The sequence below is a fragment of the Streptomyces sp. 3214.6 genome (assembly GCF_900129855.1).
Taxonomy (GTDB): domain Bacteria; phylum Actinomycetota; class Actinomycetes; order Streptomycetales; family Streptomycetaceae; genus Streptomyces; species Streptomyces soliscabiei.
In genome coordinates, this window is the sequence record NZ_LT670819.1 from 1202819 (window position 1) to 1260489 (window position 57671).

General features: G+C 72.0%; 49 protein-coding genes (2 of these 49 running past the window's edge). 18 read left to right on the forward strand and 31 right to left on the reverse strand.

The genetic code is table 11. The annotated features are described in order from the left end of the window. The 3 genes in view from B5557_RS05385 to B5557_RS05395 are tightly spaced (at most 19 nt apart) and all read left to right on the forward strand, a layout consistent with a single transcriptional unit that may run on beyond the window. Positions 1-200: the final stretch of an enoyl-CoA hydratase/isomerase family protein gene (locus B5557_RS05385; RefSeq protein WP_231976262.1), read on the forward strand. The gene continues 568 nt to the left of window position 1, outside the view; the window shows 200 of its 768 coding nt (coding positions 569-768); its start codon lies beyond the left edge, outside the window; the stop codon is at positions 198-200. A 19-nt stretch (positions 201-219) separates the two neighbouring features. Next, complete coding sequence (locus tag B5557_RS05390; RefSeq protein WP_079658036.1) at positions 220-1362, forward strand: acyl-CoA dehydrogenase family protein; 1143 nt, start codon at positions 220-222, stop codon at positions 1360-1362. Then, a complete protein-coding gene (locus B5557_RS05395; protein WP_079658037.1) occupies positions 1359-2381 on the forward strand; it encodes an LLM class F420-dependent oxidoreductase in 1023 nt (340 codons plus the stop codon). Before B5557_RS05390 ends, B5557_RS05395 begins: the two co-directional genes overlap by 4 nt. Before the next feature lie 68 nt (positions 2382-2449). Here the strand turns inward: B5557_RS05395 and B5557_RS05400 are convergent, their stop codons facing one another. The 6 genes from B5557_RS05400 to B5557_RS05425 form a co-directional block, all read right to left on the reverse strand. Next, entirely contained in the window at positions 2450-3199 is a 750-nt protein-coding gene (locus B5557_RS05400; protein ID WP_231976263.1) for a FadR/GntR family transcriptional regulator, read from the reverse strand. A 17-nt stretch (positions 3200-3216) separates the two neighbouring features. Further along, a complete protein-coding gene (locus B5557_RS05405; RefSeq protein WP_079658038.1) occupies positions 3217-3618 on the reverse strand; it encodes a Zn-ribbon domain-containing OB-fold protein in 402 nt (133 codons plus the stop codon). Continuing rightward, a complete protein-coding gene (locus tag B5557_RS05410) occupies positions 3615-4769 on the reverse strand; it encodes a thiolase family protein (RefSeq protein WP_231976264.1) in 1155 nt (384 codons plus the stop codon). Before B5557_RS05410 ends, B5557_RS05405 begins: the two co-directional genes overlap by 4 nt. Positions 4770-4773: 4 nt before the next feature. Continuing rightward, the gene (locus tag B5557_RS05415; RefSeq protein WP_079658039.1) at positions 4774-6348 is read right to left on the reverse strand and encodes an AMP-binding protein; all 1575 of its coding nucleotides are present in this window, start codon (positions 6346-6348) and stop codon (positions 4774-4776) included. 25 nt (positions 6349-6373) lie between these two features. Further along, the gene (locus tag B5557_RS05420; RefSeq protein ID WP_079658040.1) at positions 6374-7864 is read right to left on the reverse strand and encodes an aldehyde dehydrogenase family protein; all 1491 of its coding nucleotides are present in this window, start codon (positions 7862-7864) and stop codon (positions 6374-6376) included. A 96-nt stretch (positions 7865-7960) separates the two neighbouring features. Continuing rightward, entirely contained in the window at positions 7961-9103 is a 1143-nt protein-coding gene (locus tag B5557_RS05425; protein WP_079658041.1) for an acyl-CoA dehydrogenase family protein, read from the reverse strand. A 101-nt stretch (positions 9104-9204) separates the two neighbouring features. Here B5557_RS05425 and B5557_RS05430 point away from each other — a divergent pair, with 101 nt between their 5' ends. Genes B5557_RS05430 through B5557_RS05455 form a run of 6 tightly spaced genes read left to right on the forward strand, consistent with a single transcriptional unit; the run spans position 9205 to position 14575 of the window. Next, on the forward strand, positions 9205-9960 hold the full coding sequence (locus tag B5557_RS05430; RefSeq protein WP_079658042.1) for an SDR family NAD(P)-dependent oxidoreductase: 756 nt from the start codon (positions 9205-9207) through the stop codon (positions 9958-9960). Position 9961: 1 nt separating this feature from the next. Beyond that, positions 9962-10741 carry an enoyl-CoA hydratase/isomerase family protein gene (locus tag B5557_RS05435; protein ID WP_079658043.1) on the forward strand — a complete coding sequence of 260 codons (780 nt, stop codon included), beginning with the start codon at positions 9962-9964 and terminating at the stop codon, positions 10739-10741. A gap of 46 nt (positions 10742-10787) precedes the next feature. Further along, complete coding sequence (locus tag B5557_RS05440; RefSeq protein WP_079658044.1) at positions 10788-11942, forward strand: CaiB/BaiF CoA transferase family protein; 1155 nt, start codon at positions 10788-10790, stop codon at positions 11940-11942. A gap of 31 nt (positions 11943-11973) precedes the next feature. Beyond that, a complete protein-coding gene (locus B5557_RS05445) occupies positions 11974-12885 on the forward strand; it encodes an SDR family NAD(P)-dependent oxidoreductase (RefSeq protein ID WP_079658045.1) in 912 nt (303 codons plus the stop codon). Next, a complete protein-coding gene (locus B5557_RS05450) occupies positions 12882-13400 on the forward strand; it encodes a DoxX family protein (RefSeq protein WP_079658046.1) in 519 nt (172 codons plus the stop codon). The genes B5557_RS05445 and B5557_RS05450 overlap by 4 nt, the downstream gene beginning before the upstream one ends. Before the next feature lie 17 nt (positions 13401-13417). Next, the gene (locus B5557_RS05455; RefSeq protein WP_079658047.1) at positions 13418-14575 is read left to right on the forward strand and encodes an acyl-CoA dehydrogenase family protein; all 1158 of its coding nucleotides are present in this window, start codon (positions 13418-13420) and stop codon (positions 14573-14575) included. Positions 14576-15000: 425 nt separating this feature from the next. Here the strand turns inward: B5557_RS05455 and B5557_RS05465 are convergent, their stop codons facing one another. The 7 genes from B5557_RS05465 to B5557_RS05495 are packed head-to-tail and all read right to left on the reverse strand — an operon-like array spanning position 15001 to position 21943. Then, a complete protein-coding gene (locus B5557_RS05465) occupies positions 15001-16116 on the reverse strand; it encodes an acyl-CoA dehydrogenase family protein (RefSeq protein ID WP_079658048.1) in 1116 nt (371 codons plus the stop codon). Next, the gene (locus B5557_RS05470; protein WP_079658049.1) at positions 16113-17348 is read right to left on the reverse strand and encodes an acyl-CoA dehydrogenase family protein; all 1236 of its coding nucleotides are present in this window, start codon (positions 17346-17348) and stop codon (positions 16113-16115) included. The genes B5557_RS05465 and B5557_RS05470 overlap by 4 nt, the downstream gene beginning before the upstream one ends. Before the next feature lie 19 nt (positions 17349-17367). Then, positions 17368-18516, reverse strand: a complete 1149-nt coding sequence (locus B5557_RS05475) for a thiolase family protein (protein WP_079658050.1) — start codon at positions 18514-18516, stop codon at positions 17368-17370. After that, entirely contained in the window at positions 18513-18974 is a 462-nt protein-coding gene (locus B5557_RS05480; RefSeq protein ID WP_079658051.1) for a Zn-ribbon domain-containing OB-fold protein, read from the reverse strand. Before B5557_RS05480 ends, B5557_RS05475 begins: the two co-directional genes overlap by 4 nt. Before the next feature lies 1 nt (position 18975). Further along, on the reverse strand, positions 18976-19887 hold the full coding sequence (locus B5557_RS05485; protein ID WP_079658052.1) for an SDR family oxidoreductase: 912 nt from the start codon (positions 19885-19887) through the stop codon (positions 18976-18978). Positions 19888-19889: 2 nt separating this feature from the next. Then, positions 19890-20621 (reverse strand): hypothetical protein, encoded by a 732-nt coding sequence (locus B5557_RS05490; RefSeq protein ID WP_079658053.1) that lies wholly within the window; start codon positions 20619-20621, stop codon positions 19890-19892. Next, on the reverse strand, positions 20621-21943 hold the full coding sequence (locus B5557_RS05495) for a phenylacetate--CoA ligase family protein (protein ID WP_079658054.1): 1323 nt from the start codon (positions 21941-21943) through the stop codon (positions 20621-20623). Before B5557_RS05495 ends, B5557_RS05490 begins: the two co-directional genes overlap by 1 nt. A 149-nt stretch (positions 21944-22092) precedes the next feature. On the opposite strand from B5557_RS05495, the gene B5557_RS05500 reads away from it, so the two are divergent. The 4 genes from B5557_RS05500 to B5557_RS05515 are packed head-to-tail and all read left to right on the forward strand — an operon-like array spanning position 22093 to position 27118. Next, entirely contained in the window at positions 22093-23172 is a 1080-nt protein-coding gene (locus B5557_RS05500) for an amidohydrolase family protein (protein WP_079658055.1), read from the forward strand. A 22-nt stretch (positions 23173-23194) separates the two neighbouring features. After that, positions 23195-25615: a bifunctional acetate--CoA ligase family protein/GNAT family N-acetyltransferase gene (locus B5557_RS05505; protein WP_079658056.1), complete on the forward strand. Its 2421-nt coding sequence runs from the start codon at positions 23195-23197 to the stop codon at positions 25613-25615. Continuing rightward, positions 25612-26586, forward strand: a complete 975-nt coding sequence (locus B5557_RS05510; protein ID WP_079658057.1) for an LLM class flavin-dependent oxidoreductase — start codon at positions 25612-25614, stop codon at positions 26584-26586. Before B5557_RS05505 ends, B5557_RS05510 begins: the two co-directional genes overlap by 4 nt. Positions 26587-26599: 13 nt before the next feature. Further along, on the forward strand, positions 26600-27118 hold the full coding sequence (locus B5557_RS05515) for a PaaI family thioesterase (protein ID WP_231976265.1): 519 nt from the start codon (positions 26600-26602) through the stop codon (positions 27116-27118). On the opposite strand, the gene B5557_RS05520 is transcribed toward B5557_RS05515, so the two are convergent. Then, positions 27112-28263 (reverse strand): acyl-CoA dehydrogenase family protein, encoded by a 1152-nt coding sequence (locus B5557_RS05520; protein WP_079658058.1) that lies wholly within the window; start codon positions 28261-28263, stop codon positions 27112-27114. The genes B5557_RS05515 and B5557_RS05520 overlap by 7 nt on opposite strands. A 331-nt stretch (positions 28264-28594) precedes the next feature. Between B5557_RS05520 and B5557_RS46125 the strand changes: the two genes are divergently transcribed. After that, positions 28595-28891 (forward strand): hypothetical protein, encoded by a 297-nt coding sequence (locus B5557_RS46125; RefSeq protein WP_443031384.1) that lies wholly within the window; start codon positions 28595-28597, stop codon positions 28889-28891. Positions 28892-28990: 99 nt separating this feature from the next. Beyond that, positions 28991-31762: a BTAD domain-containing putative transcriptional regulator gene (locus tag B5557_RS05530; RefSeq protein WP_143688142.1), complete on the forward strand. Its 2772-nt coding sequence runs from the start codon at positions 28991-28993 to the stop codon at positions 31760-31762. 107 nt (positions 31763-31869) lie between these two features. Here the strand turns inward: B5557_RS05530 and B5557_RS45645 are convergent, their stop codons facing one another. The 13 genes from B5557_RS45645 to B5557_RS05595 form a co-directional block, all read right to left on the reverse strand. Further along, entirely contained in the window at positions 31870-33156 is a 1287-nt protein-coding gene (locus tag B5557_RS45645; protein WP_079658061.1) for an NADase-type glycan-binding domain-containing protein, read from the reverse strand. Next, on the reverse strand, positions 33153-33710 hold the full coding sequence (locus B5557_RS05540; protein ID WP_079658062.1) for a phage tail protein: 558 nt from the start codon (positions 33708-33710) through the stop codon (positions 33153-33155). The genes B5557_RS45645 and B5557_RS05540 overlap by 4 nt, the downstream gene beginning before the upstream one ends. Continuing rightward, a complete protein-coding gene (locus B5557_RS05545; protein WP_079658063.1) occupies positions 33711-35657 on the reverse strand; it encodes a putative baseplate assembly protein in 1947 nt (648 codons plus the stop codon). It lies immediately after the preceding gene. Further along, positions 35654-36067, reverse strand: coding sequence for a GPW/gp25 family protein (locus B5557_RS05550; RefSeq protein ID WP_079658064.1), 414 nt, complete (start codon positions 36065-36067; stop codon positions 35654-35656). The genes B5557_RS05545 and B5557_RS05550 overlap by 4 nt, the downstream gene beginning before the upstream one ends. A 7-nt stretch (positions 36068-36074) precedes the next feature. After that, positions 36075-36356 (reverse strand): PAAR domain-containing protein, encoded by a 282-nt coding sequence (locus B5557_RS05555; protein WP_079658065.1) that lies wholly within the window; start codon positions 36354-36356, stop codon positions 36075-36077. A gap of 67 nt (positions 36357-36423) precedes the next feature. Beyond that, on the reverse strand, positions 36424-38295 hold the full coding sequence (locus B5557_RS05560; protein WP_079658066.1) for a VgrG-related protein: 1872 nt from the start codon (positions 38293-38295) through the stop codon (positions 36424-36426). Then, the gene (locus B5557_RS05565; RefSeq protein ID WP_079658067.1) at positions 38295-39122 is read right to left on the reverse strand and encodes a CIS tube protein; all 828 of its coding nucleotides are present in this window, start codon (positions 39120-39122) and stop codon (positions 38295-38297) included. Before B5557_RS05565 ends, B5557_RS05560 begins: the two co-directional genes overlap by 1 nt. Beyond that, positions 39119-39556, reverse strand: coding sequence for a phage tail protein (locus B5557_RS05570; protein ID WP_079658068.1), 438 nt, complete (start codon positions 39554-39556; stop codon positions 39119-39121). Before B5557_RS05570 ends, B5557_RS05565 begins: the two co-directional genes overlap by 4 nt. 72 nt (positions 39557-39628) lie before the next feature. Then, entirely contained in the window at positions 39629-42613 is a 2985-nt protein-coding gene (locus B5557_RS42560; protein WP_107472556.1) for a hypothetical protein, read from the reverse strand. A gap of 12 nt (positions 42614-42625) precedes the next feature. Next, on the reverse strand, positions 42626-42769 hold the full coding sequence (locus tag B5557_RS44155) for a DUF6760 family protein (protein ID WP_099935404.1): 144 nt from the start codon (positions 42767-42769) through the stop codon (positions 42626-42628). Then, the gene (locus B5557_RS05585) at positions 42766-43251 is read right to left on the reverse strand and encodes a hypothetical protein (protein WP_079658071.1); all 486 of its coding nucleotides are present in this window, start codon (positions 43249-43251) and stop codon (positions 42766-42768) included. The genes B5557_RS44155 and B5557_RS05585 overlap by 4 nt, the downstream gene beginning before the upstream one ends. Then, positions 43251-43694, reverse strand: a complete 444-nt coding sequence (locus B5557_RS05590) for a phage tail protein (RefSeq protein WP_079658072.1) — start codon at positions 43692-43694, stop codon at positions 43251-43253. The genes B5557_RS05585 and B5557_RS05590 overlap by 1 nt, the downstream gene beginning before the upstream one ends. Before the next feature lie 107 nt (positions 43695-43801). After that, a complete protein-coding gene (locus B5557_RS05595; RefSeq protein WP_079658073.1) occupies positions 43802-45376 on the reverse strand; it encodes a phage tail sheath family protein in 1575 nt (524 codons plus the stop codon). 179 nt (positions 45377-45555) lie between these two features. On the opposite strand from B5557_RS05595, the gene B5557_RS05600 reads away from it, so the two are divergent. Both B5557_RS05600 and B5557_RS05605 read left to right on the forward strand, forming a co-directional pair. Further along, the gene (locus B5557_RS05600; protein WP_197697286.1) at positions 45556-49272 is read left to right on the forward strand and encodes a phage tail protein; all 3717 of its coding nucleotides are present in this window, start codon (positions 45556-45558) and stop codon (positions 49270-49272) included. A 13-nt stretch (positions 49273-49285) separates the two neighbouring features. Then, entirely contained in the window at positions 49286-49897 is a 612-nt protein-coding gene (locus B5557_RS05605) for a hypothetical protein (protein ID WP_079658075.1), read from the forward strand. A gap of 43 nt (positions 49898-49940) precedes the next feature. Here B5557_RS05605 and B5557_RS05610 read toward each other — a convergent pair whose 3' ends face one another. The 4 genes from B5557_RS05610 to B5557_RS05625 all read right to left on the reverse strand — a co-directional run bounded on the left by B5557_RS05610 (position 49941) and on the right by B5557_RS05625 (position 56688). Continuing rightward, a complete protein-coding gene (locus B5557_RS05610) occupies positions 49941-51971 on the reverse strand; it encodes an ATP-binding protein (protein WP_443031385.1) in 2031 nt (676 codons plus the stop codon). Between the two features lie 61 nt (positions 51972-52032). Continuing rightward, positions 52033-52713 carry a DUF4255 domain-containing protein gene (locus B5557_RS05615; protein ID WP_079658077.1) on the reverse strand — a complete coding sequence of 227 codons (681 nt, stop codon included), beginning with the start codon at positions 52711-52713 and terminating at the stop codon, positions 52033-52035. A 19-nt stretch (positions 52714-52732) separates the two neighbouring features. Further along, positions 52733-55918 (reverse strand): HYR domain-containing protein, encoded by a 3186-nt coding sequence (locus B5557_RS44815; protein ID WP_079658078.1) that lies wholly within the window; start codon positions 55916-55918, stop codon positions 52733-52735. 146 nt (positions 55919-56064) lie between these two features. After that, on the reverse strand, positions 56065-56688 hold the full coding sequence (locus tag B5557_RS05625; protein ID WP_231976267.1) for a helix-turn-helix transcriptional regulator: 624 nt from the start codon (positions 56686-56688) through the stop codon (positions 56065-56067). A gap of 160 nt (positions 56689-56848) precedes the next feature. Between B5557_RS05625 and B5557_RS43545 the strand changes: the two genes are divergently transcribed. After that, positions 56849-57671, forward strand: partial view of a COG1470 family protein gene (locus tag B5557_RS43545; protein WP_143688143.1) — the 5' portion only. 572 nt of this gene lie beyond the right edge of the window; only the first 823 of its 1395 coding nucleotides appear in the window; the start codon lies at positions 56849-56851; its stop codon lies beyond the right edge, outside the window.

Sequence of the window (57671 nt, forward strand, 5' to 3'; positions counted from 1 at the left end):
AGGCCATGGACCTGGCCCGACGGCTGGCCGCCCTGCCGGTGCAGGCGCTGCGCGAGACCAAGCGCGCGGTCAACCGGCATCTGGAGCAGGCCCTCGACACGGTGATGGAGCCGGCCCTGCTCGCCGAGCGGGACACCATGCACTCGGCGGAGCACATCGCCGCGGTCGAACGGATCACCGCGGCTCGCGGCCGCCGCTGAGCCGGAGAGGAGACACCGGATGGACTTCGCGTTCAGCGAGGAGCAGGAGGAACTGGGGCGCACCGTGCGGGCGTTCCTGGCGGACACCTCGCCCGAGTCCGAGGTGCGGCGGCTGATGGAGACCGCGGAGGGCTTCGACCGGGCGCTGTGGCGCCGGATGGGCACGGAGCTGGGTCTTCAGGGGCTGGCGGTGCCGGAGGAGTACGGCGGTGCCGGGTGCGGGCCGGTCGAAGTGGGCGTCGTCATGGAGGAGATGGGCCGGGCGCTGCTGTGCGCACCGTTCCTGTCCTCCGCGGTGCTCGCGACGACCACGCTGCTGCGCTGCGCCGACGAGGAGGCCCGTAAGCGCCTGCTGCCGGGCCTGGCCCGCGGCGAGCTCGTCGCCACGCTGGCCCTGACCGAGGACTGCGCCCGCTGGGACGCGCCGGGGGTGCAGCTCACCGCCCGTGAAACCGCCGGGAGCTGGGTGCTCGGCGGACACAAGACGTTCATCCTCGACGGCGCCACCGCCGATGTCGTCCTCACCGTGGCCCGTACCGACGACGGGATCGGCGTCTTCTGTGTGGACGGCGACGCGCCCGGACTGACCCGCACCCCCCTGCCCACCATGGACCCGACCCGCCGGCAGGCACGCCTCGACTACGACGACGTGCCGGCGACCCGGCTGCGGACGCACGGCGAGGGCTGGGATCTGGTCGCCGAGGTCCTCGACCGCAGTGCGGTCGCGCTGGCCGCCGAGCAGGTGGGGGTGGCCTCGCGTGCGCTCGACATGGCGGTTGAGTACGCCAAGGTGCGCCACCAGTTCGGGCGGCCCATCGGCTCCTTCCAGGCCGTCAAGCACCTCCTGGCCGACGTCCTGCTGGAGGTCGAGTCGGCGCGTGCCGCCGCGCACTACGCGCTGCTCGCCGCCGAGAACGGGGCCCCGGACCTGCCCGCCGTCGCGAGCCTGGCCAAGGCGTTCTGCTCCGACGCCTGTCTGCAGGCGACCGCGGAGAACATCCAGGTCCACGGCGGCATCGGCTTCACCTGGGAACACCCGGCCCACCTGTATCTGAAGCGGGCCAAGACATCACAGCTGCTGTTCGGCGACCCCGCGTACCATCGCGAACTGCTCGCACAGCGCATCGGGTTGGACATGGTCACGGTCGAGGGAGCGGCATGAAGGTCGACGGCAAACTCAATGTGTGGGGCACCGCCGAAGTGGTCGAGGAGGCGAAGCACCACGAGAAGGCCGGCTACGACGGTCTGTGGGCGTCGGAGTCCAAGCACGACCCCTTCCTGCCGCTGCTGCTCGCGGCCGAACACACCGACCGGCTGGAGGTCGGTACCGCCATCGCGGTGGCCTTCGCCCGCTCCCCCATGCAACTCGCGTACACGGCACACGACTTGCAGACGTATTCCGGCGGACGGTTCTCGCTGGGCCTCGGCAGCCAGATCAAGCCGCACATCGAGCGGCGGTTCTCGATGCCCTGGAGCCGGCCGGCGGCCCGCATGCGGGAGTACGTGAGCGCCCTGCACGCCATCTGGGCCGCCTGGAACGAGGGCGAACGGCTGAACTTCCGCGGCGACTTCTACTCGCACACCCTGATGTCGCCGTTCTTCTCTCCCCCTCCCGCGACCGGCGGGGCGCCCAAGGTGTTCGTGGCCGCCGTCGGGGAGGCGATGACGCGCGTTGCGGGCGAGGTGGCGGACGGGCTGCTCGCGCACGGCTTCACCACCGAGCGGTATCTGCGCGAGGTCACCCTGCCGACCGTCGGGGCCGGACTGGCGTCGTCGGCCCGCACGCGCGCCGACTTCTCCGTCTCCCATCTGCTGCTGACCGCGACCGGCCGGACGGAGGAGGAGATGGCCCGCGCGATCGACGGCACCCGCGGGCAGATCGCCTTCTACGGCAGCACGCCCGCCTACCGGGGGGTGCTGGAGCTGCACGGCTGGGGTGAACTCGGGGACGAGCTGCACGCGTTGTCGACATCTCGGCGCGAGGACAAATGGGAGGCGATGACCCGGCTCGTCGACGACGAGGTCCTGCACACCTTCGCCGTGGTGGCGGAGCCGGAGCGGGTGGCGGCCGAGATCCGGCGCCGGTACGGGTCGCTGGTCGACCGAGTGTCCTTCTACACCGCGTACGAGATCGACGCCGCGGTGTGGGAGCCGATCGTGCGGGAACTGCGCGACAGCTGACCGGTCGGCCGGGTGAACGGTCGGCCGGGTGAACGGTCGGCCGGGTGAACGGTTGGCCCGGTGACGGGTCAGCCGAGCAGGTCCAGGACCGTGGTCATGGACCTGCTCTGCAGCAGGTAGTCCTCGGCCTCCTGGAGGTGGACGCGCCACAGCTCCTCGGCGGCCTCGGTCCGGCGCGCGGCCACCAGCTCGACGAGCGCGCCGTGGGCGCGGAAGCCCCGGCGGTTGGCCCGGACGTTCTCCGGGCTGCCGGCGTCGAGGTCGACGTGGGACCAGTTCGCCTGGTCGATGATGTGGCGGACCATGCCGTTGAGGACGCCCAGCGTCTCGTTGCCGGCCAGTTCGACGACGAGGGCGTGGAACTCCATGTGGGCGCGGATGAACGCCGACGGATCGTCCATGAGCCGCTCCGCCCCGGCGACGGCGGCCCGCAGCCGCCGAAGGTCCTCGTCGGTGCGCCGCTCGGCCAGCAGCCCGGCGCACGGCGCCTCGATCACCGTACGGGCGTCGTACACGTCCTTGAGGGTCGTGCCGCGGTACTCCAGGACCACGCCCGCGTAGCGCGCTGCCACCGTGCCCTCCGGGACCTGCACCCGCGCCCCGCCCCGGGCGCCCCGGCGCACGGTGATCAGCGACTCCGACTCCAGCACGCGGAACGCCTCGCGCAGGGTCGGCCGGGAGACGGCGAACTCCTCCATGAGCGCCGTCTCGGACGGCAGCGCGTCGCCCTCGGTCAGTTCACCGCGCACGATCATCCGGCGCAGTCGTGCCGCCACCAGCTCGGCCATCTTGGGGACGCGTACCGGCGTGCTCGCCACGGCGCCCACCTCCGCCCTCAGTGAGTGTTCTCCGGTACGAAGTACGGCAGCGCGATCTCGTCGGTGAGGGCGCGGAAGTCCACGCGGACGCGCAGACCGATGACGACGTCGTCGGGGTCGCCGGCGTCCACGTGGGACAGCAGGGTGCCTCCGTCGTCGAGGTCGATCACGGCCAGCGCGAAGGGCGTGTCGAAGCCGGGGCCGGGTGCGCGGTGCACGACGGTCACCGAGTAGACGCTCCCCCGGCCCGCACTGGGCGCGTACCGCCAGTCCCGTGCCAGGCAGCCGGGGCAGGCGGGCTCGGGGACGAAGAAGCGCAGTCCGCAGGCCGGGCAGTGCGGGACGACGAGCTCGCCGCGCCGGGCGGCCTCCCAGAAGGGCCGGGACAGCTCGGTGGGGACGGGTACGGGCCGGCTCATCGCAGCCTCCCCAGCACGCTCATCTCGTAGTGCTGCGCTCCCGAGCCGGCGTTGCCGACGACCGCCAGTTCCGCGCCGTCGACCTGGTGCACGGCCGTGCCCCGCACCTGCCGTACGGCCTCCACGACTTTGAGCGTCATCTGCTGCGTCCCGTTCCAGGCGTACGACAGGCAGCCGCCGTCCGGGTTGACGGGATGCTTACCGCCGACGGCGATGGCGCCGCTCGCGGCCAGCGGCCCGCCCTCCCCCTCCCCGCACAGTCCGAGAATCTCCAACTGCCGGATGATCTCGAAGGAGTTGGGGTCATAGAGGGAGAAGACGTCCACGTCGTGCGGGCTCACGCCGGCCATCTCGTAGGCGCGGATGGCGGCGTCCCGGCCGAGCTGCCCGACCTCCCGGTGCAGGGCCGGGTTGGCGTACGCGGCCTGGTGGTACTCCATGCCGCCGCCGAGGACGGCGACGGGCGGATGCGGCAGGTCGCGGGCCCGTTCGGCGGTGGTGACCACGAGTGCGGCGCCGCCCTCGCCGACGATGCAGCAGTCCAGCAGATGGAAGGGTGTGGCCACCATCCGGGAGGCGAGAACGTCGTCGGCGGTGTACGGGCCACGCCCGTACATCATCGCCTCCGGGTTGGTGGTGCCGTTGTTGCGGATGGTGGCGGCGACCTCCGCGAGCTGGCGGGACGTCGTCCCGTACTCGTGCATGTGCCGGGCGGCGACCAGCGCGAACTGGGCGACGACATAGCTGCCCCACACATCGGCGAACTCCAGCGGCACTCCGGCCGCGACGGGGCCCGCGCCGCGCGAGACCAGCTTGCAGCCGCCGACCACGACGGTGTCCGCGAACCCGGCCCGCACGGCTGCCGCCGCCTTCAGCAGGCCCCGTGAGCCGGCGTTGTCGAGCATGGAGTCGCTGGTCCAGCGCAGGTCCCGGCCGAGCATGCGCGCCCAGGAGCTGCCCTCGCCGGGCACGCCGCCCGGGCCGGGCCAGTCGACCTGGGCCCCGTCGACGTCGGCCGGCGTCAGTGCGGCGTCCGCGATCGCGCCGGTCACCGCTTCGAGGGCGAGGTCCATGGCGTCGCGGTGCGGGAGGGACAGGGCCTGTTCCGTGGCGTGCACGCCCACGACGACGGGTTGTCGGCCGTTCATCATGACCTCACCGTCCGGCGCCGAGCGTGTCGCCGCCGGGATAGCCGCCCCCGCCGAAGCGCTCGTCGAGGGCCGGGTAGTCCTTGGCGAAGTCCTGCGTGCGCGGCAGCGCCTCGATGAACTCCACCGTCTTCGGCTTCTTGTACGAGGCGATCCGCGCCCGGCAGTGCTCGATGACGTCCGCCGCCGTGACCGGCCCGGCGCCTTGGTGCAGCACGACGACCGCTTTGACGTCCTGCGCCCAGCGCTCGTTGGGCACGCCGATCACGGCGGCCTCCTTGACCGCGGGGTGCGCTTCGATGCAGTTCTCGACCTCGGCCGGGAAGATGTTCTCGGCCGCCGACTTCAGCATGCGGGTCGTGGTCCCGAGGAAGCTGATCGTGCCGTCGCTCTCGCGCCGTCCGAGGTCGGTGGTGTGCCACCAGCCGAAGCGGAAGCGTTCCTCGTTGATCTCCGGCCGGTTCCAGTAGCCGAGGTGCACGAGGTCGCCGCGGACGCAGATCTCGCCGGCCACCCCGACCGGGCACTCCTCGCCGGCGCCGTCGAGGATGCGTACGGCGGTGGAGGGGCCCGGGCGTCCCGCGTTGCCGGTGCCGCTCCCGCCGTGGGCGCCGGTGACGGCGAAGCCGGTGACCTCGGTCTGCCCGTAGCCGCGGCCCTCGCCGCCGCCGTTGCGGGTGAAGCGGCTGGTGTCCGTGGGCACGGTGCCCTGCCACAGGGGTGCGGCGACGCTCGCCCGCAGGTGGGAGAGGTCGTGTCCGGCCTCGCGGTTCAGCGCGACGAGCTGGGCGATGGTCGGCGGCATCAGATAGGCGTGGGTGCACCGCTCCGCCGCCAGGAGCGGCAGCAGTTCCTCGGCGACCACGCGGCGCACGATCACGTTCTTGCCGCCGTGGACGAAGGCCGGAACGCCCCAGAACTGGTAGTTGCCGATGTGGAACATCGGTCCGGCGCCGAGGAAGGCGGTCTCGGTGCCGATGTCCCCCATCCAGGCGGCGCTCGCGCCCATCGCGAGGAGGTTGCGGTGCGAGAGCATCGAGCCGGACTGCCGGCCGGAGATCGCCGCGGTGTAGATGACCAGGAGCGCGGAGTCGGGATCGACGTCGGCGTCCGGCTCCTCGGCCGAGCCGGACGCCAGAAAGAACTCGTAGGAACCCGGGCCCTCGGTGTCGTGGCGGAGCCACAACGCGCGGTGGTCGTCGCCCAGTTCCGCCCGTGCCTTGCCGACCGTCTCGCCGATCTCCTCGTCCTGCCAGACGACGACGCGCGGGTCGAAGTCCTCGACGGCGAACGCCATTTCGGGGGCGGCCCAGCGCCAGTAGCCGGGACAGACCATGGCGCCGATCTTCGCGGCGGCGCCGAGCAGTTCCCAGATGCGGAAGGAGTTCTGGCCCAGCCACAGGATGCGGTCGCCGGGGCCGACCCCGGCGACCGTGAGGGCGTGCGCGAGTCGGTTGGTGCGCTCGTCCAGCTGCGGCCAGGTCAGCCGCACGTCGCCGTCGACGAGTGCGACGCCGTGGGGATACGACCTGCGGTGTTCACGGATGATGTCGCCGAACGTCAGACGGCGGGCGCGATGCATGGTGTTGGCTCCCAAGGCTTCGAAGTCAGACGCGGCCGACGCCTACGCCCTTGACGTTGATGAACTCGTCCAGTCCGGCCTTGCCGCCCTCCCGGCCGAAGCCGCTGATGCCCACTCCGCCGAACGGTGTGGCGGGCGAGGTGATCGGGTTCGGGCCGGGGTTGACGTAGACCGTCCCGGCCTTCAGGCGCGGCACCAGGCGGTTGACGCGTGTGATGTCACGGGACTGGAGGTAGGCGGACAGTCCGTACTCGGTGTCGTTGGCGAGGGCGACGGCCTCGTCCTCCGTGTCGAACGGGGTGAGGGCGAGGACGGGGCCGAAGATCTCCCGCTGGGCGAGGTCGCTGCGGTTGTCGACGTCGGCGAAGACGGTCGGGGAGACGAAGTAGCCGTCGGAGTCGATGCGTTCGCCGCCGTGCACGAGTCGGCCCGCTCTTTCGTCGACCGCCTTGTCGATCACTTGCCGGACGCGGTCGCGGGCCGCTTCGTTGATCAGGGGCCCGATGTAGGTGGTCGGGTCGAGCGGGTCGCCCAGGGGCAGATGGGCGACGAACGCGACCACGCGCGCGACGACCTCGTCATAGACCGGGCGCTCCACCAGCAGCCGGGTGGGCAGTGCGCAGCCCTGGCCGGTGTTGCTCATGGCGAAGGCCGCGCAGTAAGGCACGACGGTGTCCAGGTCGGTGTCGGCGAAGAGCAGGTTGGCGGACTTGCCGCCCAGTTCGAAGACGACGGGTTTGAGGCTTCGGGCGGCGGTCGCCATGATGCGCCGCGCGGTGGCGGGCCCGCCGGTGAAGGAGATCTTGTCGACGCCGGGGTGTGTCACCAGGGCCTCGCCCGCGTCGCCAAGTCCGGTGACGACGTTGATCACGCCGTCGGGGATGCCCGCCTCACGGGCCAGGTCGGCGAAGAGCAGGGCGGAGAACGGTGTGGACTCGGCAGGCTTGATGACCACGGTGTTACCGGCGGCGAGCGACGGCGGGACCTTCATGGCCAGGGACAGCGCCGGTGAGTTCCAGGTGATGATGTGGCCGATGACGCCGTACGGCTCGGCGAGGGTGTACTCGACGTTCTCGTGCGGGCTGTAGGCAGCGCCGACCATGCCCTCGATCTTGTCGGCCCAGCCGGCGTAGTACTCGGTCCACTCGGCGATGTGCGATCCGACGCTCGAAGCCCAGCCGCCGATGCAGACGCCGTTCTCGAGCGGGCAGATCGCGGCGAAGTCCTCGATGTGCTCGCGGATGAGCTGGGCGAAGCGGGTGAGCAGACGGCGGCGCTCGGCGGGCCGCATGGCGCCCCACACCTCGAAGGCCTGGCGGGCGGCGGCCACGGCCTGGTCCACCTCGGCGGGCCCCGCGAGCGGGATGCGGGCCTGGACGAGTCCGGTCGCGGGGTTGATGTGCTCGTGCAGCCCGCCGCTCGCCTCGTGGAGGTCCTTGCCGCCGATGACGAGCCGGGGGCGCGGCAGGTCACGCTCGGCCCGTTCCTGGTGCAGCTTTACGTCGACCGTGACCACGGCGCCTCCTGGAGACCGCTGCCCATACCGTACAGCTTAAATAGATAACCTATTTAGCCGAACCAATCAATGCCCTGCAGCGATCCGCCGGCGCTCTCACAGCCCCAGCGACCGTCCGACGATCTCCTGCATGATCTCCGAGGTGCCGCCGAAGACCCGCTGCACCCGGCTGTCCCGCCAGATGCGGGCGATCTCGTACTCGTTGACGTAGCCGTAGCCGCCGAAGAGCTGCATGCAACGGTCGATGACCTCCCAGCCGGTCTCCGTGGTCCAGTACTTGGCCGCGGCGGCCTCCTCGGCCGTCAGCTCGCCCTGGAACAGGGCCATGATGCAGCCGTCCAGATAGACCCGGGCGACTCCCAGCTTGGCCTTGATGTCGCCGAGGGCGAACCGGTTGGCCTGGAACTCGCCGATGGGCCGGCCGAAGGCGGTGCGGTCCTTGGCGTACTGCAGCGCGCAGCTGAAGGCCCGCTCGGCGGAGGCGAGCGCGGCGACGGCGATGGCGAGCCGCTCGGTGGGGAGGTTGCCCATCATGTGGTAGAAGCCGCGACCCTCCTGCCCGATGAGGTTCTCGGCTGGGACGCGGACCTCGCGGAAGAAGAGTTCGGCGGTGTCCTGGGCCTTCATGCCGACCTTGTCGAGCTTGCGTCCGCGTTCGAAGCCCTCGGCGCCGCGCTCGACGACGATCAGGCTGATGCCCTTGTGCCCGGCGTCCGGGTCGGTCTTGCAGGCGACGATGACCAGGTCGGCCAGGATGCCGTTGGTGATGAAGGTCTTGGAGCCGTCGATCACCCACTCGTCACCGTCCCTGCGGGCGGTGGTGCGGATGCCCTTGAGGTCGGATCCGGCGGCCGGCTCGGACAGCGCGAGCGCGCAGACCGTCTCACCGGCGATGACACCGGGGAGCCAGCGGGCCTTCTGCTCCGGGGTGGTGAGGTGCATCAGATAGGGCGGGATGACGTCGTTCTGCAGGCCGAGCCCTATGCCGACCGAGCCGGTGGCCGCCATCTCCTCCGCCATGATGGCGTTGTAGCGGAAGTCCCAGATGCCCTGGCCGCCGTACTCCTCGGGGAACTGCCAGCCGATGAGTCCGGCCTTGCCCGCGGCCGCCCACGCGGCGCGGCCGACCTGCCCGTCGCGCTCCCACTCCTCGGTGTGCGGGGCGCATTCGCGCAGGTAGTAGGAGCGGGCGGTCCCCCGGAACAGTTCGTGCTCGTCGGTGAAGATCGTACGGCGCATGCTCGACTCCGCTCCTGGGTCTCACGTACTCTGCATCTCGCTTATTCAGTTGAAGTAGTTATACGATAGCGCTGTTTCCAGTGCCGGGCGAGGGAGGACGCGTGAGCGTACGGGACAGGGTGGCGCTCGTCACCGGAGCGGGGCGCGGCATCGGCGAGGCGATCGCCGACCGGCTCGCCGCCCAGGGAGCCGCGGTCGCCGTCTGCGACCTGGACCCGGCGGCCGCGGAGAAGGTAGCGGCACAGCTCACGGAGCGGTACGCGGTGCGCGCCACCGGAGTCGGCGCGGACATCTCCGACAGCGCGGCCGTCCACGCGGCCGTGGAGCGCGTGACGGCCGCACTCGGCCCGGTGGACGTGCTGGTCAACAACGCCGCGGTGGACGTCGTCGGCCGGTTCGTCGACAGCGACGAGGCGACCTGGGACCGGATCATCGCCGTCAATCTGCGCGGCACGATCACGATGACCCGGGCGGTGCTCGACTCGATGATCGAACGGGGCGGCGGCCGGATCGTCCACATCGCCTCCGACGCCGGCCGGGTCGGCTCCTCCGGCGAGGTCGTGTACTCCGCGACGAAGGGCGGCGTCATCGCCTTCGGCAAGGCCCTGGCCCGCGAGGTCGCCCGGCATGCCGTCACCGTGAACACCGTCTGCCCCGGGCCGACCGACACCGCGCTGCTCGGCCAGGTCGCCGACTACAGCCAGAAGATGTACGACGCGACCGTGCGGGCCATCCCGCTGCGTCGCGTCGCCCGGCCCGCCGAGATCGCCGGCGTGGTTGCCTTCCTCGCGTCCGACGACGCCGCCTACATGACCGGGCAGACGCTCTCGGTCAGCGGCGGCCTGACGATGGTGTGAGGTGAGCACCGTGCTGCGCGTCGAACTCCGCGACGGACTCGCCGTGTTGACCCTGGACCGGCCCGAGCGGCTCAACGCCGTCGGCTCCGACACCGTACGGCGACTGACCCGGGCGCTGAACGACGTCCGCGACGACGACGAGGTCCGCGCCCTGGTGCTGACCGGCGCGGGCCGGGCCTTCTGCGCCGGCGCCGACCTCGGTGAGATCGAGTCGTTCACGACGCCCGGACAGTTCCGTGCGTTCGTGGGAGGCCTGACCGACGCGTACGCGCTCCTGGAGGACTTTCCCAAGCCCTCGGTCGCCGCCGTCCACGGGTTCGCCTTCGGCGGCGGTCTGGAGCTGGCGCTCGCCTGCGACCTGCGGGTGGTGGAGCGCGGCGCGCGGCTCGGGCTGCCCGAGATGAAGCTGGGCGTCCTGCCGGGCGCGGGCGGCACCCAGCGGCTCCCGCGTCTGCTGCCGCCGGCGATCGCCAAGCAGATGATCCTCACCGGCGAACCGATCGACGCGGAGCGCGCCTGGCAGCTCGGTCTCGTCAACGAACTGGCCGAGCCCGGCGGTGTGCTCGCCGCCGCCGAGAAGCTGGCCGGCGCTCTGACGGCCGGGGCGCCGCTCGCGCTCGCGGCGGGCAAGCGGCTGATCGACTACGGGCGCGGCATGGACCTGGAGGCGGCGATCGCGTACGAGCGCGAGACCGTGTCGGTGCTGTTCACCACCGAGGACCGCAAGGAAGGTCTCAAGGCCTTCCGTGAGCGCCGGCCGGGAGAGTTCCGCGGCAGGTAGGCCGCGCACATCAGCATCCGCGTCACTTTTCAACCGGAGGTGGGCCGTGCGGCCGCTGGAAGGCATTTCTGTCGTCGAGTTGGGCATGTGGGTGGCGGCACCGGCCGCGGCCACCATGCTCGCGGACTGGGGTGCGGACGTGGTGAAGGTGGAGGCGCCGACCGGCGACCCGAACCGGTACACGCTCCGGCACGTCGGCCAGGACATCGACAGCGCGCCCCCGTTCGAGACCGACAACCGGGGCAAGCGCGGGATCGTCCTCGACCTGAGGTCGAAGGAGGGCAAGGACGCACTGGAGCGGCTGCTGGAACGCGCCGACGTGTTCGTCACCAACCTGCGCCCCGGCGCGTTGGAGCGGCTCGGGCTGGCCCCGGACGAGCTGCGGGACCGCCATCCCCGCCTGGTCGTCGGCACGCTGACGGGCTACGGCTGGACGGGCGCCGAGCGCGACCGGGCCGGCTACGACGTCTCCGCGTTCTGGGCCCGGCCCGGCATCGCCGCCATGCTCAACCCGGCCGGTGAGCCACCGCCCGGCATCCGGCCGGGACTCGGCGACCGCACGGCCGCCGCCAACCTGGTGGCGGGCGTGCTGGCCGCGCTGCTGCGCCGCGCACTCACCGGCGAGGGCGGCGTGGTGGACGTGTCGCTGCTGCGGTCCGGGACCTACGCCAACGGCAACGACCTCGCCCTGCAGAACTTCTTCGGCAAGCGCGGCCGTACCCGCCACCGCACCGAGCACGAGTCCCCGCTCTACAACTGCTACCGGGCCGCCGACGACCGCTGGTTCTGGCTCGTCGGCCTGGAGGGCAACCGGCACTGGCCCGGCGTCGTCAAGGCGCTCGGCCGCCCGGACCTGGAGACGGACGAGCGGTTCGCGACGGGCAAGGCCCGGCGGGGCCATGTACGGGAACTGATCGCCGAGTTCGACGGGGAGTTCGCGCGGCGGCCGCTGGCGGAGTGGGCGGCGCGGTTCGACGCCGAAGGCGTGTGGTGGGCGCCCGTGCAGACCCTGGCGGAGGTGGCCGCCGACCCTCAGGCGCAGGCCGTCGGGGCGTTCGTCGAGCAGCCCGGCATGGGCGACGCGCCGCCGCTCAGGACGGTGGCGACTCCGGTGAGCTTCTGGGGAGTCGACGAAAAGCCCCGGGCCGGCGCGCCGACGCTGGGCGAGCACACCGACGACGTACTGCGCGAACTCGACTGACCTGCATCATCCGCTGCTTTGGAGGTAACGCGTGGGCATCCTGGACGACAAGGTCGCCATTGTGACCGGTGGCGGCAGAGGGCTGGGCCGGGCGCACTGTCTGGCGCTCGCCGAGGCCGGCGCGACCGTGGTGGTGAACGACCTCGGCGCGGGCGTGCACGGCGAGCAGACCGGGGACTCCCCCGCCGACGACGTGGTCGCGGAGATCACCAAGCTGGGCGGCCGGGCGATCGCCAACCACGCGTCGGTCACCGACTGGGCGGCCACGGAGACGATGGTGGCGGACACGGTCGCGGACTTCGGCCGACTGGACGTCATCGTCAACAACGCGGGCATCGTGCGCGACCGCATGCTGTTCTCGATGACCGAGGCCGAGTTCGACGCGGTGATCGCGGTGCATCTGAAGGGCACCTTCGCCCTCACCCGGCACGCCTGCGCGTACTGGCGTGAGGCGTCGAAGCGGGGTGAGCGCGTCGCCGGCCGTGTCATCAACACGACGTCCGGGACGGGCCTGTTCGGCAACCAGGGCCAGTCCAACTACGGTGCCGCGAAGGCCGGGATCGCCGGGCTCACCGTCCTCACCGCGCTGGAAATGCGCAAGTACGGTGTCACCGCGAACGCCGTCTCGCCGATCGCGGCCACCCGGATGACGGACGGCCTGGACGTCGGCACCTCCCTCCAGGCCGTCGACGACTTCGACCCGCGCGACCCCGCCAACGCCTCCGGTGTCGTCGTCTACCTGGCCTCCGACAGCGCGGCCTGGCTGACCGGCCAGGTCCTGCGCATCGAGGGCAACCGGCTGAACCGGCTCCAGGGCTGGACCGTCACCGGCGTCCACCCCAGCGAGTCCGGCAAGGCCCTCACCTACGACGAACTCGTCGACGCCGTACCGCGGTTGTACGGCGTCGCCCCGGCGGGCCGGGCCACCGGAGCGGGCCAGTGAAGGGCCCGGGACACGACGTCGCGGCCCTCGTACTGCGTGCCACGCTCGGCCCGATGCTGTTCGTGCACGGCTGGAACAAGGTCGCCGGGCCGGGTGGGCTGGGGGGCACGACGGGCTGGTTCGAGGCGCTCGGGCTGAAGCCCGCCGAGGTGCACGCCCGGATGGCGGCGGGCACGGAGATGGCCGCGGGCGTGGGCATCGCGCTGGGCGTCGCCAACCCGCTGCCGGCGGCGGCGACCGTCGGACTCATGGCCGTGGCCGCCCGCACCGACCACCGCGGCAAGGGCTTCTTCGTCTTCAAGGGCGGCTGGGAGTACGCCGGTGTGGTGGGCGGGGCCGCCGTGGCCCTGGCCGCGCTGGGCAACGGCCGGTACTCCCTCGACGGGCTGCTGAACCGCCGGCCTTCCGGCGCCGGGCCCGCGGTGCTGGCCGCCGGGGTGGGTGCGGCGAGCGCGGCGGCGTTGCTCGCGGCCTGCTACCGGCCCGACGAGAAGCCGGACACGACAGATCAGTGAACGACACAGGAGGCGACATGGACGCGGAGGACTTCGCAACGGTGCTGTCCGAGGTTCGGCGCTTCGTCCGGGAACGCGTCGTGCCGCTGGAGGCGGAGATCGACGAGAAGGACGAGATGCCGGCGGACATTCGCGAGGCGGCGAAGAAGATGGGGCTCTTCGGCTTCGCACTGCCCGAGGAGTACGGCGGGCTCGGGCTGTCGATGTACGAAGAGGCCCGGGTCATGTTCGAGCTGGGCTACACGACCCCGTCCCTGCGCTCGATGTTCGGTACGAACAACGGCATCGCCGGACACGTCCTGATGGTCGGCGGCACCGAGGAGCAGAAGGCCCACTGGCTGCCGCGGATCGCGTCCGGTGAGGTGCTGGCGTCCTTCGCGCTGACCGAGCCGGACGCGGGATCGGACCCCTCGACGCTCACCACCCGCGCCCACCTGGAGGGCGAGGAGTGGGTGATCAACGGAGCGAAGCGGTACATCACCAACGCGCCGCTCGCCGACGTCTTCATGGTGTTCGCCCGCACCGACCCCGACGCCCCGCGCACCCGCGGCATCTCGACCTTCCTGGTCCAGGCCGGCACCCCGGGCCTGACCGTGGCGCCCAGGGACCACAAGATGGGCCAGTTCGGCGCCTGGACGGCGGACGTGTACTTCGACGACGTACGCGTGCCGGCCTCCGCCCTCGTCGGCGGCGAGGAGGGCCTGAACCGCGGGTTCGCCACGGCGATGGGCTGTATCGCGCACGGCCGGGTGCATATCTCGTCCCTGTGCGTGGGCATGGCCGAACGCCTCGTCGACGAGTCGGTGGACTACGCCCGCACCCGCCGCCAGTCCGGCCGGCTCATCGGCTCCTTCCAGCTCGTCCAGGGTCTGATCGCCGACTCGATGACCGACTACTACGCCGGCCGCGCCACCGTCCTGGAGGCCGCCCGCGCGTTCGACGCCGGGACGGACACCAAGATCGGCCCGTCCTGCGCGAAGTACTTCGCCAGCGAGATGGTATGGCGGGTCGCGGACCGCGCGGTGCAGATCCACGGCGGCGCGGGCTATATGCGCGGGGTCGCCGTCGAGCGCTTCTACCGTGACGCCCGGCTGTTCCGCATCTACGAGGGCACCAGCCAGATCCAGCAGGTCATCATCGCCAAGGCGCTGCTGGGCGAGGCGGCCCGCGGCTGAAGAAGGGCGGCGACCTCGGTCGCCGCCCTCACCTGATCGGACGAGCCGACGGGTGCTGGACAGCACCGCGTGGCTGGTGTCGAAGAGCACGCCGAGGACCTGAAGAGGCGTTCCGTGCCAGACACCGTGGCCGTCCGGAAGGAGCATGGCCGGCGTGGCCCGAAACCGCCGTCTGATCCTGAGCTCGCCGTCCGAAGTCTGGAGCCTGCCGGCCGACGGTCCTCGCTACGGGGAGTGGGTGACCGGAACGCAGCGGGTCCTCGCCGCCGACCCGCACTGGCCGCAGGTGGGCGCCCGTCTGCGGGTCCGCGTCGGCATGGGCCGCCTCACCCTCGACGACACCTGCGTCGTCCGCATCTGCGAGCCGCGGACGCGCCTGGAACTGGAGGCACCCGGATCGCCGTACGCGAGCACGCCGAGCACGGTCAGATCCCGAGCCGGTCCAGCAGCCGCTCGTGGTAGACCGCCGGGCCTCCGAACAGCAGCTGGGACGACTTGGCCCTGCGGAAGTACAGGTGGGCCGGATGCTCCCAGGTGAAGCCGATGCCGCCGTGGACCTGGATGTTCTCCATCGCCGCGACCATGTACGCCCGTGAGCAGCACGCGTGTGCCACGACCGCGGCGACCGGGAAGTCCGGCGCGTCCTCGGCGGCCAGCCGCGCCGCCTCACGGGAGGACGCCTCGGCCAGCTCCACCTGGACGAGCAGGTCGGCGCACTTGTGCTTGACGGCCTGGAAGGAGCCGATCGGCCGGCCGAACTGGTGTCGGGTGCGGGCGTACTCCGCGCTCATCTCCAGACACCGGCGTGCCCCGCCCGACTGTTCGGCGGCCAGGGCGACCGAGGCCACGTCCAGGACGCGGGCCATGATGCGTCCACCGGCCCCGTCCGTGCCGACGAGGGTCGCGGGCACGGTGTCGAACGTCAGCCGGGCCATGGCCCGCGTGGCGTCCAGGGTCCGAAGCGGTTCGGCCGACAGTCCCGTCGCCGACCGGTCGACGGCGAACAACGACGGACCGGCGACGGTGCGGGCGACGACCAGGACCAGATCCGCGGTCGTGCCGTCGACGACGAAGCACTTGCGGCCGCTCAGCTTCCAGCCGCCGTCCCCGCCCGGCAGGGCGCGCACGGTGATCAGCGCGGGGTCCCAGGTGCCGTCGTCCTCGGCGACGGCGAGAGTGGCCGTGGTGCGCCCGTCCGCGATGCCGGGCAGATGGCGCGCGCAGGCCTCGCCGTCGCCCGAGGCCAGCAGGGCCTGGGCCGCGAGGACGACGGTGGCGAAGAATGGCGCGCACAGCAGGGCACGGCCCATCTCCTCCATGACGACGCCGAGTTCGACGAGGCCGAAGCCGTCACCGCCGTACTCCTCCGGGATCGTCAGGCCCGGCAGGCGCAGTTGGTGGGCTGCCTGGGCCCACACCGCGGCGTCGAAGCGCGGCTCGCTCTCCATGAGCTTGCGTACGGCCTCCTCGGGCGACTTCGCTTCCATGAAGTCCCTTACTGCTGCGCGAAGTTCCCTCAGTTCGGCTTCGTCGGCGCTCATGCGCGTGCCTCCTTCGGCAGGCCCAGGACCCGTTCCGCGAGGATGTTCTTCATGATCTCCTCGGTGCCGCCGAGGATGCGCAACGCCGGTGTGGCCAGGAGGAGTTCGGACCAGGCGTAGGTGCCCCACCGGCCGGTGTCGGCGATGATGCGAGGGCCGAGGCACTCGGAGACGAAGTGAGCGGCGCGGGTGAGGTTCTGGGCGTACATCAGCTTGGCGACGGACCTTTCGGGGCCGGGGGCGATGCCGGCTTGCAGGGTGCGCCGGGCACGGTCGTTGAGATAGCCGGTGGCCATGGCGTCCACCAGGAGTTCGGCGAGGCGTGCGCGCAAGGCGCGGTCGTCCCAGGTCCAGGTGGCGCGCATGAGCGCCGAGAGGTGGTCGGGGGACAGGGCGGCGGCCACCGGGCCCGCGCCCTCGGAGCCGACCGTGTCGCGCTCGTTCATCAGGGTGGTCAGGGCGACCGTCCAGCCGCCGTCGACCTCGCCGAGGCGGTGGTCGTCGGGGATGCGGACGTCGGTGAGGAAGACCTCGTTGAAGTCGGCGCCGCCGGTCATCTGACGCAGTGGCCGCACCTCGACGCCGGGGGCGTCAAGGGGGACCAGGAAGGCCGTGATGCCGCGGTGCTTGGGCGCGTCGGGGTTCGTGCGGGTCAGCGCGAGACCGATCTCGCTGTGCTGGGCGACCGACGTCCACACCTTCTGCCCGTTCAGCACCCAGTCGTCGCCCGCACGGACGGCCCGGGTCGCCACGCTCGCCAGGTCGGATCCGGCGCCGGGCTCGCTGAACAGCTGGCAGGCGACGGCGTCCCCGCGGTACATCGCGGGCAGCCAGCGTTCCCTGATGTGGGGCTGGGCGTGGGCGAGGATCGTCGGCCCGATCATGCCTAGGCCGACGACCGCGAGCACGCCGGTGTCGGGGACGTCGTACTCGGACTCGACGGCGTCGTAGAGCAGATCGTGGACCGGGGTCAGGCCCCGGCCGCCGTACTCGGGCGGGCCGGTGATCCACCCGAAGCCGTTCTCGTGGCGGATTCGCTGCCACGCGCGGGCCCGTCGCACCTGCTCCGCCTCCGCCTCGGGCGGGAGGCTGCTGAAGTACGCCATCGAGTCGTCGCCCTCACCCCAGGTGACGGCGGCACGGTCGGGGGCCTTCGTCGCATGGGCGTCGAGGAAGCGGCGCACCTCGGCGGCGAAGTCCTGCATGTCGTGCGTTTCGTGTGGCAAGGCCATTACGGGGTCCCCTGTGAGGTCAGGTCGACAGGATCGTCACCGCCGACGCGCCCGGCGCGCCGTACAGGTGGGTGTAGCCGACGCGGGGGGTGCCGGGGATCTGCCGGGTCCCGGCCGTGCCGCGCAGTTGGAGGACGATCTCGTGGATCTGGCGCAGTCCGGACGCGCCGATGGGTTCGCCGTTGCCGAGCAGGCCGCCGTCGGTGTTGACCGGGAGCCGACCGCCGATCTCGGTGGCGCCCTCGGCGATCAGACGCTCCTGTTCGCCGTCCTTGCAGAGGCCGTTCTCGGCCATGTGGATGATCTCCGACCCGGCGTCGGTGTCCTGGAGCTGCGCGACGTCGACATCCTCGGGACCGATGCCCGCGAGCTCGTACGCCGCGCGGGAGGCGTCCACGGTCGGACTCTGGACGGGCTCCCCCACCGGGAACGACGGGCTCTGCACCTCGAAGGCGCCGAGCCTGCGGCTGCGCAGCGCGGTGGAACGGACCCGCACCGGCCTTCCGGTGTACTTGTGGGCCTGGTCGGCACGGCACAGGACGATCGCCGCCGCGCCCTCGTCCGGGCCGCAGTACATGAACTGTCGCAGCGGGTGGTTGAGGACCGGGGAGGCGAGGACCTCCTCCGGCGTCAGGGGAGTTCGGCGCCAGGCCTTGTCGTTTCCGGCCGCGTTGCGGAAGTTCTTTGAGGCCACGCGGGCGAGCGTCTCGTGGGAGATGCCGTGGTCGTGCATATAACGGTTGATCTTCATACCGAAGAAGTGGGTGGTGAGGAAAAGCCCGGTCTGCCCGTACCAGGAGGGGATGCCGGCCACGGACGGGTCGGCGGCGAAGGCGCCGCGCGGGTGCTTGTCGAGGCCGATCGCGACGGTCAGGTCGTGCTCGCCGGTCTCGACGGCGCGGGCGGCCAGGGCGACGGCCGTGCCGGCCGTGGCACAGCCGTTGAACACTCCGCGCAGCGGCACTCCGGTCAGGCCGAGCCGTCCCACGATGGCGTCCGGGTTGGCGACCTCGTAGCTGCCGATGTAACCACCTTGGATCTGCGGCCAGTTGACGCCCGCGTCGGCGAGCGCGAGGCGCATCGCGTCCGCGCCCATGTCCAGTGCCGGCTTTCCGGGGAACCGGCCGAAGGGGTGGAGTCCCACGCCGATGATGACGGCCTCGGTCACGGTGTCTCCTCATCGGCCGGGGTGAACGCGAAGGTGACGACCTCGGTGCCGTCGTCCCGCACGGTGTAGGGCACGAGCGTCAGCCGCATGGGCTGCCCGATGCGCAGCTTGTGCGGGTCGGGTTCGGTGAGGCGGGCCTCGACCAGCAGCTCGCCGGGAAGTTCGACATAGCCGACCGCGTAGGGCTCGAAGGCCTCGGGCCCGTCGTAGGGCGGGGACGGCGGGCGGAAGTCCTGGGTGGTGTACGTCCACAGCGTTCCGCGGTCCGCGAGCAGGCGTTCCCTCGACTCCGTGCTCGCGCACCGCACGCAGTCGGGGGCGGCCGGGAAGCTCACCAGGCCGCAGTCGGCGCACTCGGAGCCGATGAGCCGGAGCGGGTTCTCGGCGCCGGGCGGCCAGGTGAACAGGCCCTCGGCGACGGGCCGTCGGTTCGTCGTCGGCTCATGTGTCGTCGTCATCTCATGCCCCGTTCCGGTTGCCGAGGGCGTCGGCGTTCGGTGCTGCCTTGGCCACCAGGTTCGGGACGACGCAGGACAGTTCCTCCGGTGTCCATCGGGACTCGGCGCTCGCGCCCGGGCCGTTGACCCAGCCCTCCAGTACGGTGATCCGGTTGCCGACGACGCCGAACACGCGGCCGGTGACCTCCCGAGACGCCGCCGAACCCAGCCACACCACGAGCGGTGAGATGGCCTCCGGGGTGAGGTCCTGGCTCTGCGCGGCCTGCCGCATCATCTCGATGTCCTCGGTGAGCCGGGTGAGCGCGGTGGGCGCGATGGCGTTGACGGTCACGCCGTAGCGGGCGAGTTCGGCGGCGGCGACGAGGGTGAGGCTTGCGATGCCGGCCTTGGCGGAGCCGTAGTTGGACTGGCCCGGGTTGCCGAAGATGCCGGACGGGGAGGTCGTGTTGATCACCCGGGCGTCGTTGGCGTGACCGGCCTTGGCGCGCTCGCGCCAGTACGCGGCGGCATGGTGCAGGGTCGCGAAGCTGCCCTTGAGGTGGACGGCGAGCACGCTGTCCCAGTCCTGCTCGGTCATCGACACGATCATCCGGTCACGCAGGATGCCGGCGTTGTTGACCAGCACGTCCAGGCCGCCGTAGGCGTCCACGGCCTGCTGGACGAGGCGGCTCGCGCCGTCCCAGGCGGAGATGTCGTCCGTGTTGGCCACGGCGGTGCCGCCCGCCGCGACGATCTCGTCCACCACGGCCTGGGCGGGCCCGGTCGAGGCGCCCCCGCCGTCGCGCCCGCCGCCCAGGTCGTTGACCACGACCTTCGCGCCGTGGGCGGCGAACGCCAGGGCGTGGGCCCGGCCGATGCCGTTGCCGGCTCCGGTGACGACCACGACACGGCCGTCGACCACTCCTTCGGACATCCTCAGCTCCTCGATGACAGTGGCCGGTCGGCCACGGAGAACAGCACCCGCGGGTCCTCGCTGCCGCAGGCGCACCGGCCGACGGCGACGCGGCCGGGGACGCCGAGCGGGGTCTCGGGCAGGAGGGACGTACGCTGCTCCCCCGCCGCCACGAACAACTCCCCGTCGTGCTCACCGACGCGCCATGCGGCGGGGTTGACGTGCGCGCCGCTCCGCTCGGGGCATTCCAGGGCGAGCGCCGGTCCCAGGGGCGAGAACAGGCAGGCGGGCACGCCCGCCGCGCGCAGTGCCGGCACGGCGGCGGGCCGGGCCAGCACGACCGACGTCGGCCGGAACATCTCGCCGATGTCGGCGGACCCGGAGAGCCCCTCCAGGGTCTCGGCGGACAGGCCGATCACGGCGTGCGGGCGAAGTTCGCGGTGGAAGACCGAGGTGCGGCGGTGGTCCCAGCCCATCGCCTCGGCGATGCCGTACGTCACCTTCAGCGCGCGCAGGGCACCGATCGCGGCGTGTCCCCAGAAGCCCTCGAAGCCGGACATGGTCAGCAGCGCCCGCTGTCCCGCGGCGAGGCCGTGCTCCCGCAGCCGGGCGGTGACCCATTCGGTGTCCCCGGCGAGTTCGGTCCAGGTGAGTTCCGTCTCCCGCGGACCGTCGGCGGCGGGGAAGCGCACGAGGTAGGCGAGTTCGGGACGGTCGAGTTCTCCGGCGCGGGCCAGGGTGTCGGCGCGGGTCATCAGTGCTTCACCACGCGGGGGAACTTGGCGACGCTGGTGATGGTCTTCAACAGGTCCTCCTCGGTGCGCATGTCGAGGACCGGTGTGACGCCGGTCCGCATGTGCACGGCCTCGCCCAGCCGGCCGGCCAGGGCGTCGACGTCGCCGGTGAGTGCGGGGTCGTAGCCGACGCGTAGGCGCAGTTCGTCGACCTCGCGGCGGTCGCGGACGATCTGGAAGACGCCCGCCACTGTCTCCGGCTGGTCCTCCACCGCCTGCCAGATGTCCCGCAGCACCACGGAGCGCCCCTGGACGAGGGTCTCGTCGCCGCGCCGTCCCGCCACCCACATCCGGGCGTGGGTGCGGCCGCAGCCGCAGGTCTCGCCGGACAGCCGGACGAGGTCCTCGCTGCGGTAGCGGATCAGTGGTGCGGCACGGTTGTCGAGGTCGGTGGCGACCAGCTCACCGAGGTCGCCCTCGGGGACGTCACGCCAGCCGTCCTCCCCGACCTCCACGCACTCCGCGAAGACGGTGTCCTCCCAGAGGTGGAAGCCGTCGTGCTCGCGGCACTCCCACGCGGTTCCGGTGTCGGCGGCGCTGGTGTATTCGTAGACGTCGATGCCCCAGTCGTCGCGGATCCGCTCGCGCATCCTGCGGCTGAGGGGCTGCCCGGCGCAGGAGGCGCCCTTGAGGGAGGAGAAGGCCTCCTTCAGGTCCGTCTTCTCGGCCAGGTGCTCCAGCTCCACCATCTGCGGATACATCATCTGCAGATAGGCCGGCCGGTAGGTGCGCAGGGCCTCGACGACCTCGTGCATCCTGCCCATCCAGGTGTCGACCTCGATGACCACGGCGCCGAGGGCCTGGTAGCCGGGGTCCATGAGGTTGCGGAAGGTGCCGGGCGGGCTCAGCACCCGGTCCCCGGGCCGCAGCCCGAGCTCCCACAGGTCCCGCACCTGCGCGGTCACCAGGGGCGGGGCGTCCTGCCAGATCTCGGCGAAGAACTCCGGGTCGCCGGTGGTGCCCGAGCTGGAGGAGACGGAGGTCAGCTCCTCGCCCGGCACACAGAGCAGCCCGCCGAAGGGGTCGCCCGTGCGGGCCCGGTAGGCGCGCACCAGGTCCTTGGTGACGAACGGCACGCGCGCCCGGAAGTCCGCCAGGGACCGGATGTCGCGCGGGTGTGCCCCGTGCTCGTCCCAGAGTTCGCGGTAGAAGGCAGAGTTGGCGTAGGCGTACTCGACGAGCTCCAGGATCCGTTCCTCCTGCCGCGCCCGCAGTTGCTCGCGGGGCATGGTCTCCACCTGGGGCTCGAAGTACCTGTCAGCGGTGTCCCTGTCACCCACCATGGCGCCTCCTCGCGGCTCGGTGCCCAGATCTTCCAGCTATCAGCGCAATCAGTCAACCAATTAGACGCTTTCGGTCCCGGTCTTCCATTCGGTCCGCCATACAACTAAAATCGCTAACTGAATTACATCCATTGGCCCGAAGGAGCGTCATGTCGAAGATCTGGGTCAACTCGGGGGACTCCCACGTGATGGAACCCGCCGACGTGTGGACCGAGAGGCTCCCCGCACGGCTCGGCGCTCGCGCCCCGCGCAGCGAGCGCGGCGAGAAGTACGAGATGCTCTACATCGACGGGGAGCGCATCGACCGCCAGCTCGGCGACTTCATGGACGCGATGCGCCCGCCGGGCGCCTGGGACCTGAACGTCCGTCTCAAGGACCTCGACCAGGAGGGCGTGTGGTCCCAACTAGCCTTCCCCTCGATGGGGTTCTGGCTGGTGTCGATCACCGACCGGGAGCTCGCCCGGGAGACCGTACGGGCCTGGAACGACTGGGCGCACGAGGAGATCCTCCGCAAGAACAAGCGCGTGATCACCACCGCCTGCGTGTCGACCGCCGACGTCGGCGACGCGGTCGCCGAGCTGGAGCGGGCGGCTGAGCTGGGCTTCAAGGCGGTCTTCCTGCCGTGCTCCACACGGGAGGGCGAGGAGTACGCCCTCGACCGCTGGGAGCCGCTGTGGACCGCGGCCGAGCGGGCGGGCATGGTGCTCGGCTTCCACATCGGCACGGGCGGTCAGAACGTCGTCTTCCGCGGGCCCGGCGGCGCGGTCGTCAACTACATGGAGACGACCTACCCCGGTATGCGCGTCGTGTCCCACATGGTCGCGGGCGGTGCCCTCGACCGTCACCCGGACCTGAGGATCCTGATCGCGGAGGGCGGCGCGGGCTGGGTGCCGGCCATCGGCGACCGCATGGACGAGGCGTACCGCCAACACGGCATGTTCGTCCGGCCGAAGCTGAGCCGGCTGCCCAGCGAGATCATCCGGCAGCAGGTGTACGCGTCCTTCCAGCACGACAAGAGCTCGGTGGAGATCGTCGAGTCGACCGGATACCGCAACGTCATGTGGGGCGACGACTACCCCCACCTGGAGGGCACCTACGGCCACACCCAGGCCACCCTCCACGACCTGTTCGACGGCGTGCCGGACGATGTGCGCGAGCGCGTCACGCGCGGCACCTTCAACGAGCTCTTCGACCTGCCCGAGCAGACTCCCCAGGAGGCGGCCGTCTGAGCGGCAGCGAGGCGAACCGGCGGTGACCACTCCCCCGTACCCCGAGGATCTGGAGCGGCCCGGGCTCGTCAGGACCGGGCGGTCGACGTTCGTCAGGCCGATCCGGCCCGAGGACGCCGACCGTCTGGTCGCGTTCGTCGGCGGTCTGTCCCGGGCCACCCTCGCCTACCGCTCCCTCGGCCCGGTGGTCCGCGCCCGCGACGACGTCATCCGGCGCGGCGCGCACGTGGACTACCTCAACGAGCTGGCGCTCGTCGCCCTGGCCTGCGACGAGATCGCCGGCCTGGTCCGCTACGTCCGCGACCCGCGGGATCCGGAGCACGCCGAGGTCACCTTCACCATCCGGGACGACCACCAGAGCGAGGGGTTCGGCAGGCTGCTCCTCGAGCACATCGCCGCCGCCGCCCGTGCGCGCGGCATCCGGGTGCTGGAGGCCGACGTCCTCGCCGACAACACCCGGATGATCAACGTCTTCCTGGGTTCCGGCTACCGGATCGAGGCCGGGCCGCCGGGCCAGATCATCCACTTCGAGATCGCCGTCGACCCGCAGGCCCTCGCCGTGGCCCGGGCCGAGCGCCGCGAGCACACCGCCGTACGGCGCTCCCTGCGGCCCCTGCTCGAACCGCGGTCGGTCGCCGTGATCGGGGCGAACCGCAGCCCGCTGACCATCGGCCACGAGATCGTGGCCAACCTGCTGCGGGGCGGCTTCGGCGGCCACGTGTTCCCGGTCAACCCGCGGGCCGAGCGGATCGCCGGCGTGGCCGCGTACCCGAGCGTCCATGACCTCCCCGAACCACCCGACCTGGCGCTGGTGGCCGTACGCGCCGAGGCCGTGCCCGATGCCGTACGAGAGTGTGCCGAGGCCGGCGTCAAGGCGGTGGTCGTCGTCTCCACGGGCTTCGGCGAGACCGGAGCCGAGGGCCGGGCGAGCGAACTGGAGCTGGCCCGGTTCGCCCGGGCTTCCGGGATGCGGATGGTGGGGCCCAACTGCATGGGGGTGATCAACACGAGCCCGGCGGCGCGGCTGGCCGCGACGTTCTCGCCCGCACTGCCGACGCCCGGCCGGGTGGCGATGTCCAGCCAGTCGGGGCCGCTGGGGCTCGCGGTGCTCGATTTCGCCCGGCGGCTGCGGCTCGGCTTCTCCGGCTTCGTGTCGGTGGGTCACGCCGTGGACGTGTCCACCAACGACCTGCTCCAGTGGTGGGAGGAGGATCCGGGGACGTCGGTGATCCTGCTGCATGTCGAGACCTTCGGCAATCCGCGCCGGTTCGCCCGGGTGGCCCGCCGGATCGCCCCGCGCAAACCGATCGTCGCGGTCCACCCGGGACTCGCGGACCCGGCGGTGAGTTCGCTGTTCGCCCAGTCGGGCGTGATCCGCACCCGCAGTCTCCAGGAGCTGTTCGACGTGGCTCTGCTGCTGGCCCATCAGCCGCCCCCGCCCGGCGACCGGGTCGCCGTGATCACCAACGCGGGCGGGCCCGCGGCGCTGACGGTCGGGGCGTGCGCGGCGAGCGGTCTGTGCGTGCCCGCGCTCGGTGAGCGCACCCGGCAGACGCTCCGGTCGGCCCTCGCTCCCCGGGCCGACGTCTCCAACCCGGTCGACCTCACCCCCACGGCCACCGCCGCCCACTACCGGCAGGCGCTGGACACGGTCCTGGCCGACGACGGCATCGACGCCGCCATCGTCCTGTTCATGCCGCCGCTGGCCGACAAGCCCGACGAGGTCGCGTCGGCGATCCTGGACGCGGCCGCGGCCCGGCCCGAGAAACCGGTGGTGGCCAGTTTCCTGGGCGGCGCGGGCGTCGCCGAACTCCTGCACCGGGGTGACCTGGTCGTCCCGACGTACACGTTCCCCGAAGCGGCGGCCGGCTCGCTCGGGCACGCGGCGGCCTATCAAGCCTGGCGCAGCACCCCCGCGGGCGTCATACCGGATCTCGCCGGAGTCGACACCGAGCGCGCCCGGTCACTGGTCGCCGCCTGTGGCCCCGGCGCCGTTCCCCCGGCGGTCGCCGCCGGGTTGCTGGCCGCGTACGGGATCGCCGTACGGGACGCCGGAGGGGGGCCGGGCCCGGACGCGTTCCTCTCCGTCAGCGCCGACCCGGTGTTCGGCCCGGTCGTCTCCTTCGGGCTGACCGGGGACTACGCCGACCTCATGGCGGACGTCGCGCACCGCGTCACTCCGCTGAGCGACCGCGACGCCCGCGAGATGGTCCGCTCGCTGCGGGCGACCCCCCTGCTGGAGCGGCGGGGTGTGGAGTTCGCGGCCCTCGAGGAGACCGTGCTGCGGATCTCGGCGATGGTCGAGGACCTCCCCGAGATCGAAACCCTGGAACTGCGCCCGGTACGGCTGCTGCCGCCCGGCGGCGGGGTGGCCGTCGCGCACGCGACGATCCGGCTGGCGCACGACACCACTGCAGGCACCCTGAGAGGCGGCCCCACATGAAGGTGGGCATCTACTTCGACCTGCGCAACCCGCCGCCCTGGCGGCAGAGTTGGGCGCGCCTGTACGGCTTCGCCCTGGAGATGTGCGAGGAGGCGGACCGGCTGGGCATCGACTCGGTCTGGTTCTCCGAACACCACGGCTTCGAGGACGGCTACCTCCCCCAGCCGCTCACCATGGCGGCCGCCGCCGCGGCCCGCACCCGCCGGGTGCGCCTGGGCACCGCGGTCGTCCCCGCACCGCTGCACGCGGCACCCGAGATCGCCGAGCAGGCCGCGATCGTGGACATCATCAGCGACGGCCGCCTCGACCTCGGTCTCGGCACCGGCTACCGGGTCCCCGAGTACCGCCTGTACGGAGCCGACCTCGCCAGGCGCTACACCACGACCGATCAACGGGTGCGGGAGATCCGCGGTCTGTGGGCCGAATCGCTGGTCACCCCCGGCCCGGTCCAGGACCCGCTGCCGATCTGGCTCGGCTACCAGGGCCCGCAGGGCGCCCGGCGGGCCGGCCGGCTCGGCACCGGGTTGCTGTCGCTGAACCCGGCGCTGCTGACGCCGTACCGGGAAGGGCTCGTCGAGAGCGGGTACGACGCGTCGGCGGCCCGGATGCAGGGCTCGTTCACGACGTTCGTCACCGAGGACCCCGAGGGCGACTGGCCGGTGGTGCGCAGGCATCTGCGGTACCAGTGGGACACCTACCGCCGGTACCTGGTGGAGGGGACCGACCAGCCGGTCCCCCGTCCCATCGATCCGGAGAAGTGGCGCAGGACCGGGCTGTCCGCGAGCGGTGTCGGCCAGTTCCTGTACGGCACCCCGCAGGACACCGCCGAGGCCGTCAAGGCGTACGTGGCAGGGTTGCCGGTGGAGGGGGTGTTCCTGTGGGCCTCGCTCGCCGGGATGCCCGAGGAGATGGTGGCCCGTCAGGTCCAGCTGATCGCCGGGAAGCTGCGCCCGCTGCTTGCCGATGTCTGACACGAGGAGGCACATGATGTCCACGACGCCACCGACGGGCCCCTGGGCCGGGGCGGACTTCCAGGAGCCGCCCCGGACCCCCGGTGGGGTGGCCCTGTGCGGGGCGTGCCGCGCGGCCGCCTCCTGTCGGCTGGGAGTGCGGCGCGAGCAGCTCGACGAGGACGGGTCGGCGCGGTTCGAGCTGTCCTGCCCGCGTGACCAGGAGGGCGGTCCCGATGTCGCGCACGGCGGCTGGACGGCCGCTGTGCTGGACGACTGCCTCGGCCATCTGCCGCTGTTGCACCGGGTGTTGAGCGTGACGGCGGAACTGAGCGTGAGCTTCGTCAAGCCGGTGCCGGTGGAACGCCCGTTGGAGGTCCGGGCCTGGGTGGAGAAGCGGGAGGGCAGGCGCTGGTACATCGCGGGCGAGATGGTGCTCCTGCCGGGCCGGGCCGTGCTGGCCCGGGTCTCCGGGATCTGGGTCACCCGGGACCGGGGCCACTTCGCCCGCCACCAGGAGTGGCTGGCCGGACAGGACGGCGAGGCTCAGTAGGAGCGCAGGCCCATGCTGCGGGCGATGCCGTTGCGCTGGATCTGGCTCGTCCCCCCGGAGATCGTGGCCACGATCGACTCCCGGTAGCGGAAGCTCATCACGCTCTCCGTGGAGAAGCCGTGTCCCGCGAGGACCTGCATCCCGAGCCGGGCGGCGGCGACGTAGGTCTCCGAGCCCTTCAGCTTCGCCATCGAGCCCTCGCGGGTGCAGGGCTTGCCCTGGGCGAGCAGCCAGGCCGCGCGGTGGGCGAGCAGCCGGGCGGAGTCGATCTCGGTCTGCAGGTCGGCCATGGCGTGGGCGAGCGCCTGGAAGTTCCCGATCGGGCGGCCGAAGGCGTGCCGGGTGCGGGCGTACTCCAGCATCTCGTCCAAGGTGGCCTGCGCCGCCCCCAGGTATCCGCCGCTGATGATCACCTTCTCCAGCTCGATGTTGGAGAGCATGACCTTCCACCCCTCGTCCCGCGGACCGACGAGGTTCTCCTTCGGCACCAGGGCTTCGTGGAAGAAGATTTCGTTGGTGCCCAGGATGTGCCGGGCCAGCGTCGGCGTCCGCCGGACCTCGACGCCGTCCGTCGCGGGATCGACGAGCAGGAGGCTGATGCCGCCGTGCTTGGGCTCGCGGGGCCCGGTGCGCACATAGGTCGCGATGGTGGTGTCGGGCAGTCCGCCGCCGGTGCACCATGCCTTCTGACCGCGGACGACGAAGTGGCCGCCGTGATCCTCTGCGGTGGTGCGCAGCGCCGCGGCGTCGGACCCGCTGTCCGGCTCGCTGAGGCCGACGGCGAGCCGGTGGCGGCCGGTCATGACCTGCTCGCGGATGAAGTCGCGCTGCGCCTCGCTGCCCCAGCGGAACACCGTGATGGCGGGGATGAGCACCCCGATGTAGCACATGGCGACGTCGAAGCTGGCCCGCCCCAACTCCTCGGCGATCAGGATGAGTTCGAGCGGTCCCCCGCCGTCGCCGCCCTCCTCCTCGCTGAACGGCAGGGAGAACCACCCCAGATCCGCCATGCCCCGGAACAGCTCGGGCGGTACGACGCCCTCCTCGTCCCATCGCTTGGCCTTCTCGGCCGGGCACACGTCGGCGACGAACTGCCGTGCCGTCGCGCGCAACAGGTCCTGCTCGTCGGTCAGCCCGAAGTCCACGGCCGCTCCTCGCGCTACTGGGTATTTATCTATCTAATTATTCTATGTTAGCGGATAGAGGGGGGCGGCGACAGTGCTCCCCGGCCGGGACTCCCCTGGCCGAAGAAGGCATTGGCACGACCCGACCCGGCCCGCCCCGAACGGGACGGCGAGGTCAGCGTCGCACCGCGGACACGCTTCCGCTGGTACAGGCGGGCCGCCTCGACCCGGCGCCGGACCCGCCAGGCTCGAGGTCTCCCTCGACGTCAGCGTTCCGCAGATCGGCGCGCCCGAGGTGTGGAAGTCGGGCTACGACGGCGAGGGCGTGAAGGTCGCCGTCCTGGACACGGGCGTGGACGCCGGGCACCCGGATCTGGCGGGCAGGATCGCGAATGCGAAGAGTTTCGTACCGGACGACTACGCGGTCAAGCCGGAGATCACCGTCCCGGGCGTGAGCATCACGGCGGCCCGCGCCTTGAGGGGCGCGCCGCCCAGCGGAACCGGGTGCAGCCGTGGCCGCCACGGCAGTTCCGCGCCGCCGTCCGTACTGAAACGGCACTCTCTTTGGCATCGGCCGTTTCCGGGCGCTCCGGATGAGGAAAAGCACGAAAATGACACCCCACGGCCACGCAAGTCCTACGCCCCATAACCTGCCGGACTTTGTGGCACTAAAGACCAGCACAAAAGAAGAAAAAGTCGAAACGGGACATCCCTGTCAGAGCATCCGGGAACAGCGGAGATGAGACATATGACGAGTCTTTTACCGGCTCAGCAGTGGACCGCGTTCCGGATACCGGTCTCCGAGGCCATGTCCCGGGGCCGGCTGACCGAGCAGCTCGCCCACGGCTCGTTGGGCCTGGTGATCGCCCCGCCCGGCTTCGGCAAGACCGCGCTGTTGGCGCAGGCGGCCGAGGCGCATCCGGGTCCGGTGACGTGGTATCAGGCCCGGTCCGACGCCGACGAGCGGGAGTTGCTCACCACGCTCGGGTATCCGGCAGACGCGCTGGCGGGCTCCGCCTGGCCGCCCGGCGCGGGCCGGCAGGTGTCGCGGCGCCGAGATGCCGGGGACGGCGGCCCCGCCGGGCGACTCGTCGTCATCGATGACATGCACCTGCTCTCACCGGCCGTGCGGGCGCTCGCGGTCCGGCTCGGCCAACTGGCGCCGCCCCACCCCCGGGTGCTGATCGGGACGCGCCCCGCCCCGGGGCTGTCGGCGGCCGCGCTGGAGGCGTCGGGCGCGACGGTGGTAAACGCCGACACCCTGCGTTTCCGCTCCTGGGAGGTCGAGCACCTGTTCCCGTACCTGTACGACACGGCGCTGCGCCCCGGGATCGCGCTGCCCCTCGTCCGGGCCACCGGCGGCAGGGCCGCGACGCTGAGACTGTTCGCCAGAGCCGTGGCGGCCCGCACCGACACGGGGCAGGAGCGGATCCTGGCCGACGGGATGTTCGGCCGCGAATACCTGGAGCGGGAGGTGCTCGCCCCACTCCCCGGCCGTCTCGGACGGTTCCTGACGGAGACCTGCCTGCTGGGCCGGCTCACCGCCGACGCCTGCCGCGCGCTGACCGGCCGCCCCGACAGCGCCGAGATGCTGTGGTCCCTGGCCCACGAACACGGAGTCCTGCGCGCCGACCCGGACGGACGGACGTACGGCGCCGAGCCCCTGCTCCGCGAGTGTCTGCGCGCGCGGCTCACCGGCACACTGACCGACGTCGAACTGACCCGGCTGCGCGCCCGGGCCGCTGCCTGCGCCGCCGCGGGCGATCATGAAGATCGTCAGGACCCGCCGCCGTCGGCGGTGCGCCGTCGCCTCGGATCCGCCGACTGGCCCGACCCGCTGCGCATCGTCGTCGCGGGCGGCCCGGACATCTACCTCGGCCGCTCCGCCGGACGCGTCGCCCAGGACGGTTCCGGCAGCTCCGCCGCCCTCCTCGTCCAGGGCATCGCCGCCGCCCTGACCGGCGACAGCACGGCCGGCGCCACCGTGCGCCGGGCCCTGGCGGAGGCGACGGACGATGCCCCGGTCGCGCTGTCCGGGCAACTGGTCCGGGTGGCGCTGGCCGTGCTGGCCGGGGGTCCGGCCAGGCCGGTCCCCTACCCGGAACTCCAGCGGATCGCGTACGACGCCGAACGGCTGGACCTGCTGTGGCTGAGCCGGGCCGCCCGGTGCCTGCTGGGCCTGGGGCCGCACCCCGAGGACGCCGGCCAGCCGGTCGTCGTGCTGGAGGAGTGCACCCGGCTCGGCGACGCCGAAGGCGCGGCGCTCGCCGCGTCGGCCGTGTGCCTGCGCTCGGTGCGCACCGGACGCCCCGGCATCGGCGAGTTGGAGGACGTCGTACGACGGTTCCGGGCGCTGGGCTGGGGCACGCTGGAGGCGTGGGGCCGGGCCGCCCTGGCCGTGGTGGAGGTCGCGCACGATCTGCCGGACGCCGGGCAGCGCGCCGCCCAGGCGGAGGCGTTCGCCCGGTCGGCGGGTGTCACGGGCGCCCGTGCGCTGGCCATGGGGGCGATGGCGCTGGCGGCGCCTGACGCGGCGAGCCGGGCCGAGTTGCAGGAGGCCGCCTGGTCGACGGCCCGGTCCGCGCGACTGCCGGTGGCCGGGCTGCGTTCCTGGCTCACCGCGCTCGCGGCCCCCACCGGACAGCCCCCCGCCGGACAGCCCCCTGCCGGGCAGGCCCCGACCGGCCCGCTCGGGGACGGCGGAGCCGCAACGGGCAGGGCCAGAGCCGGCGGGCAGCACACCACCGCGTCCGGACGCGTCCTCGCGGCACGGTCGGCGCCGGGCCTGACGGTGCGTTGCCTCGGCGGCTTCGAGTTCACCCTGGCCGGGCGCGAGCACGACTGGGCGAAGCTGCGCCCCAGGGCACAGGCGGTGCTGCGGCTCCTCGCGGTACACGCCGGCCAGGCCGTCCACCGTGACCATCTGCTGCTCGCGTTCTGGGACGGGGTGACGACACCCTCCACGCTGCACAACCTCCAGGTGACGGTCTCCAGTCTGCGTTCCTTCCTGGAACCGGAACGTCCCCGGGGCGGTTCCCGGCTCATCGCGCGGCAGGGCGACTCCTACCGGCTGGTGCTGGCGCCCGGTGATGTGAGCGACGTCGCGGCGTTCGAGCGTGCGGTGCGCGACGGCCGACGAGCCCGGGCGCAGAAGCGGTCGGAGGAGGCGGCGGACGCGTTCCGCATCGCTCTGGACCACTACGCGGGCGAACTGCTGCCCGAGGACGGGCACGCCGAGTGGGTGGCCGGCCACCGGGAACGGCTGCGCCGGGAAGCGGCGGGCGCGGCCGTGGCCCTGGCCGAGATACGTCTCGCCCAGAGCCGGCCCGTGGACGCCGTGGAGGCGGCCGAACGCTGCCTCGAGATCGACGGGCACCGCGACGCCGCGTGGCGGGCCCTGATTCGGGCGTGCGACGCCGCGGGGCTCGCGGCCGACGGCGCGCGGGCCCGGAAGGGCTACTCGGCGATGCTGGCCTCCCTGGGGATCCCGCCGTCGGGGGGGCTGTCCCATCCGATGTAGCGGCGGGCGCCGGGGCGCGCGGCCGCCGTATCCCCTGCTCCGGGGCGCGCCGCGGGCGGGACGCCACCACCGGGGGGCACCCTGGCGCCGGGCGTCCCGAACCGATGTCATCGGCGGCCGAAGAACTCGACCTCCAGGATCGCCGTGTGCCGGTTCTTCCCCTCGGCTCCGTAACTGGACCGGACGATGAACCGCACCGTACTGACGTTCTTCCCTTCGAGGTCCAGCGTCTGCGGCCCCGGCTTGTCCTCCAGCTTGAGCTGCTTCTTGTGCACCGCGCCGCCCGGTTCGCCCAGTTCGACGTCGAGGACGGACGGCCTGGCCTGCTTGAGGAACTCGTCCTTGTTGACCGAGATCCCGGTCTGGATGATGAGTGTCGTGAGCGTGACGGGCTGTTCGAAGCGTGCCTGAACCTCCTCACCCGTGCCCGCGCCGGCCTGTGTCGGCGCCCAGTAGGTGTTGTTGGCCCCGTCGAACGCCAGGTTCGGCCCGTGGTCCTTGAGGTGACTGGACCCCTCCGCGAACTTCGGATTGACAGGGGTGGGTTTGGCCGTCCGGTCGCGGAGGTTGTCGATGAGGCTGCTCAGGTGGGGCCGGGCGAGGTAGCCGCCGCCGAGCAGGACGACCAGCGTGATCGGGATCGCGAGGCTCGGCCGTCGCCATGCCCGGCCCGCAGGACGCTGTCCGGCCGCGAGCCGACGAGGCGGGCGGCGGCGGAGCCGACGCCGCAGTCGCGCCCACCACGAGAGCCGTTCCTCCGCCGCCACAGTCGCGGTGAGCACGGCGCCGCAGCGCAGACACAGGGTGCGGGTACGGGGGTTGGCCTGTGCGCATGCCGGACAGACCAGATCATGGACCGGGGTCCGGGGGTGGGGGGCGGTCTCGGGGGCGTCCCGCGTGTCCGGCTCCGCGGGCAGGTCGTCCGGGTCCGCCGACCGCTCACCGGGCCGCCGCACGGTGCCGGACGCCCCGGATTCCGACGTCGGCTGCGCCTGGGGCTGTGTGGCAGCGGGCGTCGAGGTCTGCGGCCGGGGCAGGGCGGAAGCGGTCCGGGCGGTCGTCGGCTCCGGCGCGGGACCGGCGGTGACCGCTCCCTGGACGGACGGCCCGGCACCGGACGCGTCCGCTGCCACGGGGCCCTGCGCCACCGACCCCTGCGCCACCGACCCCTGCGCCACGGAACCCTGCGCCACGGAACCCTGCGCCGCCGGGCCGGAGACGGCGGGCCCGGCGACCGCGGCACGGGGCGCCGTTGCCGTGCCCTGACCGCCGTCTTCGGAGCCGGCGCCGCTCTGCTCCCAGTCCAGGAAGGCGTTGCAGGACGCGCAGAACGCCGCGCCCCGCGCGTTGTGGTGGCCGCAGTCCGGGCAGATCAGCCCGCCGGGGCCGCTCATGACGCGTCCGCGAGGGGCAGCAGTTCGGTGTCGTATCCGACGTGCGCCGGCACCTCACCGGCCACCAGCCGCCGTAGCCGCTCCGCGCCTGCCGCGTCCGGGTCGGCCACCCGCACCCGTACGCTCACCCGGGGCGGCGCACCGGCCGGTCCGGGCAGGGGGCTGTGCGCCGTCTCGGACCACGACGTTCCACCGGTCTCCTCGATCTCCGCCTCCGTGCCGAACTCCAGCCGTACGGCTTCGTCGAGTCCGCCTCTCGTGCCTCGTCTGCGGTGCCGTTCCACCGCCCCGAGGACCGCGGCCCGGCGTTGTCCGGCCGGCCGGTCGGCGGCGGGGCCCACGGCCACCCATTCGCCCAGCCACGCCAGGAAGTCCTCCGGGGCGGTTCGCGGGTCGAGATGGGCGGGGAGGTTGTCGATGGTGAGCAGCACCGGCGCCAGTACGTCGTCCAGCGCCGCGAGGAACCGCTGGATGAAGTCCTCTCCCAGGTAGACGGCCGGGAGTTGGTAGATGAGTGGATGAGGCGTGGGCAGTCCCGCGACCGCTGCGCGCATTCAGGCCTCCCGCATTCGGAGTTGGTGCTCGTAGGAAAAGACGAGGGCGTGCGGGTCGAGCACGATCCTGGTGACCGGCTCGGCGCGCTGCCCGGTCACCGGGTCGGCCGGGAAGAGCCTGACGTCCTCGACGAGGTCGACGCCCGGCACCCGTTGCAGGACGGCGTACACCTCTCCGGCGTGGATCGGCCGCCCGAACGGCCAGCCCTGCCCGCTCGGTCCTCCGGTGATCGGGTTGAAGTACCCGTACAAGGCGGCCAGCGCCGCGGTGCGGACCGGGTCGGCGGCCGCACCGGGGGCCGCCAGGACGGACGCCACGACGGTGACGCCCTGGTAGTAGGGCGGCTCGACCACCAGCCGGGTGCCGATGGGACGGCGCTGGTCCAGATAGTCGGCGAGGGCCCGCAGCGTCTCCCGGGGCGGCACCAGGTCGTCGAAGTGCAGCCGTCCCTGGTCGTCGCTGCGCACGGCCGGCACCAGAAGCAGCCGCACACCGCCCTCCTCGCCCTCCCCCGCGGGTACGCAGGCGACCCGCGCCGCGTCCGGGGCGACCTCCCGCGCCAGCACCTCGTAGTCGCGTGGGACGACCGCCCGGTACAGGGTGCTCAACGTCATGGGGCCGCGGACCTTGGCGCTCTCCACGCTCTCCCCGTCGACGCCGCCGACGGCGGCCCGCCGGTTCTCGGCGCGGGCGACGAACGGCAGCGAGGTGCGCAGCATCCGCAGCGTCCCCGCCGCGACGTTGCCGGGGCTGCCGCCGCCGGTCCGGTAGGCGCGGATCCGCACGGGGGCTCCCTTGGCCGGCACGGCGCCGTAGTAGCGGATCGTGCCGTCCGGCTCGCGAACCGCCGGACCGAAGTCGATCCGGCCGGAGTTCGGATCCAGCGTCAGATGCCGGTCGCCGGGTCCCGAGTGGGCGAAGTCGTCGACGCGGTGCCACAGCGACCAGTCCGAGCCGTCCGCCACCTCCACGACGAACGGCTCGTCGCCCGGCACGACGGGGGGCCGGGCGACGTGGAAGGACTGGCCGGGCACGCCCTCGGACAGCCCCAGGACCTCGTCCGTCACCGTTTCGGCGTGCACGGCCTCGACCGTCGCGCCGATGGTGAAGGCCTCGGCCTCGCGGATGGTCGGCGACTGCAGATAGGTGGGCTGGTCCGGCTCGGCGGAGACCAGTCGGCAGCGCACCCACCCCGCGGTCTGGCGCGCGATCGTGGACTCCGCGTGAGCGCCCGGCAGGTGCAGCACCACCTGGCCGGGGCGGTTGAAGCCGCCGGTCGTGTCCTCCTCGACGTCGCAGCGCGCCCACGCCTTGCCGTCCCACGCCTCCCAGCGCAGCGGCGGGCGGCGCGGGTCGACGCCGACGCCGTCCACCCGGCAGTCCAGACGCAGCACGACGACCCCGGCCCGGACGGGGTTGGTCAGGCCGACGTACAGGGCGTCGCCGGGGGCGGGCTCGGAGTCGAAGCAGGGCACGTCGCGGCCGAGGGCGAGTTCCTGCGTACGGTCGGTGGCTCCGCCTCCGGCGGGGCAGGTCGCCAGCCGGGCCAGTCCGCACGGCACGATCGGCAGGTCGCGGACGGTGGTGAACACCACCGCCTCCTCGGTCTCGGTGCGCACGGTGGCGACCTCGGTGCCGGCCTTGACCCGGACGTTCTCGGGCTGCGGCGCGGAGAGCCAGAACGTGACGTCCGTGCGGGCGGCGGTGGGCGGGTGCAGTCGGACGCCGATCAGGTCGAGGAAGGCCAGGTAGTTCTTCTCCGGCACGCGGTTGACGCGGTAGAGGAGCTGGTCGACCATCGTGGCGAACGCCTCGATCAGGGTCACACCCGGATCGGAGACGTTGTGGTCGCTCCACTCGGGGCAGCGCTGCTGGACGAATCTCTTGGCCTCGTCGACGAGTCCCTGGAACTTCCGGTCGTCGAGATGGGGGGAGGGCAGCGTCACGGACCCGTTCCTTCCTCGTGCGCGGGGATCACATAGAACGGGAACACGAGGTTGCGGGGGTCGTTCGTGCCCCGCACGGTGTAGCTGATGTCGATGTACAGCACGCCGTCCTCCACCGCGTCGAAACGGACGTCGATGCCCACGACCTCGATCCGCGGCTCCCAGCGGTCCAGGGCGAGCCGGATCTCGTAGGCGACCTGGCCGGCGGTGCTCGCGTCGGCGGGGGCGAACACGTAGTCGTGGATGGCGCAGCCGAACTCCGGCCGCATGGGTCGCTCCCCCGGCGAGGTGGCGAGCACGAGCCGGATCGATTCCTCGATCTCCCGCTCGCCGCGCACCAGGGCGATGCTGCCGGTGGCGTCGGTGCGCGGCGGGAACGCCCAGCCCGCGCCGACGAACTGCTGTCCCATCAGCCGGTCACCCGCCGATCAGGACGGTCGGGCAGCCCGCAATGATCGGGGCACCGCAGGCGGCGGTGTCACCCATGCGGGCGGCGGGCCTGCCGTTGATCAGGACGGTGGGGCAGCCCGGCGGAATGATCACGGACGGCGGGTGCACTGCGGGCGGCGGGAAGGCGCACGTGTGGGTGGTGCCGACGGTGGCGGCGGGCATGCCGCCGATGAGGACGGTGGGCGCGCCAGGCGGGCCGACCGTCCCGGGGTGGCCGGTGGGATCGCCGACGCGAGCGGCGGGTGGCATTCAGGAGGCTCCTTTTCGTCGGCTTGTCGCTTGTCGTCGTCTCTTGGCGGCGCCATGTGACGGCTCGTCAGTTGATCCGGACCAGGCCCGCGTTGATCGTGCAGGTCGCCCCGCCCTTGATCTCCGTGCGCGCGGTGCCGTTGACCGCGACCTGGCTGCCCTTCACCTCCACTCCCCCGCTCGTCGTGAGCCCGACCTGGCCGTTGCCGCCGTCCACCTGGACGCCTGTCTGCGCGGTGACCTTCACCGACTTGCCGGTCAGTTCGAGGGTGCCGCTGCCCGCGTCCATCAGCGCGCCGTTGCCCGCCTTGACGGTGACCTTCTCCTTGGCGTCGATCTCCACCGTGCCGTCACTGTGCACGATGATCTTGGTGCCCTTGCGGTCGAGGTCGAGGGTGAGCTTGCCGTCGCCGGTGACCATCCGTACGCCCTGCGGCCCGGAGGCGGTGTCGAGCAGTTCGAGCTGGTTGCCGCTGCGGGAGGAGAACGTCCGCCGGTTGACGGCGCCGCTGGTCCCGTCGATCAGGTCGCCGCTCGCCGTGGACGGTTTGTCCTGCCCGTTGAAGAGGCAGCCGAGTACATACGGCCGGTCGAGCCGGCCCTGCTCGAACCCGACCAGGACCTCGTCACCCACCTCCGGGACGAACGCGGAGGTTCCCTTGCCGCCCTTGCCCCCTCCTCCGGAGGTCTGCGCGCACCGGGCCCAGTCGCTGACGTACTCGTCGGACAGCCAGGGGAACTTGACCTTGACGCGGCTGAGTTTGTCCGGGTCCTTGGTGTCGGAGACGAGACCGATGACGACTCCGTCCACCTCGGGGAGCCGGCCCGCCCGGCCCGCGGCGGCGCCGGCCAGCGCCGACAGGGAGCGCTCCTGCTGGCCCGAGACGGTCACCCAGGTCTCGTAGCCGCGCTGTGCGTCGAAGACGTGCCGGGAGGCGGTGACGGTGTACCGGCCGTCGAACGGGGATCCGACCCCGGACAGTGCGACGGCGCCGCCGGCCCGGACCTCGGGATTGCCCTGGATGACCGCCTCCATCTCGGCGAACGACCCGGCGATCCGCTGCGCCAGCGCCTTCGCGACCTGCTCGACGCGGGCCTGCGCGCCGTAGGAGTTGTCGGTGACGAGGTAGTCGGCCTTCCCGAAGGGGCGCGCCGCGTCCGCCGGGCTGATGCCCAGTTGGACCGTGTCCGCGCTGCCGGCCTGCGCCGTGCCGACCAGCGCCTGCTTCGTCTTGGTGTCCCAGCCGCGCACCTGGACCTGGGAGACCTGCTCGGCGGCGGTCACCCCGGCGCGGCAGCGCACCAGGTTCTTCCCGAGTTCCAGCACCAGCGGGTCACGGTCGGCGCGGGCCGAGGAGCCGGGCGCGCCGGATGCCGCGGTGGGCCCGGTGACGTGCAGGGCGCCGTCGATCACATAGACCTGTGCACCGGCGTCCTCGGCCAGGTCGCGGAGGAACTCCCAGTCGGAGACGTTCGCCTGGGCGACGTGTTCGAGGACCGGCCCCGAGACGTCGATGGTCCCCGTCCGGAGCCCGGCGCGCTGGGCGACGCGGCGGCAGATGTCCGCGACGGTCATGTTCTGGTAGGCGGCGACCCGACGGCCCCGGAAGAGCCGGTGCGCCTTGTCCATGCCGCGGACCACGGTGAACGTCCCGGTCTCGTCGAAGTCCAGCTCCAGTGCGGTCACCTCGCCCTTGAGCAGTGGCTTCGGCGAGCCGCCCGCACCGGAGGAGACCAGCAGCCGCGCCTCGGAACCGATCTTGATGCCGGCCTTGTCGAGCAGCACCCGGCTGGGGTCGCGAAACCGCAGGACGAACGTGTCGGGCAGGGTTCGGCTGTCGTCGACGTAGCCCTCCACCAAGGTGTTGGCGAGGTCGGCGGGCAGCCTGGTCCCGCCGATCTCCATGACGAGGATCTTGGCGACGGTGTCGTTGGCCATCAGACGTCCTTCCGGCCGCCGGTCGCCGCGGACCCGTACGCGGCGGGCTCCGCCGCGCCGCCCGGCAGCGTGTCCAGTTCGTCGGCCGACGGGAGCAGCAGTTCCCGCCCCTCCGTCAGCCGCATCGGATCGTCGATGCCATTGGCCTCGGCGATGGCCCGCCAGGCCGCCGCGTCGCCGTACTCGGCCCAGGCGAGGCCCTGCAGGGTGTCGCCGGCGCGGATGCGGTGGACACGGCGGGCGGTGAGCGCCCCCGACGTCGGGTTCTGGCCGGCCGTCTCTCCGCTGATCTCCTCCATCGTCACCTGGCACACCGCGCGGATCGGCGTCCCGGACGTGGTGAACAGCGTGTACTTGACCTGGACCTGGCTGACGTAGCCGGGGAAGCCGGTGATGCCGCCCCAGTGGAAGACCACCCAGGGCGGCGACGACCGCTGCGCCTGCCGGGTCTCGTTGGTCGGCACGCAGCAGGCGAACAGACTCTCCACCGCTTTGACGACACTGGTGTCCTGGGTGTCGCTCGCGTCGAAGAACATCTCCACGGTGAGCTTGCTGGGCTGCGGCCCCTGGTACTCCGGAGGGCCCGCGCTCTTCGCGCCCTTGGCGGGGGTGCGTTTCCAGGACGCGGACTTGCCCAGGCTGAGCTCCTTCGGATTGAACTGGAAGTCGATCCGGCCGCAGGGTCCACCGGGGGTGAGGCTGCCGCCCGAGGGCGGGGTGCGCAGTTCGAGGTAGGCGTGCTCCAGCTTGGGCCGCGCGTCACCGCCCGCGGCCGACGCCGACCTCGCGCCGCCGCCTGCCGCGCTGAACGCCACGGGCCCGCTCATGCTCCGGGCTCCATCATGTAACCGTGGTGCGCGATCTCGATGGTCTCCGTGGCGACCTTGGGCGACTCGGGGTTGAACGTGGGCCCGGTCCAGCGCACCGGCACCACCTCCAGCAGGCCCCAGCGGGCGACCATCACGTCGTCGCCGGTGCGTGCCTCGATGTGCGCGGTCTTGCGGGCGAACCCGGTGGTCATGCTGGCGAACCACTTGGCCACCTTCTGGGTGTCCTTCGTCAGCGGCCGGGACAGTTTGACGTTGGGGTACTTCAGGCGGGTCGGCAACTGCCAGACATGGCCGTTGTTCCCGCCCTCCTCACGGGCTTCGAGCACCACCTCGCAGCCCAGCCCCTCACAGGTGTTGAACGACCCCAGCTCGATCCCGTCGATCGTGACGACGAAGCAGACCGTGACCGCCGGGTCCTGGGTCGTGGACATCCGATGCCCTGCCTTTCTGTCGGTACGGGTGCTCTGTCAGTGCCAGGTGCTCTGTTAGTGCCAGGTGCTCTGTCAGTGCCGGGTGTGGATCAGGGTCCCGGCGCGTTCGCGTTCGATGCGCAGCTCCGCCCTGAGCAGCCTGCTGAGGGGAGCGACCAGGGCTCGGACGAGTTCGTCCGTGACCTTGGGGGCGCCCGACCCAGCGGTCTTTCCCGGGGCGGCGGCCGACGCCGACGGCGCGGCCGCCGATGGAGCGGCCGGCTCGGGCGGGGTCGGCGGGTCGATGGGCGGCTCGCCGGCCGGCGCGCCGTCCTCGGCGCGTTGCACGGCGGGCGCGGTGAACTCCACGGAGCCGTCCGGCATCCACTGGGCCACCCCGGCGGCGACCGCCGCGGCCCCCGCGCTGACGCCGGGCAGCGCGGGAGCCGAGGGGGCCCGTCCCCGGAGGGGTGGGGACGGGAGCGATGGCGTGGCGGAATGGGGTACGGGCGACGGAGCGGCACCTGGCACCGTCGCGAGCCGTTGCAACGGGACCGAGGGGCCGAGGGCGTCCCGATTTTGAAGCGGCCGGGTGGAGGGCTGGAGGAGGCCATCAGGGAGGACAGCGGCACCGGGAGCTGAACCGCCGGGGAATTCCGGGCGCCCGGGGCGGCGGCCTACGTCACCGTAGGACCAGGCAGGCGGGGCGCCATCGACGCGAGCTGTCGCGCCGGCGTCCGTGGCCCGCTGCACGACGCCGCCCGCGTGGCCGGCGGCGGTGGCGGTGCCGGGGTAGGCGCTGCCGCCGCCGGTCGCGGTGTGCCCACCGCGAGGGCCGTCGCTCGAGGTGTCGGCGGACCGAACATGGCCGCCCGAACCGCCGTCCCCAGGGGCGGACGCTCCGCCGCCAACCCGCTCCCATCGGACCGGGACCGCTGCCGCAGGCTCGGAGGCGACCGGCGCCTCGGCGGAGGGCGCCGCTTCCGGCACTGTGTAGAGAGGCAGCGACCGCTGCGCCACCAGTGGGAAGACGGGGCCGCCGCCTTGGGCCACCGGCCCGGCATCCGCCCCCGCCCCCGTCTCGGGCGCCATGCCGGGAAGCGTGGCGGCGTCCGCCGCGTTCACCGCGTCCAGCCGCCGCATCGGCATGGGCGTCGCGGCCGTCACCATCTCCCCCGGTCCGACTGCCTCGACCACCACCGTGTCACTCACCGCGAGCGGTCCGGCGTCACCGAGCAGCGGCGCCGGATCGACCTCCGCGCGCACGGGCGTCCCAGCGGTCGCCGGGGGTGCGGGGGGTGAGCCGCCGGGAACGTCGAGCACATCAAGTCGCTGCACCGCCACCGGTCCCGACGGCGCGGCACCGCCGAAAGAGGCGGCGGGTCCGGAGACGGCATCCGGGCCTGAACCCGGCCCCGCCCCCGGGCCGGTACCCGACCCAATGCCGGCACCCGACCCCGAGCCGGACCCCAACCCAAGACCGGTGCCCAACCCCGGGACCGAGCCCAACCCAAAACCGGCACCCGACCCCGAGCCGGAGCCGGAGCCGGTGCCCAACCCGGGACCGGTGACCAACCCGGGACCGGTGCCCGGGGCGGCCAGCTGATCTGGTTTTACGGGTGCGGCGGCGCCTGCCGCCGTCTCGGGCGAGATCCCTGTGCCGAGGTCCACCGGGTCCGTGGTCAACGGTGGTGTGTCGCCGAGCAGTGGCGCGGTGGCCTCCCCGTCGGACGACGGCACCGCGGGCTCGGCCGGGTCTGCCACCAGGTCCTGCGCCGCCGCCTCATCCGGAGCGGGCGAGACGCTCAGGTCCTCCGGGGCCGCCGGTGTCTCCGGGACCTCCACGGTTCGGGAGACGTATGTGTCGGAGGCGACGGAAGGGGACGCGGCGGCGGACTCCGCCGGTGTCGCCGTCGGGCCCGGGAGGGGAAGGGCGGTGGGCGGCAGCGCGGTGAGCGGCTCACCGAGACCCCGATGCCGCGCACGCGGCGGGACCGCGACGTCACGCTGCACAACGGACTGCACAGCGGGCCGCACGGCAGGCCCGGCGCCGTCCACGCCGCCGATGAGAGGAGCGGTGGGGGCGGTGGGGGCGGTGGGGGCGGTGGGGGCGGTGTCCGGTCCCTGGCCGGCGGCCGTACCGGTGCGCGGCGCGGCGAGCGGGAGCGTGGGCGCGGGTGTGTCCCGTACTGGCGTCGGACGGGCGGTGCCCGACGCTTCGGTTCGCTGGACGACGGTGCCCTCCTCATCCCGCCCCGCAGGCGTGTCGGGAGCGGCGAGCAGTCCGGCGACGGGCTCGTCCGGGGTGACCGGTGTCAGGGGGCCGGGATCCGAGTCCGGCTCGGACGCGGGGACCGGCGTGAGTTCCCGCGCCGGTTCGTCCGGTGGCTCGGCGACGACCAGGGGCCGGGCGGGAGCGGGATCTGCCGGGACGGCGGGCACCCGCATGACCATCGCCGGAGCGGTCGGCGCCGTGTCCCGCGCCGGCGCGGTCGGCAGCACGGCCGTCCGCTGAAGTGACGCCAGGGGAAGCGCCACCGGTGCGCCCGCCCGTACGCCCTCGGACACCGACGTTCCCGGACCCGGGGACGACACCGTCCCCTGGACGGTCGGGCCAACCGTGCCATGGGGGTCGTCCGGCCGGTCACCCGGCCGGCCTGCCCACCCACCGTCCTCGCCCCGCACGGGATTCTGCGCCTCCCGCGATCCGCCGAAGGCGTGTGCCTCCGGCCGTATGCTCGTCCGCTGCACCGGCATCATGGGTTCCGCCAGCCCGTGACCCACGCCGGACGGCGCCCGGGCGCTGACGAGATGGCCGAGCGGGCCGGTCACGGTCGGGTCCTGCCAGGTACCCAGCCGCCCACCGAACCCGCGGGGGTCGGTGACCAGCCCCATGGGGGCGCTCAGGGTCCGCTGCACGGGGGGCGTCGACCGCCACCCGTACGTGACCTGTGCGTCCGGCGTCGCGTCCGGTCCGGGTGGCGTCGTCCCGGCGTCGGCGCGCTCTCGCGTCCCGGGCTCCGTGACGCCGCCCCGCGAGCCTTCACCGTTCCTCGTCAGCCAGGACAGCAGTCCCATCTCGGTGTCCTCTCACCGTCCGTTGAGACGGGCGATCTGCTCGACGTACCGCTGCCGTTCGGGGTGTTCCAGATCGAGCAGCTCTTCGAGCGGCCAGTGGAAGTGATAGGCCAGGTACGCGATCTCCTCGTAAAGGCGCTCGACCGCGTACGTCACGATTCCCCCAGGCGGCCCCCGGCGAGGTCCACCGCGAAGTGTTCCTGGCAGGAAGGGCAGGTGACCGCGGCCCGGGTGTGGCCCTCCGCGTTGATCCGCCGGTAGAAGTCCTGGAGGAAGGCGAGGTCCGAGGCGAACAGGTCTTCCACGAGGCCCGCGTGGACGTCCTCGATGGTGCCGATCCGGGTGATCACCCGGGCGATGAGGACCACCGACAGGTACGCGGAGTTCTCCCGCACCCGGTCGTCCCGCAGCGGGATGAGCTCGTCGCGGGCGGTGGCCAGCCGCATCACACCGTGCCGGTGGACGGTGCCGGAATCGTCGACGTACCCCCGCGGCAGTTCGAAGGCGAACTCGGTGCGGAGCGTGTCACGCCCCGCACCGCTCGCGCTCTCGCCCGGCCCGCCGGTGCGGTCGTGCTCCGGTGCGCCCGGCGACGACTGTGCCGCCGGCCGCGCCGGAGCGGGCGTCCCTCTGCGCATCACTCAACTTCCATGCTCTCGTACGTGATCGAGAGCTTCTCGGTGAGCACCGAGGTGTCGCCCGCCTTGAGGGTGCCGATCTCCAGCGCCTTCGGCCAGGCGTTGATCAACTGGTAGCGCTTGATCGCGCTGCCCTCGTAGTCGTAGACGATGATCGCGCCGTTCTTGCGGGCGTCGCCCATCTTCCCGAAGCGGGACGACTTGATCCACGCCTCGAAGCTGTTGTCCTCGGTCAAACCGCGGGTGACGGTGACCTCGCCGGCCTTGGGGCGGCCCGGCAGCTTCTTGACGGCGTACTTTCCGTCGGTGGTGTTCTGCTTGAGCTCGATGACGTCCTGTTCCATCTTCAAGCCGCTGACCTCGGTGATCTGCTTGATCACCACACCGTCGAACTCCAGCCCGAAGGAGTGGCCGACAGAGCTGTCAAGTTCGGGGAGTGCCATCCCAGCCTCCATAGCTCATCTCGTGTGTGGAGCGGCGGTCTTCCACCGCCCCGGGACCGATCCGCGGCCGACCCACCGTCGTGGGGCCGGGACCCGCATGCGTGCTGTTACTCGTCGACCGATCCCGTGCCGCCCGACAGCTGTGCCAGCCGGAACACCACGAACTCCGCGGGCTTGACCGGAGCGACCCCGACCTCGCAGATGACCTGACCGGCGTCGATGCTCTCGGCGGGGTTGGTCTCCCGGTCGCACTTGACGTAGAAGGCCTCGTCCGGGGTCAGCCCGAACAACGCGCCCTTGCGCCACTCGTTGACCAGGAACGCCGAGATGGTGCGCCTGATTCGTGCCCACAGGGCGTCGTCGTTCGGTTCGAAGACGACCCATTGCGTGCCCGTCAGGATCGACTCCTCGAGGTAGTTGAAGAGCCGGCGGACGTTCAGGTAGCGCCAGGCCGGGTCGGAGGACAGGGTGCGGGCGCCCCACACCCGGATCCCGCGGCCCGGGAAGGAGCGGACGCAGTTGACGCCGATCGGGTTCAGCAGGTCGTGCTCGCCCTTGGTGATCTGCGTCTGGAGGCCGACCGCGCCCCGCAGGACCTCGTTCGCCGGTGCCTTGTGCACACCGCGCGACTCGTCGTTGCGAGCCCATACCCCGGCTATGTGCCCGCTCGGCGGGACGAAGGTGTTACGGCCGACCGACGGGTCGAAGACCTTGATCCAAGGGTAGTAGAGCGTCGCGAACTTCGAATCGAAGCCGGCCGTGTCCATCCGCCAGTTCTTGATCTGCTGCGGCGACAGCCCGGGGGGAGCGTCCAGGATGGCGACCCGGTCGCCCATCAACTCGCAGTGGGCGATCAGGGCCTGCTGCACCGCGATGACGGTCTCGTCGTCGACGATGCCGCGCTGGTGGGCGCTCATCAGGTCGGGCACGGCCACCGTGGTGATCTCGTCGATGGCCTCCAGCCCGCCGAAGCCCGTCCGCTCGTCCGCGTCGCCGATGTAGTCGTCGGCCGACAGCGCGACCGTGCCGGAGCCGGCAGGAGCGGGCGCCGTGCCGGACCCGGCCGCGAGGACGACCGTGCCGGTGTCGGGCTTTGTCGAGGCGGCGGCCCTGCTGACCTCCTCCAGGGCGATGATCTGCGACTTCTCCTTGACCTTGGTGACGACGTTGTCCTTGCCGCGGCGCGCGGACACCGAGGGGTAGGTCTCCTTCTCCTCCCCGTCCACCTTGACCACCAGCTTGAACGCCTCGCTCGGCGGCGCCTCGCCGTCCGCCGCGCCGACCTCGACCGTGATCTCACCGGTGACGGCCGGCAGTGCCCGGACCCGGAATCCGCCGAGCAGCGCCTCGGCTGCGGACTCGCCGCCCGCCGTCCCGCCGGCGGACCCGCTCGGCAGTTCGCCCGCGACGCCACTGCCGCCGTCGCCGATCCGCACGACGTAACAGTTCCCGCCGCCGTTGGCGAAGTAGCCGTACACGGCGGACGCCAGATAGGAACCCTCGACGAAGTCGCCGAACGCTCCCACGTACTGGCTCCAGTTGGTGACCAGTGTCGGTTCGTTCAGGGGCCCTTGTGGGGCGAAGCCGAGAAACGCGGCGACCGAGGTGCCCACTCCCTCGATCGGTCGTGCCCCGGCCTCCACTTCTTCGACGTAGATGCCTGGGGACAGATACGACGGCATACCCACTCCTCCTTGACCTGCGGCCGAAGCAGATTCTGGCTCCGGCCGCGATCACCCGGAACGCGTCGTCGTCCGCGGCGCGGTGCACAGCCCACTGCCCGATGAGGCAGGCCGCCCTTCCCCCGGCCGTACCCGCCCTTCTCGTGTACGAGTAGCCACGAACCCGAACACTTGCGGCCATGAAGGCGGCGCCGGACAAAAGACCCAGCGCAAGGACCAGCGCGGCGCCGGCACGCCCGGCAGCCCCCGCACAGGCACAGGCACAGGCACAGGCACCGGCCCGGCCCACGGCTGAGGGATCCAGCTCACCCACCACCGCGGCCGGGCCGGAGAGCGCCCCGCCGGCGGAACTCACCCCGCAGCAGCTACGTCTGCTGCAGACAGGGGCGGGGAACGCGGCGGTGGCGCGGCTGGTCGTGCAGCGCCAGGCCGCGGCCGCGCCCTCGACGGCTGCCCCGGCTCCGCCGGTCAAACAGCCGCCGTCCGCTTCGCCCGCCTTCCAGGGCCTGAAGTCCGAGGTGCGGGCGAAGAAGACCGCGGCCTCCCGGCACGCTCCCGCCGCCGCGGAGTCGGAGGCCGCGCAGAAGGCCGCCGTCGCCCCGCCGGACGACAAGCAGGCCCAGGGCAAGGCGGCACAGGCCGAGAAGATGAACGCCGCCAAGCCCGGCACCTTCGACAAGGCCGCCTTCATCGCCGCCGTCAACCAGGCCATCACCGCGCAGGCCCCGAAGAACCTCGACGAGGCCGACCACTTCTCCGGGTCCGGCAAGGCGGAGGCCGTCAAGAGTCGGGTCAGTGGGCAGGTCGGCCAGAGCAAAGCCGCCTCCGCCAAGGAGATCGACACCGCCACCAAGGCGGCACCCGACCTGTCCAAGGCCAAGGACAAACCCGTCACCCCGCTCACTCCCGACGCTCCCCCGCCCGTCCCCGGCGCCCCTAACCCGGCGGGCGCGGTCCCGGCCCGGCAACCGGACGCGGTCACCGACTTCTCCGGCGGCCCGCAGCAGATCAACCAGCAGATGGCCGACGCCGAGGTGACGGAGGACCAGCTAGCCAAGAGCAACGAGCCTCAGTTCACTGATGCCCTCGGCGCCAAGAAGGAGGGCGAGAAGCACTCCGCGACGGCGCCGGGGCAGGCTCGCGGCGCCGAGGCCAAGCAGCTGGCCGCCGCCAAGCAGGGCGCGGCGGCCGTCGGCGCCCAGGCCATGACCGGTCTCGCCGCCGCGCGCACCGCCACCGGCAAGCAGGTCGACGGCGGCAAGGGCGCCACCAAGTCCGCCGACGAACGCAGACGCGCCGAGGTCACCGCCCGCCTGCAGAAGGTCTTCGACGGCACGAAGACGGACGTGGAGAGGACCCTCTCCGGTCTGGACAAGCTCGTCGACGAGAGGTTCACGGCCGGCGAGAAGGCCGCGCGGGACGCCTTCATGGCGGACCAGAAACGCCGGATGGACGCCTACAAGGACAAGCGGTACTCCGGCTGGACCGGCAAACTCAAGTGGGTCAAGGACAAGTTCGCGGGCCTGCCCGAGGAGGCCAACCAGCTCTTCCAGGAGTCCCGCAAGCTCTACGTCGCCCAGATGCAGAACGTCATCTCCTCCATCGCCGACGTCATCGGCACCGAACTGGGCAAGGCCAAGGACCGCATCGCGCGCGGACGCGCCGAACTCAAGGCAGAGGTCGACAGACTCCCCGCCGACCTGAAGAAGTTCGGCCAGCAGGCCGCCAAGGACTTCACAGAGAAGTTCGACGGCCTGCAAGCGGACGTCGACGCGAAGTCGGACCAACTCGTCCAGGACCTCGCCCAGAAGTACACCCAGGCGCTGAACGCGGTAGACGACGAGATCAAGAAACTCCAGGAGGAGAACAAGGGCCTGATCGCCAAGGCCAAGGACGCTGTCGTCGGGGTCATCCAGACCATCATCGAACTGAAGAACATGCTGCTGGGCGTTCTGGCGAAGGCCGCCACGGCGGTCATGAACATCATCAAGGACCCCATCGGGTTTCTCCGCAACCTGGTCAACGCCGTCAGCACCGGTCTGCACCGGTTCGTCGGCAACATCGCCGAACACCTCAAAAAGGGCCTGGTCTCCTGGCTGTTGGGCACCGCCGCCAGCGCGGGGCTGTCCCTGCCCGCCAAGTTCGACCTCAAGGGCATCCTCCAGGTCATCGGCGGTCTGCTGGGGCTGACCTGGGCCAACATCCGCGCCCGCATCACCCGCAAGGGCGTCCCCGACCAGGCGGTCACCGCCGCCGAACAGTCCGTCCCCGTGGCGCAGGCCCTCCAACGCGAGGGCCCGGCGGGCGCCGTCGAGCACATCAAGGAGTCCGTCGGCGACCTCAAGTCGACGATCCTCCAGAAGCTCACCTCCTATTTGATCCCCACCGTCATCGTCGCCGGCATCACCTGGATCGTCTCCCTCCTCAACCCGGCCTCGGCCTTCGTCCGCGCCGTCAAGGGCATCATCGACATCGTCACGTTCGTGGTGACCCAGGGCGCCCAGCTCATCGGGTTCGTCAACTCGGTGCTGGACGCGGTCGTCGCCATCGCGAGCGGCGGCGAGGCCGGCGTCCCCGCCCTCATCGAGGGCGCCCTCGCCGCCTCCATCCCCGTCCTCATCGGCTTCCTCGCCGCCCTGCTGGGCGTCGGCAACCTCGCGTCCAAGGTCAAACAGGTCTTCCACGCGGTCGCCAAGCCGGTCAACAAGGCCATCGACAAGATCGTCGATTTCATCGCGAAGACGGCGAAGAAGCTGTGGACGAAACTGAAGAGCAAATCCAGCAAGGACAAGGGGAAGGGGAAGGGAACCGAAAAGCCGGGCGACGCCAAGGGTGTCGACGTACCCCGGCGGCTGGTCGAACCGGCCGAGCTCACCATCGGCCAGGTCAGTCCCGAACTCGCCAAGGAGATCCAGGAAGCGAGCGACGGACAAGCCATACACCAGACCGGTGGCGACCCGAAACAGGTCACCAAGACCCTGCTGACCCAGCACGGTGACGCCGCATACGACAAGACCAGCGGCACACTCACCCTGCCCGCGCTTTCCGGTGGCAGCGCCGGTTCCCTGTCCGCGCTCGGCTCGCAGCTCGCCGGCCAGACCGGCGTCTCGAAGGTCACGCTGGAAAAGCAGGGCGGGAACGCCGAAGTCTGGGGACACATCAATCCGCGGGTGCGACTGGCCAAAATCACCGGTCTGCCGACGGATGAGGCGATCCTGCGCATCGCGGTGACGCAGGTCGGCATCGTGCAGTTCCTCAAGAACATGGCCTCGGGTACTCCTATGACGGTTACTCAAGGGGCGGTGACCGGCACCATGGGCCTGGCGCAACTCGAGGCGGCATGGACGAAACAGGTGAACGTCGACTACCTGAAGAACAAGTTCCGTGGGGCGATGAAGGGGCATCATGAATGGCTGCCGAGCGACTACATTCTCGAGGTGACCCAGCGCGCGTCCAGAGACCTCGTCGCCGGCCCGAAGTGGATAGACCTGCAGCATGAACTCCGCTCCGCGACGTTCCAGGTTGTGTACAGCCCCGCTATGGCGGCACCTCTGATCGTCCAGTACAAGCGCGCCGGAGACGCCACGGAGCGCCCCTACAGCGTCCCGCACGGGCACGTGGGGGCGGTCTACTACCCGCGGCGGTCGGGCCAGGAGAAGACTGAGGGATCAGCCGCGTTCCACAATGAACTCCGCGCTGCGTTCACGGGCGCGACCACCGTCAAGGGGGCCGCGCAGGCAGCGCAGGCGGTTGCCACCAGATGGGTCTGGAACGGATCGGCCATGTCGCCGGAGATCCACCCGCTGTGCGTGGACAAGAATGGCAACCGCGTGACGGCCGCCGGCCAGACCGCCAACGTGGCTGCTATCGAAGCCCTCTTCCGCAAGTTCGTCTGACGGGTGGGAAGACATGACTGAATTCGACTACGAGCGACACCTCGTCAAGGGCGACGCCGACACCGCCCGCTCCTGGGTTGAGTCCTCCGCCCTGCCCGATGACCAGAAGGCCGACCTGCTCACGTTCGTCGCGAACTTCCCCTCGCTCACGTTCGTCAAGGAAGACGATGCCGTCTTCGAGCACTACGCCGAGACGGACGGGGTGGCGCTTCCCGCATGGCTGCGCGAGGTGCGATCGACACTCGCGTTCGTGGATCCACCGGTTCTGCTCCAGGTCGACGACTTCCAGTGGTACAACTCGCCACGATCCGATGACGTGGAAGACATGTGGTATGACCTGCGGTTCGGGTACCACGGTGAGGAACAGCGCGCACTCTTCTCCGACGACGCCCGCATCTATCGGATCGCAGGGTCGTGGGACGGCGAGGAGTCCTATCTGGGTGTCGATCTCCTGAATCCGGAGGACCAGCGGATCTTCGACTTCTCCGGTGCCGATCTGCGTGACAACAAGCTCGCCGGGCGTCCGGTGCGGGGTTCTCTGTACCCCGTTTTCGGCTCCTACGCCGAGTTCCTCGCGCACATCGCCGATGTGCGGCCCCTCGACGACGACCCCGAAGGCGAGTGACGCCTCGGCCGGCGAGGCGTGCCATTGGGCCAGTCAGGTCAGGTCACAGGACCAGCAAGTCGGCGTACGGGCCGAACTCGCTCGCCAGCGTCAGGCGGCCCAGTTTCTGGTACTCGCGTTGGACGGCGTGGATCAGCTGGCGCATGGTCAGCGGAGAGCCCGCGTCGGCGGTGAGGTAGGCGGCGGTGACGGCGATGGAGCGGATGTTGCCGCCGGCGAGTTCGAAGGAGTTCGCGCAGAAGGGGAGATCGAGGTCACCGGCCCCGGGCAGGAGGGGGGCCAGACAGCGGTGCCAGAGGGCGAGGCGCTGGGTGGGGTCGGGGACGGGGAAGTCGACGACGAGGTCGAGGCGGCGGGTGAAGGCGTCGTCGAGGTTGGCGCGGAGGTTGGTGGCGAGGACGGCGAGGCCGTCGAATGACTCCATGCGCTGGAGGAGGTAGGCGCTCTCGACGTTGGCGTAACGGTCGTGGGCGTCCTTGACCTCGGAGCGCTTGCCGAAGATCGCGTCGGCCTCGTCGAAGAGGAGGACGCCGTTCACGCCGGCCGCTTCGGAGAAGATGCGCTCGAGGTTCTTCTCGGTCTCGCCGACGTATTTGTCGATGACCGTGGACAGGTCGACGGTGTAGAGGTCCAGGCCCAGGTCGGCGGCGATGACCTCGGCGGACATGGTCTTGCCGGTGCCGGAGTCGCCCGCGAACAGGGCTACGACGCCTCGGCCACGGGCGCCGCCGGGACGCATCCCCCATTCGCCGAGGACCCGGTCGCGGTGACGGGCGCGGGCCGTGAGTTCGCGGAGCTGGGAGAGGGTGTCGGGAGGGAGGACCAGGTCGTCCCAGCCGACGGCGGGTTCGATGCGGCGGGCGAGGAGGTCGAGTCCGGCGGAATTCTGGGCCCGGGCGCCGCGCCGTACATGCTCGGGGCGCAGTTCGGCGCCGTCCAGGAGCGCGTTCTGGGCGGCGCTTCGGGCTGCCCGGGTGATCTGCTCCGGGGTGAGGAGGAAGGGCGCCAGCAGGTTCGGGACGTTGATGCCGGCGGGCACGGCGGGCCCGTACGCGGCCTGCCACAGCGCGGCTCGTGCGGTCGGCTCGACTCGTGGGGCGCGCAGGAGCAACGGGGGTCGAGTGGACCAGGCGGCGTCCCACGGGGGGTGCCCCACGAGGACGACGGGGACGGGGGCGTCCGTCAACTGCCGTAGCAGCGCGGCCCGTTCGCGGTCGCGGTCCAGGGCGTCGACCGGGGCGCAGACCAGACCGGCGCCGGTCAGCCGGGCTTCGCGTACGGCGGTGCGCACGGCGTCCGCGGGGGCCGGGTCGCGGGCGAGGCGGGCCAGGTCCAGGGCAAGGGCGGGACGCCCGGCGCCGGCGAGAGCGGTCGCGGCGAGGGCCGGGCCGGCGCCGCCCTGGTCCTCGCGCAGATAGGCCAGGGGTACCTCGGCCGCGAGGGCCCGGGCCAGCGGGGCGGCGTCGCCCACCCCGGGCACGGGCGGGGCAGGGGTCAGCAGGTCGGCGACCCGGGGGTCGGGGGTGTCGTCCCCGAGCAGGTGCGCGGCGACCCGGTCCGGTACGCGCAGGGCGCGCCCGAGGAACGGACGGTCCGGGTCCTCGACGGTCAGCAGGCCGCCGCAGAGCAGGGGCGCGGTGGCGCCGAGGCGGGCGCGGGCGGCGGCGTCCGCCGGGGACAGTCCGCACAGTGTCAGGGCCAGGCCGATGGAGGGGCGGCGCCGGGTGACGTCGTCGTTGAGATAGCCGTAGAACGATTCGAAGCGGGCGTCCAGATCGGGCAGGAGGGCGATGAGCAGGATCTCGACGTCGAGGTCGGTCAGGCCCAGGCCGGTCGTGAGGCGGCGCAGGCTGGTGGGCGGGACGGCGGTGTCGGCTCGCGTCTCGGCCTCGGCGTGCCGGGCGGCGTCCGTGCGGTCGGGGGCGGCGGGACGGGGTGGGGTGTTCAGGAGGCGGTCGACGGTGTCGTCGGTGAGGTAGAGGCCCCGGAAGGCGTCGTCGGGGTTGGGGTCGGTCTGTCTGCGGGCGGCGACGGCGCGGCGTACGCGTTCCTCGACGAGGACCACCCGGTCCAGCAGGTGGCGAAGGCTGGGGTTCTCGGCGATGGGATGCTCCTCGCTCCCTGGTTGTCGGTGCTCATTCGCGGACGCGCCGGGACCGTGCCGGGCGCGGGCGGCGCGCCACCGGCTCGTCCGCCGCGTCGGTTCCCCGCGCTCCGGTGGCGCCCTGGTCGGTGTGGCCGGTGTTCTCCAACCCGAGCCGCAGGCCGCCCTCCTCGGTGACCGGCGGCGCCGCCGCGACGGTGCCCGTGCCGACGAGGGGGAGGCTGATCACGAGGTCGAGGGAAGGCTTCAGCTCACCGCCGAGCGCGCTCCACACGTCCGCGAACGCCCGGTCCTCGGGGGGCGGCAGCGCGATCGTCATCGGCACCGACAGGGGAAGCTCGGCCAGTGAGCCGCTCATGTGCTCGGCGGGCATGGCGTCGCTGCTCAGCAGGCACAGCAGGAGGGACGACAACAAGCGGTGTTCGTCCTCGGGGCGCCGGGTCCAGGCGGTGATCAGGTAGGACAGCTTGAAGTACCGGGGCGGGCGGTGCCGGGCGATGACGGTGCCCCGGTCGTCGTACTCGTTGGACAGGCCGCGAGAGCGGCGGCGCATGTCCTCCCGGATGTCGTAGAGGTACAGATTGACGGTGGGGGCGTTGACCTTGGCCGCCCACTCGCGGGTGGGCGCGTCGAACATGACGCTGACCTGGGTGCCGCTCAGGGCGTCGTTGCGTACGAGAGCGCGCAGTGCGTCGTCCACCTCGTGGATCACGTTTCCCCCTTCGCCTTGCTCATCCGCGGCCGATGAAGTCGGGTGGCTGGAGGCTGCGCGGCACGACGAGGACCGGCGCGGTGAGCGGGTCGTATCCGGGTCCTGTGGCGCGCAGCAGCCGGGGTCCGGTCCGGTCCTTGCGCAGGACGAGGACCTGGGTGCGGAACGTTCCGTCGGCGCCCACCCGCACCGGAACGGTCGCCGCGGTGATGCCCTGACTCCACTTCAGTTGTACGACGGTTCCGGCGGGGAAGTCGCGGCCCTCGGCGAGGACGACGTCGCCGAGCCGGGCGACGGCGGGCCCGGCGGTCAGCACGGGCTGGAGGACCCGGAGCCGGACCGTGTCGGTGTTGTTCGCGGTACGCGGGTCGGTCGGCGTGCCCGCGACCCGCGCCGTCAGGGTGCCGCTGGTGGCCTTGTCGTACGACAGTTTGGCGGTGACCTGGATGCGGCCGCCGGCCGGCAGGGTGCAGGGGCGGGCGGCGGTGCAGCGGTCCTGCGGGCTCACCACGGTGGCGGACCCGGGTGTCCCGCTGGTCAGGACGACGTTCGTCGCGTTGTCCGGTCCCGCGTTGGTGAGGGTGAACGTCGCCGTGACGGTGCCGCCGGTGAAGGCGGGCTGCGGGTCGGCGGCGGCGGTCACCGCGAGGTCGGCTGCGGGTGCGACCGGCACGGGCGGGATCAGGATGACGGTCACGACGGCGGTGTCGCTGCCGGTGTTGCCCGCCTTGTCGGTCGCCGTGCAGGTGACGGTCGTCTTCCCGAGCGGGAAGTTCGTCCCGGAGGGCGGAGTGCAGGTGGTGGGGAGGGTGCCGTCGACGAGGTCCTGGGCGGTGGCGGTGTAGGTGACGGGTGCGCCGGCCCGGCTGAGGGTCCGTACGGTGCGGTCGTCGACCTGGACGACGGGCTTGCCGTCGTCGACGACGGTGAAGACGGCGGTGTCGGTGCCGGTGTTGCCGGCGGCGTCGGTCGCGGTGCAGGTCACGGTGGTCGTGCCGACCGGGAAGGTGGAACCGGACGGGGGCGTGCAGGTGACGGCCACGGGGCCGTCCACAAGGTCCGTGGCCGTGGCGGTGTACTCGATCACGGCGCCGGCGGGACCGGTGGCCGGCACGGTGCGGTCGTCCACGGTGACGGCGGGCGCGGTCGTGTCGACCACCGTGATCACGGCGGTGTCCGTACCGGTGTTCTCGTGCGCGTCCGTCGACGTGCAGGTCACCGTCGTCGCCCCGATCGGGAAGGTGGAGCCGGGGGGCGGGGTGCAGGTGACCGTCGTCGGCCCGTCCACGATGTCGACCGCGGTGGCGCTGTACTCCACGGCCGCGCCGTCGGGACCGGTGGCCTCCACCGTCTTGTCGTCGACGGTCACGACGGGCGGGGTCGTGTCGACCACTCTGATCACGGCGGTGTCCGTGCCGGTGTTCTCGCGGGAGTCCGTCGCCGTGCAGGTCACCGTCGTCGCCCCGATCGGGAACGTCGAACCCGACGGCGGTCTGCAGGTGACCGGTACGTTCCCGTCGACGGTGTCCTGCGCCGACGCGGGGTACTCCACGACCGCGCCGTCGGGTCCGGTCGCCTCCGCGGTGCGGTCCTCGACGGTGACGAGGGGGCCGGTCGAGTCGATCACCGTGAACTCGGCGGTGTCGGTGCCGGTGTTGCCGGCGGCGTCGGTCGCGGTGCAGGTGACGGTGGTCCTCCCGATCGGGAACGTCGAGCCGGAGGACGGCTCGCACACCACCGCGACGTCGCCGTCCACGAGGTCCGTGGCCGTGGCCGGATAGGTGATCACGGCGCCGTCGGGGCCGGTCGCCTCGACGGTGCGATCGTCGACGTTCACCGCCGGCGCGGTGGTGTCGACGACGGTGAACACGGCCGTGTCGCGGCCGGTGTTGCCCGCCTTGTCGGTCGCCGTGCAGGTGACCGTCGTCCGCCCGATCGGGAAGCGTGTCCCGGAGGGCGGCTCGCACGACACCGGGACGTCGCCGTCGACGTTGTCGCGCGCGACGGCCGGGTAGTCGACGACCGCGCCGCCCGGGCCGGTGGCCTCCACCGTGCGGTCGTCGACGGTCACGGTCGGCGCGGTCACGTCGTTGACGGTGATACGGATCTGTTCCCGGTAGGCCGGGTCCGCCGCCGGGCCGAGGGTGAACTGGACGGTGCAGGACAGGGTGGAGCCCTGCGGCGCGTCCGGGGACACCGTGATCTGCTCGCTGAAAGCGACGGTCTGACCGCTGGTCACCTGGACGCTCGGCGGAGAGAGCGAGACGCTCAGCGAGCGGTCGCACTCCACGAGCCGGTGACCGACGGTGACCGGCAGGTTCGTCAGACCCTGGACGATGGCGTTCGACACGTCGTTCGCGTTGATGCCCCGGAGGTACGTACCGCCGGTGGCCTCGGTGACCTGTGTGGCTTGGTCGTATTCGTCGAGCCCGTCTCCGCCGACGCCGACGGCGAGGACCTTGACGCCGTGGTCCTTGAGCGTCTGTATGACGTCCGCCAGGTGGTGGTCGTGGCTCGGTTCGTGGGTGGGCGCGTCGCCGACGAGGACGACGATGGGGCTGGCCCCGTCGCGGAAGGTGTTCCGGCCGCCCGCCCCCGTCGCCACCTCGAACAGCCCGTTGCCCCAGTCCTCCGGCACGTCGTCGCCGTAATTGGCGTCCAGCTGATCGACGCCGCGCTGGATGGCGGCGCGGTCTTGGGTGAACGGCTGGTGGAGGAGGAAGAGGCGGGCGGCGCCGACCTCCGGATCGGCCTGGTCGCCGAAGCTGGCCACGGCGAACCGGGAGTCGGGCTGCACGTCGAAGACCTGGTCGACGATCGTGGGCAGGTTGGCCTTCACGTTGGCGATGACGCTGCCCATGCTCCCCGTGTTGTCCACCAGCAGCACGACATCCGGCTTGGGCGGCACCGCCGGGGTCCGCACCCGCTTGGCGACCGTGATCGAGGCGCCGGGGTTCAACGCCTGCTCCACCAGCGACGGCGAGACCGGCGACGCCGGGACCGACGCCTTCGGAGAAGACGCAGAAGAGGAGGAGCGGGAGGAAGAGGAGGGGGACGAGGCGGACGAGGACGGCGGGAGGGGGGACGACAGGGGGGACGAGGCCGTGGTCAGGGCCGGCGACACCGTCTCTCCGATGCCGGCCCCTACCGCGCCGAGCGCGAGGACCGAGGCCATCAGGCCCGCCCGCAGCCGGAACAACCGCACGACATCCCCTCCCAGATCGGCGTCTGCCCCACCGTCCCCGGCGCCGCTCTTCGACGGAGCGGCGCATGGGACACCCATGTGGGAAGTGCGGTCTGCCCCTCTGGGCAATCGGCCTCTCCCTCACCCGCCGAGGCGGGCCGGCCTCTTCAGATCAGTCCCTGCCGAAGCGCGTAGGCGACGACGTGAGAGCGGTTGCGCAGGTGCAGGCGGGTGACGAGGTCGTGCAGGATGTTCTTGATGGTGCGATCGGAGTACGCGAGCTTGGTGGCGATGTCGCCGGTGTCGTACCCCTCGGCGACCAGTCGGACGACCTCGATCTCCCGGTCGGTGAGCCCGTGGAAGTTCAGGCCGCGCGGCGCCAGGACCTGGCTCTGCAACTGGCCGACCTGCTCCAGCAGGCGGCCCAGCAGGTCCGCGGGAACACTTCCCTCTCCCCTGGCCACCGCGTTGATCACCTGCACCAGCCGCTCCGGCGTCGCCTCGGACCGGCGCAGGACTCCCGCCACTCCGCACTCGGCGGCGCCGACCAGTTGCTGGTCGTCGATGCGGGTGGCGACCAGCGCCACCCGGGCCGCTGTCGTCCGCCGGATGTGACGAAGGGTCCGCAGCGACTCCTCGTCTATGGTGTCCACGACGACCACCACCACGGCGGCGGCCGGTTCCTCCCCCTCCTCCTGCAGCCGGATCTCCGGCCGGGGCCGCAGTTGCGTGGCGACCCCCGCTCTGGAGATCGGGTCATCTGCACGCAGGCACACGTCTATCCGGTCCACACCAGTCTCCCCCCTGGTCGAGCGCATCGCTGCGCGTCGAGCAGTATGCGGCAGGGGACTCCACGCGAAGTCAACAAGGCGTCAATGGGCACCTCAGCTTCCCGAAAGTCTTCCTGCCAGGCCCCTGTCGGCCGCCGCCACCGGCTTTACGGTGCCGATCATGACAACTGCGGCGAGCCTGGACACGACCGCTGTGACCGCCGAGCCTGGTGGGCGGATCGAAGTCCCCCTTCAGGTACGCAACTCCGGCAGCACGGTGGAGGAGTATCGCTTCGAGGTCGTGGGCCCGGCAGCGGCCTGGGCGACCGTCGAGCCAACGAGCCTTTCGCTGTATCCGGACAGTACGGGCACCGCGGTTCTCGCCCTGAGTCCGCCCCGAAGCTCGGAGGTGCCGGCCGGGGACGTCCCGTTCGGGGTGCGGGTGGTGCCCACCAGCGCCCCCGACACGGCGGTGGTCCCCGAGGGCGTCGTCACGGTCCTGCCGTTCGCCGAGGTCACCGGGGAGCTGGTGCCCCGCGGGTTCGAGGGGGCTTGGCGCGGCCGTACGGACGTGGCCGTCGACAACCGCGGCAACATTCCGATGACGGTGCGGCTGGCGGCCCAGGGCGACAGCTCCCGGGTGCGGTTGCGCTTCGCCCGGGAGACCGTCGAACTGCCGCCGGGTGCCGCCGAGTTGTCGCGGCTCACCGCGCGTCCGGCGCGTCGGCTGTGGCGCGGCGCTCCCGTGGTGCATCCCTTCCAGGTGGTGGCGACGCCCGCTGGCGGGGCGCCGCACGAGCCGGTCCCTCTGGACGGCACCTACCAGCAGAACGCGATACTGCCGCGCTGGCTGCCGCGCGCGCTGGCGGCGGCGGTGGCGGCCGTGGTGGCTCTGGCCGTCGTGTGGTTCGCCCTGCTGCGTCCGGTGGTGCGGTCGGCGGCGCGGGAGGAGTCCAAGAAGCAGGTGGCCGCCGTGCTGTCGCCCAGCGCCCGCGCGTCCGGCG

What these genes read in the sequence shown, in the direction of transcription:
- B5557_RS05565 (WP_079658067.1), bottom strand. Translation starts at nt 39,122, where the DNA reads ATGAGCGGGCCCGTGGCGTTCAGCGCGGCAGGCGGCGGCGCGAGGTCG.
- B5557_RS05600 (WP_197697286.1), top strand. Translation starts at nt 45,556, where the DNA reads ATGAAGGCGGCGCCGGACAAAAGACCCAGCGCAAGGACCAGCGCGGCG.
- B5557_RS05530 (WP_143688142.1), top strand. Translation starts at nt 28,991, where the DNA reads ATGACGAGTCTTTTACCGGCTCAGCAGTGGACCGCGTTCCGGATACCG.
- B5557_RS05605 (WP_079658075.1), top strand. Translation starts at nt 49,286, where the DNA reads ATGACTGAATTCGACTACGAGCGACACCTCGTCAAGGGCGACGCCGAC.
- B5557_RS05390 (WP_079658036.1), top strand. Translation starts at nt 220, where the DNA reads ATGGACTTCGCGTTCAGCGAGGAGCAGGAGGAACTGGGGCGCACCGTG.
- B5557_RS05590 (WP_079658072.1), bottom strand. Translation starts at nt 43,694, where the DNA reads ATGGCACTCCCCGAACTTGACAGCTCTGTCGGCCACTCCTTCGGGCTG.
- B5557_RS05485 (WP_079658052.1), bottom strand. Translation starts at nt 19,887, where the DNA reads ATGTCCGAAGGAGTGGTCGACGGCCGTGTCGTGGTCGTCACCGGAGCC.
- B5557_RS05495 (WP_079658054.1), bottom strand. Translation starts at nt 21,943, where the DNA reads ATGGTGGGTGACAGGGACACCGCTGACAGGTACTTCGAGCCCCAGGTG.
- B5557_RS05465 (WP_079658048.1), bottom strand. Translation starts at nt 16,116, where the DNA reads ATGAGCGCCGACGAAGCCGAACTGAGGGAACTTCGCGCAGCAGTAAGG.
- B5557_RS05470 (WP_079658049.1), bottom strand. Translation starts at nt 17,348, where the DNA reads ATGGCCTTGCCACACGAAACGCACGACATGCAGGACTTCGCCGCCGAG.
- B5557_RS05480 (WP_079658051.1), bottom strand. Translation starts at nt 18,974, where the DNA reads ATGACGACGACACATGAGCCGACGACGAACCGACGGCCCGTCGCCGAG.
- B5557_RS42560 (WP_107472556.1), bottom strand. Translation starts at nt 42,613, where the DNA reads ATGGGACTGCTGTCCTGGCTGACGAGGAACGGTGAAGGCTCGCGGGGC.
- B5557_RS05515 (WP_231976265.1), top strand. Translation starts at nt 26,600, where the DNA reads ATGATGTCCACGACGCCACCGACGGGCCCCTGGGCCGGGGCGGACTTC.
- B5557_RS05455 (WP_079658047.1), top strand. Translation starts at nt 13,418, where the DNA reads ATGGACGCGGAGGACTTCGCAACGGTGCTGTCCGAGGTTCGGCGCTTC.
- B5557_RS45645 (WP_079658061.1), bottom strand. Translation starts at nt 33,156, where the DNA reads ATGAGCGGCCCCGGCGGGCTGATCTGCCCGGACTGCGGCCACCACAAC.
- B5557_RS05510 (WP_079658057.1), top strand. Translation starts at nt 25,612, where the DNA reads ATGAAGGTGGGCATCTACTTCGACCTGCGCAACCCGCCGCCCTGGCGG.
- B5557_RS05540 (WP_079658062.1), bottom strand. Translation starts at nt 33,710, where the DNA reads ATGCGCGCAGCGGTCGCGGGACTGCCCACGCCTCATCCACTCATCTAC.
- B5557_RS05415 (WP_079658039.1), bottom strand. Translation starts at nt 6,348, where the DNA reads ATGCATCGCGCCCGCCGTCTGACGTTCGGCGACATCATCCGTGAACAC.
- B5557_RS05550 (WP_079658064.1), bottom strand. Translation starts at nt 36,067, where the DNA reads ATGGGACAGCAGTTCGTCGGCGCGGGCTGGGCGTTCCCGCCGCGCACC.
- B5557_RS05555 (WP_079658065.1), bottom strand. Translation starts at nt 36,356, where the DNA reads ATGCCACCCGCCGCTCGCGTCGGCGATCCCACCGGCCACCCCGGGACG.
- B5557_RS05395 (WP_079658037.1), top strand. Translation starts at nt 1,359, where the DNA reads ATGAAGGTCGACGGCAAACTCAATGTGTGGGGCACCGCCGAAGTGGTC.
- B5557_RS05595 (WP_079658073.1), bottom strand. Translation starts at nt 45,376, where the DNA reads ATGCCGTCGTATCTGTCCCCAGGCATCTACGTCGAAGAAGTGGAGGCC.
- B5557_RS05570 (WP_079658068.1), bottom strand. Translation starts at nt 39,556, where the DNA reads ATGTCCACGACCCAGGACCCGGCGGTCACGGTCTGCTTCGTCGTCACG.
- B5557_RS05585 (WP_079658071.1), bottom strand. Translation starts at nt 43,251, where the DNA reads ATGCGCAGAGGGACGCCCGCTCCGGCGCGGCCGGCGGCACAGTCGTCG.
- B5557_RS05410 (WP_231976264.1), bottom strand. Translation starts at nt 4,769, where the DNA reads ATGATGAACGGCCGACAACCCGTCGTCGTGGGCGTGCACGCCACGGAA.
- B5557_RS05560 (WP_079658066.1), bottom strand. Translation starts at nt 38,295, where the DNA reads ATGGCCAACGACACCGTCGCCAAGATCCTCGTCATGGAGATCGGCGGG.
- B5557_RS05425 (WP_079658041.1), bottom strand. Translation starts at nt 9,103, where the DNA reads ATGCGCCGTACGATCTTCACCGACGAGCACGAACTGTTCCGGGGGACC.
- B5557_RS05490 (WP_079658053.1), bottom strand. Translation starts at nt 20,621, where the DNA reads ATGACCCGCGCCGACACCCTGGCCCGCGCCGGAGAACTCGACCGTCCC.
- B5557_RS05500 (WP_079658055.1), top strand. Translation starts at nt 22,093, where the DNA reads ATGTCGAAGATCTGGGTCAACTCGGGGGACTCCCACGTGATGGAACCC.
- B5557_RS05405 (WP_079658038.1), bottom strand. Translation starts at nt 3,618, where the DNA reads ATGAGCCGGCCCGTACCCGTCCCCACCGAGCTGTCCCGGCCCTTCTGG.